The sequence below is a fragment of the Knoellia tibetensis genome (assembly GCF_048606415.1).
GTDB lineage: Bacteria > Actinomycetota > Actinomycetes > Actinomycetales > Dermatophilaceae > Knoellia > Knoellia tibetensis.
On sequence record NZ_JBMBWF010000003.1, the window covers coordinates 166,872 to 223,074 of the forward strand.

52 protein-coding genes (2 of these 52 only partly in view) are annotated in these 56,203 nt (G+C 71.9%); 14 read left to right on the forward strand and 38 right to left on the reverse strand.

Annotated elements, in window-relative coordinates:
- Positions 1-1,159, forward strand: partial view of an N-acetylmuramoyl-L-alanine amidase gene (locus ACOJV7_RS14595; RefSeq protein WP_420190946.1) — the 3' portion only. The gene continues 749 nt to the left of window position 1, outside the view; the window shows 1,159 of its 1,908 coding nt (coding positions 750-1,908); the start codon falls outside the window, past its left edge; the stop codon is at positions 1,157-1,159.
- A gap of 12 nt (positions 1,160-1,171) precedes the next feature.
- Here ACOJV7_RS14595 and arfB read toward each other — a convergent pair whose 3' ends face one another.
- From arfB to cimA, 3 genes are all read right to left on the reverse strand, one after another.
- Positions 1,172-1,627 carry an alternative ribosome rescue aminoacyl-tRNA hydrolase ArfB gene (gene arfB / locus ACOJV7_RS14600; protein ID WP_420190947.1) on the reverse strand — a complete coding sequence of 152 codons (456 nt, stop codon included), beginning with the start codon at positions 1,625-1,627 and terminating at the stop codon, positions 1,172-1,174.
- A 29-nt stretch (positions 1,628-1,656) separates the two neighbouring features.
- A complete protein-coding gene (locus ACOJV7_RS14605; RefSeq protein ID WP_420190948.1) occupies positions 1,657-2,865 on the reverse strand; it encodes a hypothetical protein in 1,209 nt (402 codons plus the stop codon).
- Between the two features lie 133 nt (positions 2,866-2,998).
- Positions 2,999-4,627 carry a citramalate synthase gene (cimA, locus tag ACOJV7_RS14610; RefSeq protein ID WP_420190949.1) on the reverse strand — a complete coding sequence of 543 codons (1,629 nt, stop codon included), beginning with the start codon at positions 4,625-4,627 and terminating at the stop codon, positions 2,999-3,001.
- Positions 4,628-5,047: 420 nt separating this feature from the next.
- Here cimA and ACOJV7_RS14615 point away from each other — a divergent pair, with 420 nt between their 5' ends.
- From ACOJV7_RS14615 to ACOJV7_RS14625, 3 genes are read left to right on the forward strand one after another with little or no spacing between them, the layout of a single operon-like run.
- On the forward strand, positions 5,048-5,509 hold the full coding sequence (locus ACOJV7_RS14615) for a YdeI/OmpD-associated family protein (protein WP_420190950.1): 462 nt from the start codon (positions 5,048-5,050) through the stop codon (positions 5,507-5,509).
- Positions 5,510-5,560: 51 nt separating this feature from the next.
- Complete coding sequence (locus ACOJV7_RS14620) at positions 5,561-5,812, forward strand: hypothetical protein (protein ID WP_420190951.1); 252 nt, start codon at positions 5,561-5,563, stop codon at positions 5,810-5,812.
- Complete coding sequence (locus ACOJV7_RS14625; RefSeq protein WP_420190952.1) at positions 5,802-6,311, forward strand: hypothetical protein; 510 nt, start codon at positions 5,802-5,804, stop codon at positions 6,309-6,311. The genes ACOJV7_RS14620 and ACOJV7_RS14625 overlap by 11 nt, the downstream gene beginning before the upstream one ends.
- A gap of 78 nt (positions 6,312-6,389) precedes the next feature.
- Here the strand turns inward: ACOJV7_RS14625 and ACOJV7_RS14630 are convergent, their stop codons facing one another.
- The 14 genes from ACOJV7_RS14630 to serA form a co-directional block, all read right to left on the reverse strand.
- Positions 6,390-7,715 carry a DUF2786 domain-containing protein gene (locus ACOJV7_RS14630; protein WP_420190953.1) on the reverse strand — a complete coding sequence of 442 codons (1,326 nt, stop codon included), beginning with the start codon at positions 7,713-7,715 and terminating at the stop codon, positions 6,390-6,392.
- Between the two features lie 127 nt (positions 7,716-7,842).
- On the reverse strand, positions 7,843-8,580 hold the full coding sequence (locus ACOJV7_RS14635; RefSeq protein WP_420190954.1) for an SAM-dependent methyltransferase: 738 nt from the start codon (positions 8,578-8,580) through the stop codon (positions 7,843-7,845).
- 43 nt (positions 8,581-8,623) lie between these two features.
- Positions 8,624-9,733, reverse strand: a complete 1,110-nt coding sequence (locus ACOJV7_RS14640; protein WP_420190955.1) for an MBL fold metallo-hydrolase — start codon at positions 9,731-9,733, stop codon at positions 8,624-8,626.
- 10 nt (positions 9,734-9,743) lie between these two features.
- A complete protein-coding gene (locus ACOJV7_RS14645) occupies positions 9,744-10,481 on the reverse strand; it encodes a gamma-glutamyl-gamma-aminobutyrate hydrolase family protein (protein ID WP_420190956.1) in 738 nt (245 codons plus the stop codon).
- A gap of 3 nt (positions 10,482-10,484) precedes the next feature.
- Positions 10,485-11,252 (reverse strand): 3-oxoacyl-ACP reductase, encoded by a 768-nt coding sequence (locus ACOJV7_RS14650; protein ID WP_420190957.1) that lies wholly within the window; start codon positions 11,250-11,252, stop codon positions 10,485-10,487.
- 30 nt (positions 11,253-11,282) lie between these two features.
- Positions 11,283-12,659, reverse strand: coding sequence for an aldehyde dehydrogenase family protein (locus ACOJV7_RS14655; RefSeq protein ID WP_420190958.1), 1,377 nt, complete (start codon positions 12,657-12,659; stop codon positions 11,283-11,285).
- Positions 12,660-12,763: 104 nt separating this feature from the next.
- Entirely contained in the window at positions 12,764-14,149 is a 1,386-nt protein-coding gene (locus ACOJV7_RS14660) for a glutamine synthetase family protein (RefSeq protein ID WP_420190959.1), read from the reverse strand.
- Positions 14,150-14,183: 34 nt separating this feature from the next.
- A complete protein-coding gene (locus ACOJV7_RS14665; protein WP_420190960.1) occupies positions 14,184-14,915 on the reverse strand; it encodes a FadR/GntR family transcriptional regulator in 732 nt (243 codons plus the stop codon).
- Positions 14,916-14,951: 36 nt separating this feature from the next.
- Positions 14,952-16,490 (reverse strand): amino acid permease, encoded by a 1,539-nt coding sequence (locus tag ACOJV7_RS14670; protein WP_420190961.1) that lies wholly within the window; start codon positions 16,488-16,490, stop codon positions 14,952-14,954.
- An 86-nt stretch (positions 16,491-16,576) separates the two neighbouring features.
- Positions 16,577-18,226: a hypothetical protein gene (locus ACOJV7_RS14675; RefSeq protein WP_420190962.1), complete on the reverse strand. Its 1,650-nt coding sequence runs from the start codon at positions 18,224-18,226 to the stop codon at positions 16,577-16,579.
- 35 nt (positions 18,227-18,261) lie between these two features.
- Positions 18,262-19,359, reverse strand: coding sequence for a branched-chain amino acid aminotransferase (locus tag ACOJV7_RS14680; RefSeq protein WP_420190963.1), 1,098 nt, complete (start codon positions 19,357-19,359; stop codon positions 18,262-18,264).
- A gap of 41 nt (positions 19,360-19,400) precedes the next feature.
- Entirely contained in the window at positions 19,401-20,480 is a 1,080-nt protein-coding gene (locus ACOJV7_RS14685) for a 3-isopropylmalate dehydrogenase (RefSeq protein ID WP_420190964.1), read from the reverse strand.
- Between the two features lie 582 nt (positions 20,481-21,062).
- Entirely contained in the window at positions 21,063-21,338 is a 276-nt protein-coding gene (locus ACOJV7_RS14690; RefSeq protein ID WP_035950995.1) for an HU family DNA-binding protein, read from the reverse strand.
- A 158-nt stretch (positions 21,339-21,496) separates the two neighbouring features.
- On the reverse strand, positions 21,497-23,083 hold the full coding sequence (gene serA / locus ACOJV7_RS14695) for a phosphoglycerate dehydrogenase (protein ID WP_420190965.1): 1,587 nt from the start codon (positions 23,081-23,083) through the stop codon (positions 21,497-21,499).
- A 192-nt stretch (positions 23,084-23,275) separates the two neighbouring features.
- On the opposite strand from serA, the gene ACOJV7_RS14700 reads away from it, so the two are divergent.
- A complete protein-coding gene (locus ACOJV7_RS14700) occupies positions 23,276-24,058 on the forward strand; it encodes an SDR family oxidoreductase (RefSeq protein ID WP_420190966.1) in 783 nt (260 codons plus the stop codon).
- A gap of 7 nt (positions 24,059-24,065) precedes the next feature.
- On the opposite strand, the gene ACOJV7_RS14705 is transcribed toward ACOJV7_RS14700, so the two are convergent.
- The 4 genes from ACOJV7_RS14705 to ACOJV7_RS14720 all read right to left on the reverse strand — a co-directional run bounded on the left by ACOJV7_RS14705 (position 24,066) and on the right by ACOJV7_RS14720 (position 28,170).
- A complete protein-coding gene (locus tag ACOJV7_RS14705; protein ID WP_420190967.1) occupies positions 24,066-24,542 on the reverse strand; it encodes a DedA family protein in 477 nt (158 codons plus the stop codon).
- 159 nt (positions 24,543-24,701) lie between these two features.
- The gene (ilvC, locus tag ACOJV7_RS14710) at positions 24,702-25,781 is read right to left on the reverse strand and encodes a ketol-acid reductoisomerase (RefSeq protein ID WP_420190968.1); all 1,080 of its coding nucleotides are present in this window, start codon (positions 25,779-25,781) and stop codon (positions 24,702-24,704) included.
- Between the two features lie 32 nt (positions 25,782-25,813).
- Positions 25,814-26,326, reverse strand: coding sequence for an acetolactate synthase small subunit (gene ilvN / locus ACOJV7_RS14715; protein WP_420190969.1), 513 nt, complete (start codon positions 26,324-26,326; stop codon positions 25,814-25,816).
- The gene (locus ACOJV7_RS14720; protein WP_420191078.1) at positions 26,326-28,170 is read right to left on the reverse strand and encodes an acetolactate synthase large subunit; all 1,845 of its coding nucleotides are present in this window, start codon (positions 28,168-28,170) and stop codon (positions 26,326-26,328) included. Before ACOJV7_RS14720 ends, ilvN begins: the two co-directional genes overlap by 1 nt.
- Positions 28,171-28,528: 358 nt before the next feature.
- On the opposite strand from ACOJV7_RS14720, the gene ACOJV7_RS14725 reads away from it, so the two are divergent.
- Complete coding sequence (locus ACOJV7_RS14725) at positions 28,529-29,476, forward strand: family 43 glycosylhydrolase (protein WP_420190970.1); 948 nt, start codon at positions 28,529-28,531, stop codon at positions 29,474-29,476.
- 99 nt (positions 29,477-29,575) lie between these two features.
- Here the strand turns inward: ACOJV7_RS14725 and ilvD are convergent, their stop codons facing one another.
- Both ilvD and ACOJV7_RS14735 read right to left on the reverse strand, forming a co-directional pair.
- Positions 29,576-31,276 carry a dihydroxy-acid dehydratase gene (ilvD, locus tag ACOJV7_RS14730; RefSeq protein WP_420190971.1) on the reverse strand — a complete coding sequence of 567 codons (1,701 nt, stop codon included), beginning with the start codon at positions 31,274-31,276 and terminating at the stop codon, positions 29,576-29,578.
- 43 nt (positions 31,277-31,319) lie between these two features.
- Positions 31,320-33,401: an MMPL family transporter gene (locus ACOJV7_RS14735; protein WP_420190972.1), complete on the reverse strand. Its 2,082-nt coding sequence runs from the start codon at positions 33,399-33,401 to the stop codon at positions 31,320-31,322.
- Positions 33,402-33,454: 53 nt separating this feature from the next.
- On the opposite strand from ACOJV7_RS14735, the gene ACOJV7_RS14740 reads away from it, so the two are divergent.
- Positions 33,455-34,000 (forward strand): MarR family winged helix-turn-helix transcriptional regulator, encoded by a 546-nt coding sequence (locus ACOJV7_RS14740; RefSeq protein ID WP_420190973.1) that lies wholly within the window; start codon positions 33,455-33,457, stop codon positions 33,998-34,000.
- Positions 34,001-34,031: 31 nt separating this feature from the next.
- Here the strand turns inward: ACOJV7_RS14740 and ACOJV7_RS14745 are convergent, their stop codons facing one another.
- Both ACOJV7_RS14745 and ACOJV7_RS14750 read right to left on the reverse strand, forming a co-directional pair.
- Positions 34,032-34,577 carry a SixA phosphatase family protein gene (locus tag ACOJV7_RS14745; RefSeq protein WP_420190974.1) on the reverse strand — a complete coding sequence of 182 codons (546 nt, stop codon included), beginning with the start codon at positions 34,575-34,577 and terminating at the stop codon, positions 34,032-34,034.
- 31 nt (positions 34,578-34,608) lie between these two features.
- Positions 34,609-35,538, reverse strand: coding sequence for a 2-hydroxyacid dehydrogenase (locus ACOJV7_RS14750; protein WP_420190975.1), 930 nt, complete (start codon positions 35,536-35,538; stop codon positions 34,609-34,611).
- A 92-nt stretch (positions 35,539-35,630) separates the two neighbouring features.
- On the opposite strand from ACOJV7_RS14750, the gene ACOJV7_RS14755 reads away from it, so the two are divergent.
- The 4 genes from ACOJV7_RS14755 to ACOJV7_RS14770 all read left to right on the forward strand — a co-directional run bounded on the left by ACOJV7_RS14755 (position 35,631) and on the right by ACOJV7_RS14770 (position 38,926).
- Positions 35,631-36,815 carry a PQQ-dependent sugar dehydrogenase gene (locus ACOJV7_RS14755; RefSeq protein ID WP_420190976.1) on the forward strand — a complete coding sequence of 395 codons (1,185 nt, stop codon included), beginning with the start codon at positions 35,631-35,633 and terminating at the stop codon, positions 36,813-36,815.
- A gap of 89 nt (positions 36,816-36,904) precedes the next feature.
- A complete protein-coding gene (locus ACOJV7_RS14760; protein WP_420190977.1) occupies positions 36,905-37,552 on the forward strand; it encodes a DUF937 domain-containing protein in 648 nt (215 codons plus the stop codon).
- A gap of 64 nt (positions 37,553-37,616) precedes the next feature.
- Positions 37,617-37,778 carry a hypothetical protein gene (locus tag ACOJV7_RS14765; RefSeq protein ID WP_420190978.1) on the forward strand — a complete coding sequence of 54 codons (162 nt, stop codon included), beginning with the start codon at positions 37,617-37,619 and terminating at the stop codon, positions 37,776-37,778.
- Between the two features lie 2 nt (positions 37,779-37,780).
- On the forward strand, positions 37,781-38,926 hold the full coding sequence (locus tag ACOJV7_RS14770; RefSeq protein WP_420190979.1) for a hypothetical protein: 1,146 nt from the start codon (positions 37,781-37,783) through the stop codon (positions 38,924-38,926).
- Here ACOJV7_RS14770 and gatB read toward each other — a convergent pair.
- From gatB to ACOJV7_RS14805, 7 genes are all read right to left on the reverse strand, one after another.
- The gene (gatB, locus tag ACOJV7_RS14775) at positions 38,916-40,454 is read right to left on the reverse strand and encodes an Asp-tRNA(Asn)/Glu-tRNA(Gln) amidotransferase subunit GatB (protein ID WP_420190980.1); all 1,539 of its coding nucleotides are present in this window, start codon (positions 40,452-40,454) and stop codon (positions 38,916-38,918) included. The genes ACOJV7_RS14770 and gatB overlap by 11 nt on opposite strands.
- A gap of 1 nt (position 40,455) precedes the next feature.
- Positions 40,456-41,982, reverse strand: coding sequence for an Asp-tRNA(Asn)/Glu-tRNA(Gln) amidotransferase subunit GatA (gatA, locus tag ACOJV7_RS14780; RefSeq protein WP_420190981.1), 1,527 nt, complete (start codon positions 41,980-41,982; stop codon positions 40,456-40,458).
- An 82-nt stretch (positions 41,983-42,064) separates the two neighbouring features.
- A complete protein-coding gene (gatC, locus tag ACOJV7_RS14785; RefSeq protein ID WP_420190982.1) occupies positions 42,065-42,361 on the reverse strand; it encodes an Asp-tRNA(Asn)/Glu-tRNA(Gln) amidotransferase subunit GatC in 297 nt (98 codons plus the stop codon).
- Between the two features lie 190 nt (positions 42,362-42,551).
- Positions 42,552-42,947: a universal stress protein gene (locus ACOJV7_RS14790; RefSeq protein WP_420190983.1), complete on the reverse strand. Its 396-nt coding sequence runs from the start codon at positions 42,945-42,947 to the stop codon at positions 42,552-42,554.
- Between the two features lies 1 nt (position 42,948).
- Complete coding sequence (locus ACOJV7_RS14795; protein ID WP_420190984.1) at positions 42,949-44,505, reverse strand: tripartite tricarboxylate transporter permease; 1,557 nt, start codon at positions 44,503-44,505, stop codon at positions 42,949-42,951.
- Position 44,506: 1 nt separating this feature from the next.
- On the reverse strand, positions 44,507-45,010 hold the full coding sequence (locus ACOJV7_RS14800; RefSeq protein ID WP_420190985.1) for a tripartite tricarboxylate transporter TctB family protein: 504 nt from the start codon (positions 45,008-45,010) through the stop codon (positions 44,507-44,509).
- Positions 45,010-46,029 (reverse strand): Bug family tripartite tricarboxylate transporter substrate binding protein, encoded by a 1,020-nt coding sequence (locus ACOJV7_RS14805; protein WP_420190986.1) that lies wholly within the window; start codon positions 46,027-46,029, stop codon positions 45,010-45,012. The genes ACOJV7_RS14800 and ACOJV7_RS14805 overlap by 1 nt, the downstream gene beginning before the upstream one ends.
- A 292-nt stretch (positions 46,030-46,321) precedes the next feature.
- Between ACOJV7_RS14805 and ACOJV7_RS14810 the strand changes: the two genes are divergently transcribed.
- Together ACOJV7_RS14810 and ACOJV7_RS14815 are read left to right on the forward strand one after the other, a co-directional pair.
- Complete coding sequence (locus ACOJV7_RS14810) at positions 46,322-47,917, forward strand: sensor histidine kinase (RefSeq protein ID WP_420190987.1); 1,596 nt, start codon at positions 46,322-46,324, stop codon at positions 47,915-47,917.
- Between the two features lie 5 nt (positions 47,918-47,922).
- Positions 47,923-48,630: a response regulator gene (locus ACOJV7_RS14815; RefSeq protein ID WP_420190988.1), complete on the forward strand. Its 708-nt coding sequence runs from the start codon at positions 47,923-47,925 to the stop codon at positions 48,628-48,630.
- On the opposite strand, the gene ACOJV7_RS14820 is transcribed toward ACOJV7_RS14815, so the two are convergent.
- The 5 genes from ACOJV7_RS14820 to ACOJV7_RS14840 are packed head-to-tail and all read right to left on the reverse strand — an operon-like array spanning position 48,612 to position 52,969.
- Entirely contained in the window at positions 48,612-50,003 is a 1,392-nt protein-coding gene (locus tag ACOJV7_RS14820; protein ID WP_420190989.1) for an aldehyde dehydrogenase family protein, read from the reverse strand. The genes ACOJV7_RS14815 and ACOJV7_RS14820 overlap by 19 nt on opposite strands.
- A 20-nt stretch (positions 50,004-50,023) precedes the next feature.
- On the reverse strand, positions 50,024-50,473 hold the full coding sequence (locus ACOJV7_RS14825) for a cupin domain-containing protein (RefSeq protein WP_420190990.1): 450 nt from the start codon (positions 50,471-50,473) through the stop codon (positions 50,024-50,026).
- Entirely contained in the window at positions 50,470-51,537 is a 1,068-nt protein-coding gene (locus ACOJV7_RS14830; RefSeq protein WP_420190991.1) for an isocitrate/isopropylmalate dehydrogenase family protein, read from the reverse strand. Before ACOJV7_RS14830 ends, ACOJV7_RS14825 begins: the two co-directional genes overlap by 4 nt.
- Positions 51,534-51,863 carry a putative quinol monooxygenase gene (locus ACOJV7_RS14835; protein ID WP_420190992.1) on the reverse strand — a complete coding sequence of 110 codons (330 nt, stop codon included), beginning with the start codon at positions 51,861-51,863 and terminating at the stop codon, positions 51,534-51,536. The genes ACOJV7_RS14830 and ACOJV7_RS14835 overlap by 4 nt, the downstream gene beginning before the upstream one ends.
- A complete protein-coding gene (locus tag ACOJV7_RS14840; protein WP_420190993.1) occupies positions 51,860-52,969 on the reverse strand; it encodes an Ldh family oxidoreductase in 1,110 nt (369 codons plus the stop codon). Before ACOJV7_RS14840 ends, ACOJV7_RS14835 begins: the two co-directional genes overlap by 4 nt.
- A 65-nt stretch (positions 52,970-53,034) precedes the next feature.
- Between ACOJV7_RS14840 and ACOJV7_RS14845 the strand changes: the two genes are divergently transcribed.
- On the forward strand, positions 53,035-53,739 hold the full coding sequence (locus ACOJV7_RS14845; RefSeq protein ID WP_420190994.1) for a GntR family transcriptional regulator: 705 nt from the start codon (positions 53,035-53,037) through the stop codon (positions 53,737-53,739).
- Here the strand turns inward: ACOJV7_RS14845 and acnA are convergent.
- On the reverse strand, positions 53,684-56,203 hold the 3' portion of the coding sequence (gene acnA, locus ACOJV7_RS14850) for an aconitate hydratase AcnA (RefSeq protein ID WP_420190995.1). It continues 75 nt past the right edge of the window; 2,520 of the gene's 2,595 nt are visible here — the last part of the coding sequence; its start codon lies beyond the right edge, outside the window; the stop codon is at positions 53,684-53,686. The two genes, ACOJV7_RS14845 and acnA, sit on opposite strands and share 56 nt — an antisense overlap.

Below are 56,203 nucleotides of genomic sequence, written 5' to 3' on the forward strand. Positions count from 1 at the left end.
GCCCTCCCCCACGCAGTACGTCAACTACGACCTCGCGGACCGCGAGAAGGACCTGTCGATCGACTACCTCGTCGTGCACAACACCGAGTGCACCTACGACGTCTGCACCAGGCTCATCAAGGGCGAGGCCGAGCCGAACCGGTTCGTGTCGTGGCACTACACAGTCCGCTCCTCGGACGGGCACGTCGACCAGCACGTCGCCACCCGCAACGTCGCCGCTCACGCCGGCAACTGGTACCTCAACATGCACTCCGTCGGTGTCGAGCACGAGGGCAAGGCCGGCGAGCCCGGCACGTGGTACACCGAGGCGCTCTACCGGTCGTCGGCCCAGCTCGTGTCCCACCTCGCCGAGCAGAAGGGCATCGAGCTCGACCGGGCGCACATCGTCGGCCACGAGGAGTTCATGTCGAGCAACTACAAGTGGGACCCGGGGCCCTACTGGGACTGGGAGCACTACATGGACCTGTTGGGCGCCCCGATCCGGCCCGACCGCCGCAGCGGCCCCAGCCAGGTCTTCACCGTGAAGCCCGGCTTCACGGACAACGCCCGCATCCTCGACGGGTGCTTCGCGACGGAGACGCAGCCGGGCCGGGCGTGCCCGTCCTTCGGCACCAACTACGTCGACGTCCGCACCGCCCCCAGCGACTCGGCGCCTCTCGTGTGGGGGTCCACCGACCTGGTCTCCGACCGCGACGCCCGCGCCGTCGCCGGTCACAAGTTCTCCGTCGCCGGACGTCAGGGCGACTGGCTCAAGGTCTGGTGGGACGGCTCCGTCGGGTGGATCAAGAGCCCGAAGGGCGAGAAGGCCACCGTGGTCCCGTCCCAGGGCGAGGTCGTCGAGGCCGTCCGCCCGTCGGTCCCGGTCTATGCACGCGCCTACCCCGAGGCCGCGGCGTATGCCGGCACGCCGGTTCCCTACCAGGGGCAGCCCACGGTCACCGCGCCCGACGGCTCGGTCCTCACCCTCGAGCCGGGGCAGCGCTACGTCGTCGCGGACAGGACGGTGCCGACCGACTACTTCTACGCGAAGTCCTTCGACAACTCGATCCGGGGTGACAAGTCTGTGATCACCGGGGACCAGGAGTACGTCCAGGTCTGGGTGGGGCACCGCTTCGGCTACGTCAAGGCCGAGGACGTGCGGGTGCTCTCCGGTCGGTGACCGGGCTCGACGTCACTCCGGGCCGACCCGCCCCCGTCCCGACTTGAGCTCGCCGCGTCGTCGCTTCGTGTCGAGGCGTCGGCGCTGCGAGCCCTTGGTCGGCCGGGTCGGTCGACGCGGTGGCGGCGGCGGTGCGAGGGCGTCCCGCAGGAGCGCGGCCAGTCGCTCGCGGGCGGCCGCCCGGTTGCGCAGCTGCGAGCGGTGCTCGGACGCGACGACGACGACCCGGCCCCGGACGAGGGAGTCGGCGAGCACCTCCACGACGCGCGCCGCCTGGGTCGCCGACAGCGAGGTCGACGACGCCGGGTCGAACTCGAGCTCGACCCGGCTGTCGGTCGTGTTGACGCCCTGACCTCCCGGACCGGAGGCGCGGCTGAAGCGTTCGACGAGCTCGGAGGCGTCGAGGACGAGACCGCCGGGCAGGCCCGGACCGGGCCGCACCACGAGGTTGCCGCCCGGTCCGTTCATACCGGCCATGGTCTCACCGCGGCCGACGGTCAGCCGTTGTACGCGCCCAGGTCCAGGGCATAGAGCCCGCGCAGCGTCGGGTACTCCGCGGTGGTCCACAGCTCGCCGCGGCCACCCCAGTAGCTGAAGTCCTCGGTGCCGATGGGCAGGTGGTTGGCCCAGCGGACGAGCGAGCCCGACGAGGGCGTGTAGCGGTAGAGGTCGCCGCGGTCGTTGTCCGTGCCACCGGTCGGGCCGCCGTCGCTCTGGCTGAGGTAGAGGCGCCCGCTGACGAAGACGCCACCCTGGAGGCTGTCGACGCCGATGTTCCACGCGCCGTCGGCGCCGGCCACCTTCGAGGAGTTCTCGGCGAGGAGCTTGGTGGACTCGTTGAGGTGGTAGCGCACGGTCCGCGGCGACGTCTGCGAGGTGTCGCCCGGCTTGCGGTACTCCGTCGCGACGAGTGTGTCCGGTGACGTCGTGCGGTCGATGGCGACCGACGAGTAGCGGAAGGTCCCTTGACGCGCATAGCGGTGGACCTGGGGTGCGACGTACTTGTAGCCATAGGCGCCGTAGCCCGACGACGTGCGTCCGATCGACCCGGTGATGGCGGTGTTGACGCGCCACATGCGGGCCATGTCGAAGACACGGATGCCGGTCGTGTCGGCGACGTAGAGGTAGCGGCCGTACCAGGCGAGGCCACCCGCGTGCGTGTTGGCGATGGTGAACGACGGCGACGACGACGTGCCCGTCGGGACGGCGAGCAGGACGTGGCGGTACTTCGCGTTCGCGCGGTCGAGGAGCGAGACGCGCGCACCCTTGTTGGTGCCGCCGTCGTGGTCGTACCAGGACGTGGCGAGCAGCGACCGGCCACCGGCCGTCGTGCCCGCGCCGCCGTAGGCGTCGTAGGTGCTCGACACGCCCTGGGCGTACCACTGCTCGGTGTTGTTGTCGTCGCTCGCCCAGCAGTACTTCTTCGTCACGTTCGGGAGCACCGAGGTGCACGACGAGCCCGTCGGACCGACGCGGTTGGCGTCCGCGGCGACCGTGTCGAGGCTGACGTTGGGCAGTGCCGTGTCGAGTGCGCCGAGCACCGACGTCGAGCTGCTCGTGCGGGTGAGGTTGAGGCCCGACGTCGAGATCGCGTTGGCCGCGTGGGCGGCGCCTGCTCCCGTGATGCCGATGGTGACGGCCGCTGCCGTGGCCGCGAGCACGACCTTGGCGAGGTCGCGCGTGCGTGTTCCTGGTCGAGTGCTCATGCTGTGGATCCCCTCCGTGCCCGGTCGCGGGGCCGACTGACCCCCCGGACCGAGGCTAGGACCCCGCGCTCGGTGGCGCAGCACTTTGCGCCCGGGGAGGACTCCCCCGAGGAGCCGGCGACCCGCGGCGGCGTCAGCGGGCGGGCACCCCGGCGCGGAGCAGGCCATAGGTGACGCTCTCGACGAGGGCCATCCAGCTCGCCTCCAGGATGTTGGCCGCGACGCCGATCGTCTCCCACGTCGTCTCGCCGTCGCTCGTCTCGATGAGGACGCGCGTCACGGCGTCGGTGCCGTGGGCGGCGTCGAGGATCCGCACGCGGTAGTCGATGAGCTCGAGGTGCTCGATCTCGGGGTATGCCGTGGCGAGCGCGAGCCTCAGCGCGTGGTCGAGCGCGTTGACCGGTCCGTTGCCCTCACCGGTGCGCAGGACGCGCCTGCCGCCTGCGGTGAGCTTGACCGTCGCCTCCGACAGGGCGGCGCCCGAGGACTGGCTGTCGGTGATGACGCGCCACGACTCGACCTCGAAGAAGTCGGGCAGCGACCCCTCGATCTCGCGCCGCAGCAGCAGCTCGAAGCTCGCGTCGGCGGCGTCGAAGGTGTAGCCCCTCAGCTCGAGGTCCTTGACGGTGGCGAGGACACGTTGCACCAGGGCGCTGTCCTCGTCCTTGAGGGGGTCGAGGTCGATCCCGATCTCCCGGGCCTTGAGCTCGACCGACGCGCGCCCGGCCATGTCGGAGATGAGCATCCGCATGTCGTTGCCGACGTGCTTCGGGTCCAGGTGCTGGTAGAGGTCGGGGTCCACCTTGATCGCGCTCGCGTGCAGGCCGGCCTTGTGCGCGAAGGCGCTCGCGCCGGTGTAGGGCTGGCGGCTGTACGCGGGCACGTTGGTGATCTCGCTGATGGCGTGGCTGATCCGCGTCGCCTCCTGGAGGCGGTGGGGCTCCATGACCTCCTGCCCGACCTTGAGCTGGAGGTTGGCGACGACGGTGACGAGGTTGGCGTTGCCGGTGCGCTCGCCGTAGCCGTTGATCGTGCCCTGGACGTGGGTGGCGCCGGCGTCGACCGCCGCCATCGAGTTGGCGACGGCGCAGCCGGTGTCGTTGTGGCAGTGGATACCCAGACGGGCGTCGCCGCTCGCCCCACCGTCCGGACCGCTTCCGAGCCCGAGGGCGGCGGTCACGTCGGTGACGACGTCCCAGACCTGGCCCGGCAGCATGCCCCCGTTGGTGTCGCAGAGCGCCGCGACCTCGCCACCGGACTCGAAGACCGCCCGCAGTGCCTCGATCGCGTAGGCACGGTCGACGGCATACCCGTCGAAGAAGTGCTCCGCGTCCACGAAGACGCGCCGCCCCTCGCCCCGGAGGAACGAGACGGTGTCGCGGATCATCTCGAGGTTCTCGGCCTTCGTCGTGCGCAGCGCGCGCTCGACGTGACCGACGTGCGACTTCGCGACGAGGGTGACGACGGGTGCCTGGCTGTCGAGCAGTGCACGCACGAGCGGGTCGGTCGACGCGGCGCCCCCGGCACGTCGCGTCGCGCCGAACGCCGCCAGCGTCGCGTTCTTGAGTGTGAGGTTGGTGGCGGCCCGGGCGAAGAACTCGGTGTCCTTCGGGTTCGCCCCGGGCCAGCCACCTTCGATGAACCCCACGCCGAGCTCGTCGAGGTGCGACGCGATGGTGAGCTTGTCGGCCACCGAGAGGTTGAGCCCCTCCTGCTGGGCACCATCGCGCAGGGTGGTGTCGTAGACGTGCAGGTCGCTCATTCGTGTCTCGCCTCGATCGTTCTCGTGTCGTGCGTTCGCGTGTCCCAGTGTCGCCCTCGACCGGCGCTTGCCGTCCGGCGGCCATGGGTGGAGCTGCCGGACCCTCCGCGTGGCGACTCCGGCTCGCCGTCGTCGACCACACGAAAAAGACCCCCCGGGTGTGGGAGGTCCGCGCGACGAACGGGAAGTTCGTCGCGCTAGTCGATAATGACGGTGGCGGTGGCCACGCTCATGGGAGTCACGGGGGAAGCGTGGCACGCACGGTCACCATGTGGGAAGGCCCGTCCACATCCCGGGCGCGGCGTCGGCACACGGCTCGGGTGGAGGATTCCCGGTGCCCCGGCCCCCGCGATCCTCCACTCGCGTCGGCACCCCTCGACGTGTGCCGTCCGCTCCCCTGCCGTCGCTACGCTCGCTCCCATGGGAGAGACGCTGCACCTCACCGCCGTCCTCGAGGCCCGGGGCCCCGCCGGCGGGTTCGCGTTCACCGACGAGCAGGTCGCGGCGATGGGCGACGGGGCCAAGGTGTTCCCGGTGACGGTGACCATCGGCGACCGCGTCGTGCGGCTGCGCCTGGCTCGCATGGGTGACGAGAACCTCGTCGGCTTCAGCAAGGCCGCGCGCGCCGAGGCCGGGGTCGACATCGGTGACACGGTGACGTTCAGCATCGCGGCCGACACGACCCCGCGAACCGTCGAGGTGCCCGACGACCTCGCCGGCTCCCTTGCCGCGAATCCCGATGCGGCACAGGCGTTCGAGGCGATGGCCTACTCGCACCGAAAGGAGTTCGTCCGCTGGGTCACGGAGGCCAAGCGCGAGCAGACGCGCGCCGACCGGGTTGCCAAGACCGTCGAGATGGTCCGGGAGGGCCGCACGCGCTAAGTGTCAACCATCAGTTGACATCGCCTCTCGTGTCAACCTAGCGTTGACGCCATGACCCGACGACCGGACATCCGCCCCCGCCGTGGCACCTCGCTGTCGACCGGCCTGCTCTGCGTGCTCCTCGGCCTTGTCGCCCTCGTCCTCTCCCGCGGCCGCGACGGGTTCGACAAGGGCTTCTTCCAGGGCGCGTGCATCGCCCTCATGGTCCTGGGCGCCTACCTCCTCGGCTCGGCGACATTCCGCAAGGGCGCTGCGGACGAGCTCGGCGACGACGCGTGGCTGCCGAGTCGTGATGGGCGCTGACCGCAGCCTCGTCGAGGCGGTCGGCTCGGCCGTGCTCGCGACGGCCCCGAGCCGCGAATCTCTCGCCCTCGTCGAGCACACCGCGTCTGCCGAGTCGGCCGCGCGGGACCTGCTCACCCAGGCGGTCGGGACCGCGCGGGCCGACGGCCACAGCTGGGCGGCCATCGGCTCCGTCCTCGGCATGAGCCGTCAGGCCGTGCAGCAGCGGTTCGGTCGCTCCGGCGAGGACGTCCTCGAGCCCGAGGAGCGCTGGCTCGGACCGGTCACCGCCTTCGACGAGATGGCGGAGCTCGAGATCGCCGGCCGGCTCGGGTGGCACACCATCGGCGTGGGGATGCTGCGCCACCGCATGGTCCGGACCCCGCACCAGTGGCAGCACAAGCGGGTGCTGTGGTCCGGCTCGCTCAGCAGGTGGGAGAGGGACGGATGGGTCGTCGGCTCGCGTGCCTTCCCGTGGGTCTACCTCGTCCGCGACACCGGCCTGCCCGCGCAGGCCTGACCCTTGGGCGCGGCCCGGCACCGTGCCACGCCCAGGCACCATTCGACGGACGGCGACCTGCGGCGCCGGGACCCGACATCAGCCGCGCCGGCGGCGTCCCACGCCCGCGCGCACCGCGGCCCCGTCGAGGCTCGCGCGGTCCGCTGCCGCCCGGCCGACGTGCCACCCCTCGGCGTCGCGCACGGATCCCGCCGACCTCGTGCGCACCGTGGGGAACCACGCACCCACGGTCGCCTCGACCTTCTCGGTCCGGGCCGCGAGCAGCGGGACGAGCTCCTGGCCCCGCGTCCTCGCCGCCGGTGCGGCCGCCTCGGTCTCGGCGTCCCGGACCTCCCGAAGCCGCTCACCGATGCGGTGCGCGTAGGCGGTGAGGAACGAGGAGCGGAACGCCCTGGTCCGACTGCGTCCCCGATGGTCGGCGCGCGCCCCCTCGGCGAGCATCCGCGTGTTGGCCTGCACGAGCAGGGAGGTGAAGAGCAGCTCGACCGACTCGAGGTCGCTCTCGAAGCCCACGACCGTGCCGAAGCCCAGCGACCTCGTCCACACCATGCGGCAGGAGTTGGCCGTCGCCACGGCGGTGAGGAGCGATGCCTTGGGTCCGTCGTAGGGAGTCTCGATGCCGATCCGCCGACCACGGGGAGCGCCGTCACCCGCGCCGGGCTCGCGCTCGGAGAGGAGGGCCACGTCGATGCTGTGCCGCGCCATGAGCGCCTGGGCCCCCGCGGTGAAGGTCTCCGCCTCGGCCTCGAACGTCGTCGACTCGGCCTTGGCGAGCAGCATCCGGACACGCTCGAGCACCCTTGAGTCCACGTGACGCGAGGCAGCCGGGCCGGCCCCGGCTCCCCCACGGCCGCCAGCCGCCGGCCCCGACCAGGACGACCCACCCGTCGTCGGCGTCGTCGGCGTCGCCGAGCCAGGCAGCGGGGACAGGCGCTCGATGCCCGGCAGGGTCTGCACGAGGTGCAGCACGGTGAGCGCGGTCGTCAGGAGCGTGAGCCAGTCGTTGCCCCGCCGGCGGCGTGCCTCGAGCCAGGACTGGGAGGGCGGCCACCACGCCCCGCCCTCGAGCGCCTCGAGCTGCGACCACCACTGCGGGTCGACCGTCGTGGGGGCGTAGCGGCCGAGCTCGTCGGACATGACGTCGACAACGACCCCCTGCTCGTCGGTGCCGAGTCCGCGCACGGCCATCCGGTGGACGTCGGCAGGCTGCCACCCCCGCTCCCAGGCGCCCGTCGTCGCGAGACGCAGCGACTCGACGACCGCGCAGGTCACCGAGCGTGCGCCCTCCGGGCTGTCGCAGCGCTGGGCCAGCGCGACGGTGACGTCGTCGAAGGCGCGGGCTCGACCCGCAGCCAGCGCCCGGACCGCGAGCGCGACGAGGTCGGTCTCCGTGCTGTCGTCCATGTCTCCCCCGGCTGGTCCCTGGTGAGCGTCCAGCATCGCATCGGCGACGACCCCGGACGCGCGCGGCCGAGCGGGCTGGGGACGACGGCATACGAGATCGGGACCTGTGGACGACGCGAGGTGGGCGTCAGGAGTACGCGGGCACCCCGAGGGTGAGGTAGGCGAACCCGAAGGCGTTGCGGTAGCCGTGGAGCCAGCGGGAGCGGTGCTTGTCGGCCCGGGTCCGGACCTCCACGTCGTCGTGGACCATGAGCCACTCCTCGAGGTCGGCAAGGTAGCCCGACTCGAACGCGAAGAGCTCGTCCTCGTTCGCGGTCTCGACCCACAACGGCCGGTAGCCCGCGGCGACGGCGAGGTCGGTGAGGACCGCGACCGACGGCAGGGCGACGACGTCGTCCCAGACGCGGTGCGGCTCGCTCGGGCCGCGCTCCTCCCACGTGCCCTCGCCGAGGACGAGGCAGCCGCCGGGCCGGACGAGCCGGCGCAGCGCGGGCAGCGCGTCGGCCACCGACTCGCCGAACGCGTGCGACGAGCCGATGCAGACGACGACGTCGGCAGGTCCGGTGACCTCGGCGGCGGGGCGGTTCTCGAAGGCGACGCGGGCGTCGAGACCCAGGCGGGCGGCTCGGGCCCGGCCGCGCTCGAGGTGGCGCTCGTCGGTGTCGATGCCGACCCCACTGGCGCCGGGCGCGCGGTCGACGACCCGGACGAGCAGCTCGCCCCAGCCGCACCCGAGGTCGAGGACGACGCTCGGTGAGCCCGTGTCCAGCCGCGCCGCCAGCCGCGAGGCGAGCGCGTCGGCACGGGCGTCCGACAGGGGCGCGTTGAAGGTCAGGTGCTCGTAGAAGCCGGGTGCGTCACTCATCGCCGCAAGTCAACCAGCGCATGGCCGCGGGCACGAGCGGGTTTCACGTGACGGAGCGCCACCAGTGGGTCGGCTCGGCCGGGAGGGCGGAGACGTCGAGGCGCTCCCCCGGACGCGGGACGACGACGTCGACACCGCGCCGCTCCCCCTCGACGAGGACACGCTCGATCGGCTCGCTCCAGGGGTGGAAGGCGAGGTTGAACGTGGCCCAGTGCACCGGCACCATGACTGGCGCGCCGACGTCGGCGGCGGCCTCGACCCCGTGCTCGGGCGTCATGTGGATCGTCGGCCAGCCGTCGTCGTAGGCGCCGACCTGGACGAGGGCGAGGTCGAACGGACCGTAGCGCTCGCCGACCTGCGCGAACCCGACGAAGTAGCCGGTGTCGCCCGAGTAGAAGACCTTGCCGTTCTCGCCCTCGATGACCCACGACGCCCAGAGCGTGCCGTCGCGCGAGAGTCCGCGACCGGAGAAGTGCTGTGCCGGGGTCGCGACGAGACGCACCCCGGCCACCTTGGTGTCCTCGTGCCAGTCGAGCTCGTCGACGCGCTCGGCCGGGATGCCCCACTTCTCGAGGTGCGCGCCGACGCCGAGCGGCACGACGAACCGCACCTCGGGCCACAGCGTCGCGATCTCCTTGACCGAGTCCATGTCCAGGTGGTCGTAGTGGTCGTGCGAGATGACGACGGCGTCGATCGGCGGCAGGTCGCGCAGGGCGACGGGCACGGGGTGGAGCCGCTTGGGTCCGACCTGCTGCGAGGGCGAGCAGCGATCGCTCCAGACGGGGTCGAGCAGGACGGCCGTGCCGTCGACCTGCACGAGAACCGTCGAGTGCCCGAGCCAGGTGACGTGCGTGCCGTCGGGGCGGGCGTCGAGCGGCTCACGCACGAGCGGGACGTCGCCGACGGGGTGGCGCTCCTGACGCCCGGCGACGAGCTCCTTGACGCTGGCGGCGAGGGAGCGCGAGGACGGCTCGAAGCGCAGCTGCTGGTTGTGGAAGCGGCCGTTCGACCACTCGGGGGAGGCTGCCATCCGCGCGGCCCGCGACCCCGTGGCGCGCCCTCCCATCGCCTCGGGGATCGGGCGGCCGGCCTTCACGAGCCATGCCGCGAGGCCGACGCCACCTGCCGCCACTGCCAGTCCGGGAACTCTCACCCGTCCAGTGTCACCCCAACTGCCCGAAGTTCCGGCATGCGTCCACCAGCGCGTCGAAGAGCCGCCCGTCGTCACCGGCCTCGGGGTGCCACTGGACGCCGAGCCGGAACGGCTGCCCCGGGTCCTCCATCGCCTCGAGCGTCCCGTCCTCGTGCCACGCAGCCGGCGCGTAGCCGGGGTGGGTCGCGACCGACTGGTGGTGGTAGGTCGGGACGTCGAGGACGTCCGTGCCGAGCACTGACGCGAGCCGCGTGCCCTCGACGACCGTGACGTGGTGCGAGGCGTAGACACCCGGCGACGGGCTGTGCGCCGTGTGCCCGACCCGGTCGGGCAGGTGCTGCTCCAGGGTGCCGCCTGCCGCCACCGCCATGACCTGCATGCCGCGGCAGATCCCGAGCAGGGGCATGCCGGTGCGGGCCGTCACCCGGGCCACCGCGAGCTCGAACGCGTCACGGTCGGGCCTGGGGTCCTGCACGCTCTCGTGCGGCAGGGCGGCATACCGGGTCGGTTCGACGTCGGCACCGCCGGCGACGACCACGCCGTCGAGCCGCGACAGGATCTCCGAGACGAGGTCGTCGTCGGCGTCGAGCCGCGGCGGCAGCACGACCGCCAGCGCACCGGCCCGCTCGAGGTGCTCGACGTAGCCGTGCGGCAGCACGGCGCTGTGCTGGTCGGTCCAGTCGCCGCGCACGACGGGTTCGACGTAGGACGTGACCCCGATGACGGGCCGACCGCTCGAGACCGCCACGGGTCAGAGCGGCGTGACGTAGGCGCCCGAGATGCCGCCGTCGACGAGGAAGGTGTTGGCCGTGATGAAGCTCGACTCGTCGGAGGCGAGGAAGAGCACCGCGTTGGCCATCTCCTCGGGCTCGCCGAACCGGCCCATCGGGACGTGCACGAGGCGGCGGGCGGCGCGCTCCTCGTCCTTGGCGAAGAGCTCGCGCAGCAGCGGGGTGTTGACCGGACCGGGGCAGAGCGCGTTGACCCGCACGCCCTGGCGCGCGAACTGCACGCCGAGCTCGCGCGACATCGACAGGACTCCACCCTTGGACGCGCTGTAGGAGATCTGCGAGGTCGCCGCGCCCATGACCGCGACGAACGAGGCGGTGTTGATGATCGACCCCTTGCCCTGCTCGAGCATGTAGGGCAGAGCCGCCTTGCAGCACAGGTAGACCGACGTGAGGTTGACCTCCTGCACCTTGCGCCACGCGTTGAGGTCGGTGTCGAGGATCGAGTCGTCCTCCGGCGGGCTGATGCCCGCGTTGTTGAAGGCGATGTCGACGCTGCCGAACCGCTCCTTGGCCGTCGCGAAGAGCGCGTCGACCTGCTCCTTGTCGGTGACGTCGCAGTGGACGTAGGCGCCGCCGACCTCCTCGGCGATGGCCGCGCCGTTCGCGTCGTCGAGGTCGCCGATGACGACCTTCGCCCCCTCCTCGGCGAAGCGCCGCACGGTCGCGAGACCGATGCCGGAGCAGCCCCCGGTGACGACCGCGACCTTGCCCTCGAGACGAGTTCCCATGTGTGCCAAGCCTTTCGGTGGTGGTGAGAGTCAGCTGTCGGTGCTGATGAAGACGTTCTTGACCTCGGTGAACGCGTCGAGCGCGTCGGGACCCAGCTCGCGGCCGATGCCGCTCGACTTGAAGCCGCCGAAGGGCGTCGAGTAGCGCACGCTGCTGTGGCTGTTGACCGAGAGGTTGCCCGCCTCGACCCCGCGGGAGACGCGGATCGCCCGTCCGACGTCTCGCGTCCAGATCGACCCCGACAGCCCGTATGCCGTGTCGTTCGCCTTCGCGATCGCGTCCGCCTCGTCGTCGAAGGGCATGACCCCGACGACCGGGCCGAAGACCTCGTCCTGCCACACCCGGTCGCTCGTGGACCCGGGGAGGACGACGGTGGGCGGGTACCAGTAGCCGGCGCCCTCGGGGGCGCTGCCCCGGAAGGCGACGTCGACGGTCTCGTCGGACTCCTCGACGAAGCCACGCACCGTCTCGCGCTGGCCGGCGCTGACGAGGGGGCCCATCTGGGTGCTCTCGTCCCGCGGGTCGCCGACCCGCACGTCGCTCATGGCCGACTCGAAGCGCTCCATGAAGGCGTCGAAGACGCTGCGCTGCACGAGGATCCGGGTGCGCGCGCAGCAGTCCTGGCCGGCGTTGTCGAGGAAGGACATCGGCGCCGCCGCCGCCGCGGCATCGAGGTCGGCGTCGGCGAAGACGATGTTGGCCGACTTGCCGCCGAGCTCGAGGGTGACCCGCTTGAGCTGGTCGGCGGCCTTGCGCATGATGCCCTGGCCGACCGTCGTCGAGCCGGTGAAGCAGACCTTGCGGACGTCGGGGTGGGTGACGAACCGCTCCCCCACGACCGACCCCTTGCCCGGCAGGACGGTGAAGACGCCCTCGGGGATGCCCGCGTCGAGCGCCAGCTCGCCGAGCCGCATCGCGGTGAGGGGGGTGAGCTCGGCCGGCTTGAGCACGACGGTGTTGCCGGCGGCGAGGGCGGGTGCGAAGCCCCAGCCGGCGATGGGCATCGGGAAGTTCCACGGCACGATGACCGAGACGACGCCGAGCGGCTCCTTGAACGTGACGTCGAGGCCACCGGCGACGGGGATCTGCCGGCCGAAGAGGCGCTCGGGCGCGGCGGAGTAGTAGGCGAGGACGTCGCGGACGTTGCCCGCCTCCCACCGGGCGTTGCCGATGGTGTGGCCGGCGTTCTCGACCTCGAGCTGCGCGAGCTCCTCGAGGTGCTCGTCGACGGTCTCGCTGAAGCGGCGCAGCAGCCTCCCCCGGTCGGCGGGGGCGAGCGCGCGCCAGGCCGGGCCGGCCGCGACGGCGCGCGCGACCGCCTCGTCGGTCTCCTCGACACCGACGAGGTCGATGCTGCGCACCGTCTCCTCGGTCGCCGGGTTGATGACGTCATGCGTGGTGCTCATGTGGTCCGTTCTCCTCCTCTTCGACGTGTTGCGACTTCGCAGAGCCGCTCGCTGCCCTCACGACTCTCCGAAGTCGCAATACGTCGGAGGTGGGGGGTGGGTGGTCAGAGTCGTTCGAAGCCTCGGATGCGTTCCCAGTCGGTCACCGCGGCGTCGAAGGCCTTGAGCTCGACGTCGGCGGCGTTGACGTAGTGGTCGACGACGTCGTCACCGAAGACCTCGCGGGCGATCGCCGACCCGGCGAGCAGCTCGCGGGCCTCGCGTAGCGTCGTCGGCACGGTGTCGACGTCGGAGAGGTAGGCGTTGCCCTCGAACGCCGGCTCGAGCTCGAGCTTGTTCTCGATGCCGTACAGCCCTCCGGCGAGCATCGCGGCGACGGCGAGGTAGGGGTTGACGTCGCCACCGGGAACGCGGTTCTCCATGCGCAGCCCGGCGCCGTGCCCGACGACGCGCAGCGCGCATGTGCGGTTGTCCCTCCCCCAGGCGATGGCGGTCGGCGCGAACGACCCCGCGGCGAACCGCTTGTAGGAGTTGATGTTCGGCGCATAGAAGTAGGTGAACTCACGCATCGTGGCGAGCACGCCGGCGAGGAACTGGTCGTGCAGCTCGCTCTGCCCGCCGTCGCGCTCGTCGTCGGCGAAGACCACCTCGCCGTCGAGCCCCCGCAGCGACAGGTGGATGTGGCAGGAGTTGCCCTCCCGCTCGTCGTACTTCGCCATGAAGGTCAGAGACATGCCGTGCTTGGCGGCAAGCTCCTTGGCCGCGGTCTTGTAGATGACGTGGTTGTCGCAGGTGCGCACGACCTCGTCGTAGAGGAAGCCGATCTCGTGCTGCCCGAGGTTGCACTCCCCCTTGGCCCCCTCGACGGTGACGCCCGCGGCATACAGCTCGTTGCGGATCTCGCGCAGCAGCGGCTCGACGACCGTCCCGCCCGTGATCGAGTAGTCGACGTTGTAGCGGTTCGCACCGGTGAGCCCGACGTAGCGGCGGTCCCACGCGGACGCGTAGGTGTCCTCGAAGACGATGAACTCGAGCTCGGTCCCCGCGATGGCCGTCCAGCCCAGCTCTGCAGCACGGTCGACCTGGGCCCGGAGGATCCCGCGCGGCGACTGGCGCACCGGCCCCGACCCGTCGAGCCAGGCGAGGTCGCACTGGATCGTCACGGAGTGCGGAGCCCCGGGGGTGCGGCGGAGGGTGTCCATGTCGAGGACGAGCTCGAAGTCGCCGTAGCCCTTCTCCCACGACGACATCGCGTAGCCGTCGACGGTGTTCATGTCGACGTCGACCGCGAGCAGGTAGTTGCACCCCTCGACGCCCCCCTCGAGCACGTGGTCGAGGAGGTAGGCCGCGTGCAGCCGCTTGCCCGTGAGCCTGCCCTGCATGTCGGTGAAGGCCACGACGACGGTGTCGATCTCACCGCTCGCGGAGCCCTCGCGCAGGTCGTCCAGGGTGAGCTGCCTCGGTCCCCCGGCGTGGATGGATCCGGTCATCAGTCGATCTCCTTCGTCGTCGTCGTCCGTGTCGTCATCCGAGTAGCCCCCTGAGCAGGGCGGAGGTCGCGTCGCAGTGCTCCTCCATCGCAGCACGGGCGGCGTCCGCGTCCCCCGCAAGGATGGCGGCGACGACGGCGTCGTGCTGCTCGCACGAGTGGGTGATGTTGCGCGGGAGCACGGGGATCGCGGCGAGCATCTCGCCGAGCGCGGCCTGGGCCCGCGTCACCGACTCGATGACCATCGGCGACGCCGACAGGGTCGCCACCGCGAGGTGGAACCTGCTGTCGGCGATCCGGTGGGCGCCGGTGTCACTGGCCTCCCGCACGGCCGTTGCCGAGGAGACGAGCCAGGCCCGCTGGTCGCCCGCGAGCTCCTGGCGAGCGGCGAGCCACGCGGCTCCCGGCTCGACGATGCGCCGGAAGCCGAGGGCGTCGGCCAGAGCGGCGCCCCGGCGGACCGGCGGCGCCGCCGAAGACCCGGGCTCCGGCGTCGTGTAGGTCACGACCGTGCCGCCACCGCGCCCCCGGCGGGTCGTCACGAGCCCGCTGTCGCGCAGCGCGGCGATGGCGTCCCGCAGCGTGTTGCGGGCGACACCGAGGCGCTCGGAGAGCTCGCGCTCGGGCGGCAGCTGCTCCCCGTCGACGAAGACACCGAGCCGGATCGCGGTAGCGAGCTGCTCGACCGTCGTCTCGAAGACGTTTGCCGTCGCCGGACGCAGGACGGCTGCGGGCAGCCATCCCACGTCCGGGAGGTGAGCGGTCATCCGACCGGCTCCACGGCATACGTCATCGGTCTGCGCTCACCGGAAGATCTCGGCGGGCGGGATTGTGTCGTGCCCTTCGGGCACGTCCACCATGAAGTGCTTGCGGCCGCCGACGAACCACGAGACCGTCGAGAAGGCGAGCACGAAGAGCACGGCCACCGGGGCGTAGTTGAAGGTGGCGTCACCGAACGTCCCGGGCGCGTACGCGGGAAGCATGAAGAGGACGACGATGAAGGCGACCCAGACGATCGCGATCCAGCCGATCGGTGCCGACCACCGGCCGAGGTTCCAGCGGCCCGGGCGGAAGTCCGGGTTGGTCCGCCGCAGGTAGACCGGCACGACGTAGGCGATGTAGAGCCCGATGACCGCGATGGACGTGATCGCGAAGAAGGCCGTGAGGTTCTGCAGGGCCGGGAGGGTGACGATGACGGCCAGCGAGACGCAGAGCCAGATCGAGTTGGTCGGCGTGCCGGTGCGGGGGTTGACCTTGGCCCAGAAGCGCGACCCCGGCAGGGCGTTGTCACGCGAGAAGGCGTAGGACATGCGCGAGTTCGCGGTCACCGACGCCATGCCGCAGAAGAACTGGGCCACGGCGCAGATGAAGAGCAGCGCGATCCCGAGGTCGCGTCCAGCCGAGTCGATGAAGACCTGCGCGACGGGCAGGCCGGTGTCGGAGGCGCGGGTGGCGGCGTAGTCCTGGATCGCCGCCGTGATGGCGATGAGCAGGATCCACCCTGCGAGGAGCGAGACCCAGACCGACCGGACGATGCCCTTGGGTGCCTCCACGGAGGCGCTCTTGGTCTCCTCGGCGATGTGGGCCGAGGCGTCGTAGCCGGTGAAGGTGTACTGGGCCAGGAGCAGACCGATGAGGAAGACGTAGATGCCGCTGCTCCACCCGGTCTCGTTGACGAACCCGGTGAAGGTGAAGTCGAGCGACTGGTGCCGATCGGGCACGAGCCAGAGGACGACGACGATGATGGCCACGCCCGCGAGGTGCCACCACGCGCTGACGTCGGAGAGCACCTTGACGAGCGAGACGCCGAAGGTGTTGAGCAGGCCGTGCAGCCCGATGATGATGACGAAGGCCACGAAGGTCGAGACGAGGGAGACCTCGAGGCCGAAGACGAGGTTGAGCAGGGCCATCCACGTGATGGCCGCGCCGTAGTCGATCGCGGCGGTGACCGCGACCTCGCCGAGGAAGTTGAACCAGCCGACGTACCAGGCCCACACGCGCTTGTTGCGGCGGGCGAGCTTGCCCGCCCAGTAGTAGAGACCGCCGGCCGTCGGGTAGACCGAGCACACCTCCGCCATGGCCAGGGCGACGCACAGGACCATGACCCCGACGAGCGGCCAGCCGAGGTTGATGGCCGAGGGGCCGCCGGCGTCCATCGCGAGGTAGAACGTCGTGATGCATCCGGACAGGATCGAGATGATCGAGAACGAGACGGCGAAGTTGCTGAAGCCGCTCATGCCACGATGGAGCTCCTGCTTGTAGCCGAGCTCGGCCAGCATGGCCTCGTCGTCGTGGTGGTCACCGTGGGAACTTTGGGTGGTGCTGCCCGACTGAGACGCCATCGCACTCTCCATCAAAGGTCTGTTCCAGAACCCTTTGGCTCCGGAACGTCAGTGACGCACAGGAAACACCCGACCGACGTCCGCCGTCAATGGTCCGTCCATGAACCTTTCAGCCGGTTGACGTGGTGCTGGGCCCACTGCCGCGTCTCCGCCAGCGTGAGCGAGGCCGCCGCCACGGCGGCCGGTGCGAAGACGAGGACGTAGCGCGAGCGACCCTGGAAGAGCAGGGTGAAGGCGGCCGCCCCGAGGAGGATGAGGAGCAGCAGGAGCAGGTTGCGCCGCGGCCGGGCCACGAGGGCGCCGAGGCCCACGAGGACGAGGACGGCCAGCCACACCGCCTGGGTGAGGTCGGCGCGGAGCGGGTAGGCCGCGCCGTGCGGGTTCGACAGGGACCAGGCCAGGTCGGGCAGCGGCCCGTCGTGCGCTGGCTCCTCCACGTGCAGGTCGCCACCCTCACCCCAGGCCCAGAACATGCCGTCGCCCCAGTTCCAGACCGTCTTGGCGGCGTAGAAGCCGGCCGTGCCGAGCGGGCCCCGCTCCCGCCAGCGCTCGTCGATGAAGCCCTGCGCATAGGCGCGCGCCTCGTCCTGCGACCGGCCCTTGATCGCCTCGACCATCGACCTGTCGTAGGTGCCGTAGCTCGTGCCGCCGCGCTGGTTGGGCTGCTCGTTCATGCCGTTGGCCAGCCACCACCCCAGCGGTGGGGTGACACCCCGGTCGATCCGGGACGTGTCCACCCCGGCGACCGACGCGGCGGCTGCCGACACCGTCGCGGCACCGACGACGAAGACGACGAGCAAGACGACGCCGGCGAGCGCGCCCCTCGCGGCCCGGTGCACCATGCCCCTCGCCGCCCTCGTTGGGGAGGCGGGCCGGGCGACGACGACACCGAGCATGAGCACCACCGCCACGAGGACCACGGCCGGGGTCGACTTGACGACGTAGGCCACGGCGATCGCGAGGGCGGCCAGGCACCACAACGTCGCCCGCAGCCACGGCCGGTCACCGGCTCGCGCCGGCTCCAGGGCCCGCGCCGCGAGCGCGACCCCACCCGCGACGAAAGGCATCGCGGGGATGTCGGTGTAGGGGACGCTCATCCACGGCGAGAGGCCGACCAGGGCGAGGACGAGCAGCTGCGCGAGGAGTGCGGCCCGGGTCCCGGCGCCGCGGCGCACGAGGCTGCCGACGGCATACAGGGTCGTCCCGAGGGCCACTCCGTTGGCGAGGACGACGACGGCTCCGGGCCTGAGGCCGAGGACCTCGGCGACGGCGAGGTAGCCGCGGTCGATCCCCACCATGGCAATGGTGTTGGGATAGAGCGAGAGGTAGTCGTAGGCGTGAGGCGGCAGCTCGTCGCCCTGAGCCGTGATGCGCGCGAAGTTCCACAGGGAGCGGGCGTCCCACGAGAACCCGTAGAAGAGATGCGCTGCGACAAGGGTGGAGAGCACGGCGCCGCCGATGGCGACCGCGGCCGTGGCTCGACGACCGGGGAGTGAGCGCCCGCGCGATGTCCGCACGAGCAGTGCCGCCCCGACCACCAGGACCATGGCCGGCGCGACGAGCCACCCGCGGAACCCGAGCAGGCCCATGTGCGGGTGGACCGAGGCGATGAGCGCCACGAGGAGGATCGCGGCGCCGGTGGCCCGGACGAGGACGGCGGCGGCCCGGCCCGGGACCACGGCGGAGCGCCCGCCCGGCTCCCCTCCGGGCGGGAGCACGGCTGCCCCCGCAACCATGGACCCAGGACCTCCTTGGACCGTGTCGGACCGGCTCAGACCAGGCGGGTCAGCCACCCACGCGCGTCCTCGGCGCGACCGTACTGGATGTCGAGGAGCCGCGAGCGGATCGCGCGGGTGACCTCGCCACCCTCGGGACCGCCGACGGCAGGTGCCGTGCCACCGGCCCAGCGGAGCTCGCCCACCGGGGTGATGACGGCCGCGGTGCCGCAGGCGAAGATCTCGACGATGTCGCCCGAGGCGACGCCGTCCTTCCACTCCTGGATCGGCACCTTGCGCTCGACGGGGGTGAGGCCCTCGTCCTTGGCGAGCTCGAGGATCGAGCTGCGGGTGATGCCCTCGAGGATCGAGCCGGAGAGCTCCGGAGTGACGAGCTCGCCGTCCTTGGTGAGGAAGAAGAGGTTCATGCCGCCGAGCTCCTCGATGAGCTCGTGGGTCGCGGAGTCGAGGAAGACCGCCTGGTCGCAGCCGTTGTCGATGCCCTCGAGCTGGCCGGCGAGCGACGAGGCGTAGTTGCCACCGCACTTGGCAGCACCCGTGCCACCGGCGCCGGCTCGGGCGTAGTCCTGCGAGATCCACAGGGTCACCGGCTTGAGGCCGCCGGGGAAGTAGGGACCGGCGGGAGAGGCGATGACCGAGTAGGTGACCTCGTTGGCCGGTCGCACGCCGAGGAAGGCCTCCGAGGCATACATGAACGGGCGGAGGTAGAGGCTGGCCTCGCTGCCGTCGGCCGGCGGCACCCACGCCTCGTCGACCGCGAGCAGCGCCGTGAGCGAGCCGACGAAGTCGGCCTCGGAGAGCTCGGGGAGGGCCAGCCGCCGGGCGCTGCGCGCCATCCGGGCCGCGTTGGCCTCGGGGCGGAAGGTCCAGACCGAGCCGTCCTCGTGGCGGTAGGCCTTCATCCCCTCGAAGATCTCCTGCGCGTAGTGCAGGACGGCCGCGCTCGGCATGAGCTGGATCGGGCCGTAGGGCGTCACGCGACCGTCGTGCCACCCGCCGTCCTTGGTCCACGTCGCCGAGACCATGTGGTCGGTGAAGTGCACCCCGAAGCCGGGGTTCGCGTGGATCTCGGCGATGCGCTCGTCGCTGGCCGGGTCCTGACGTCGTTCGACGGTGAACGAGAGGTCGGTCATGTCGGGGTCCTTCCGGGGCGGGACGGGGGCTCGCTCGGAGCCTATGACAGACGCTCGGCGACGGCGTCACCGATGGCGCTCGTCGTGCGTACCGCGCTCCCCCGCTCGGCGAGGTCGGCCGCGACGGCCGCCTCGACCCGTGCCGCCTCGTCCGTGCGACCGAGGTGGTCGAGGAGCATCGCGACGGAGAGGATCGTCGCGGTCGGGTCGGCCTTGCCCTGCCCGGCGATGTCGGGCGCGGAGCCGTGCACCGGCTCGAACATGCTCGGCGCCTCGCCGGAGGGGTTGATGTTGCCGCTCGCGGCGAGGCCGATGCCGCCGGCGATGGCGGCGGCGATGTCGGTGATGATGTCGCCGAAGAGGTTGTCGGTGACGATGACGTCGAACCGCCCGGGGTCGGTCGCGAGGAAGATCGTCGCGGCGTCGACGTGCTGGTAGGCGGTCTCGACGTCGGGGAACTCGGCGCCGACCTCCTCGACCGTGCGCCGCCAGAGGTGGCCGGCGTGCGTGAGGACGTTGTGCTTGTGGACGAGGGTGAGGTGCTTGCGCGGGCGCGCCTGGGCGCGCGCGAAGGCCTCGCGGACGACGCGCTCGACGCCAAAGCGGGTGTTGACGCTCACCTCGGTCGCGATCTCGTGCGGGGTGCCGGTGCGCAGTGAGCCGCCGTTGCCGACGTAAGGGCCCTCGGTGCCCTCGCGGACGACGACGAAGTCGATGCCGTCCGGGGCGACGCGCTCGACGGCGAGAGGGCTCTCGACGCCGGGGAAGAGCTTGGCCGGGCGCAGGTTGACGAAGTGGTCGAGCGCGAACCGGAGCGGCAGGAGGATGCCGCGCTCGAGGACGCCGCTCGGGACGGTCGGGTCGCCGATGGCGCCGAGGAGGATCGCGTCGTGGCCGCGGAGCTCGTCGAGGACGCTGTCGGGCAGCGTCTCGCCGGTGGCGTTCCAGCGCTTCGCGCCGAGGTCGTATGCCGTCGAGCTCACCTTCGCGCCGCTGCCGGCGGTGACCGCCTCGAGGACCTTGAGGCCCTCGGCGACGACCTCGGGTCCGATGCCGTCTCCCGCGATGACCGCGAGGTCGATGTCGGTCCGTCCGTGGTCGGCTGCGCTGCTCTCGGTCATGGTCCTCACCCTAGGAAGTCATCTCGCGATCCGGGACATACGGCTCACCATCCGGACGTGGCTGCGCAGCCCCGCCCGGAAACGACATACCCACGCAGTTCGTGGGACCCACCGAGGCGGCGGGTCCCACGCTCTGCGTGGGCAGGTCGAGACTGCTGGGGTCAGGCGTCGGTGTGGTCCTGGTCGCGCAGGTCCAGGGACTCCTGCAGCGCCTGACGGGCCTGCTTGGCTTCTTCGCTCATGGGGGTTACTCGTCCTTCGACTTCTCGGGTTGGGCGGATCGGTCGGCTCGAGCCCTGGTGCGGGCGAACCGGTCAGCGACGTCGCGGGGTCTCCGCGGCGAGGGTGCTGACTACCGGACCCCGCCGCGGCTGGCGATGAGAAGTACCTGCCGCTGCATGCCTTCGAGGTTATGAGGACGTCCAACTATCCGGAAGACAGTGACCACGCACTGAGACGCCGTCTCAGCGGAGCCACGTTGTGCGCGTCCAGCTCCGACCCGGCACGCCCCCGGAAACACGAATGCCGTGCCCCCCACCGAGGTGGGAGACACGGCATCCGTCGAGGTCCGAGGACCTCAGCTCACTTGGCCAGCTTGCGCTTGAGCTCGGCGGCCGGCTTGAACGCGGCAGCGGTGCTCGCCGCGATCTCGAGGGCCTCACCCGTCTGCGGGTTGCGGCCGGTGCGGGCCGCGCGCTCACGCGTCTCGAAGATCCCGAAGCCGGGCAGCGACACCTTGTCGCCCGCGACGAGCGCCTCGGTGATGGCATCGAGGACGGCGCCGATGGCGCGGTCGGCGTCGGCGCCGCTGAGCTCGGTGCTCTCGGCGACCTTGTTCTTGAGGTCCGAACGGTTCACAAACCCTCCTGAGTCTGGTGCTGTTGACGGCCAACCCTAAGCACAGTCGGGCCCAGAACGCGCAACCGACCCGCGCAGACGTATGCCGTGCCCTCACCTTCGAAGGTGAGGGCACGGCATACGTGGGTTGCGTCAGCAACGTTGGGGCACAGCGGAACTCAGTCGACGAGGTCCACGGTTCGCACGTCCGCGTCGACCTCGGAAGCGATCGCCTGGACGACCTCGGCGGGGATCTTGTTGTCGACCGTGAGGGCGACGAGCGCGGCGCCGGCGGCGTCGTCACGGTCGACCTGCATGCCGCCGATGTTGACGTCGGCCTCGCCGAGGAGGCGGCCGATAACACCGACGACGCCCGGGCGGTCCTTGTAGGAGAAGAACGCCATGTGGTCGCTGATCGGCACCTCGAGGTCGAAGCCGTTGATGCCGATGAGCTTCTGGACGAGCTTGGGGCCCGTGAGGGTGCCGGCCACCGAGACCGTCGTGCCGTCGGCGAGGGTCCCGCGCAGCGTCGTGACGTTGCGGAACTCGTCGGAGACCGGGTCGGTGAGCAGGCGCACCTCGCAGCCGCGCTCCTTGGCGAGCAGCGGGGCGTTGACGTAGGTCACCGGGTCCTCGCTGATGTCGGTGAAGACACCCTTGAGCGCGGAGAGCTCCCAGACCGAGACGTCGTGCTCGGTGATCTCGCCGCGCACGTCCACGTCAAGCTGGACGGGCACCGAGCCGGCGACACCGGTGAAGATGCGACCGAGCTTCTCGACGAGGTCGATGCCGGGGCGGACCTCCTCGGCGACGGCGCCGCCGGAGACGTTGACCGCGTCGGGGACGAGGTCGCCGCCGAGGGCGAGGCGCACCGACTTCGCGACGGCCACGCCGGCCTTCTCCTGGGCCTCCTCGGTCGACGCACCGAGGTGCGGCGTGACGACGACCGACTCGTGCTCGAAGAGCGGGCTCTCGGTCGTCGGCTCGGTCGCGAAGACGTCGATGCCGGCGCCGGCGACGCGGCCGTCGCGCAGGGCCTCGGCGAGGGCCTCCTCGTCGACGATGCCGCCACGGGCGGCGTTGATGATGCGCACGGTCGGCTTGACCTTGGTGAAGGCGTCCTTGCCGAGCAGTCCGAGGGTCTCCGGCGACTTCGGGAGGTGGACGGTGATGAAGTCGGACTCGGCGAGGAGCTCGTCGAGCGAGACGAGGCGGGCGCCGAGCTGGCCGGCGCGCTGGGCCGAGACGTAGGGGTCGTAGGCGAGGATCTCCATGCCGAAGCCCTTGAGGCGCTCGGCGACGAGCTGGCCGATGCGGCCGAAGCCGACGACGCCGACCTTCTTGTCGAGGAGCTCGACGCCGCCGTACTTGCTGCGCTTCCACGCCCCGCCCTTGAGGGCCTGGTTGGCGGGGGCGATGTTGCGGGCCGTGGCGAGGAGCAGGCCGACGGCGAGCTCGGCGGCGCTCGTGATGTTGGAGGTGGGGGCGTTGACGACCATGACGCCGGCCTGGGTGGCGGCGGGGACGTCGACGTTGTCGAGACCGACACCGGCTCGTGCGATGACCTTGAGGTTCTTGGCCGCAGCGATGGCCTCGGAGTCCATCTTCGTGGCGGAGCGGATGAGCACGGCGTCGACGTCGGACAGGGCCGGGAGGAGCTGGGAGCGGTCCGAGCCGTCGGTCTGACGGATCTCGAAGTCGGGCCCGAGGGCGTCGATGGTGGCCGGGCTGAGTTCCTCGGCGATCAGGACGATCGGCTTGCTCACGTGGGGTCCTTGGGGGTTGCGGGATGGGTGGTCGGCACCTCGCTGTGCGCAGGCCGAGTCTAGGGCTGCGTTCAGCATGTGGATGGTGGCGCCCGGTATGTGACACGACACAGTGGCACGACCTCGCGGTCCGGCACACGGATGATGCCGAGCCGTTGCGGACGACGTCGGCACTCGGAGGAGGATGACGCCATGCGCATCGTGGTGACGGGTGGGTCCGGTGACCTCGGCGGTCGCGTCGTGCGAGAGCTGCGGTCGCGCGGGCACGAGGCCGTGGCGGCGAGCCGGCGCACCGGCGTGGACCTCGCGACCGGCTCGGGGCTGGACGCCGTGCTCGAGGGTGCCGATGCGGTCGTCCACGCGGCGACCTCCCAGTCACGTCCACGGTCGGTCGACGTCGCCGGGGCCGGCCGCATCGGTGAGAGCCTGCGAGGCCTCGGCTCCCGGGCCCACGTCGTGTCGGTCTCGATCGTCGGCTGCGACCGCGTGCCCTGGCCCTACTACCGCGCGAAGGTCGACGCGGAGCGCGCCCTCGAGGCCGCGGACGTCCCCGCCACCGTCGTCCGCGCGACCCAGTTCCACTCGCTCGCCGCCTTCCTCGGCGGGGCCGGTCGGGTCGGTCGCCTCTCCCCCGCCATCGGCGACATGCGCGTGCAGCCGGTCGACATCGACTGGGTCGCGCAGCGCCTCGCCGACCACGCGACCGGTGCCGTCCCGGGCGGCTACCGGCGCGCGACCGACCTCGCCGGCCCGACGGCATACACCGCTGCCGAGGTGGCGGCCCTCCTCGCGGCGCACGACGGTCGCCCCACCCCGCGGGTCGTGCGGGTGCCGCCCGTGCTTCCGGTGCTCAAGCGGTTCTCCGAGGGCGCGATTCTCCCCGGGCCGGACGCCGAGACCGGCGGTCGCTCCTTCGAGGAGTGGCTCGCCACCCAGCCTGTCCCCCTCCCCCGGCGTTTCCACTCACCGACCTGACGCCGGCTCACGTCGTCGGCCGTGCCCGCCTCGCGGCCCCGCGGCCGAGCACCCGGGTCGTCACGGCCACGAGGGCGAGGGCCGCGAGTGCGACGAGCAGCCACCACCACGCGCCTCCCGTCACGGCGGCCCACAGGGCCACCCCGGCGGACGTGTAGAGCGTGGCCCAGAGCAGCGAGCCGAGGACGGTCGCAGGGACGTAGCGCGGCAGCGGCATCCGCAGGGCGCCGGCCGCCGCGTTGACGAGCGTCTGCACGCCGACCGTGAGGAACGACAGCGCGACCGCCCCAGCACCCCAGCGACGGACGAGGGACTCGGTGCGGCGCACGGCCGGGCCTTCGAGGCGCGAGCCTAGACGGGTCCGGCCACTGCCGGCGCGCAGGCCGCGCCCGGCCCAGTAGGTCGCGTTGGAGCGGAGCATGGCGATCGCCCAGAACGCCGCGAACACGGCCCACACCGGCCACCCGCCCATGAGGTCGTCCACGCCGCCATCGTAGGAAGCCCGTCGCCGGCGCCCACCGCAGGGGCGTCGCGCCGCCCGTCGGTGCGCCGAACCCGTCGAGAGAGCACGACACGCCGTGCACCCCTCGGGGACACGGCGTGTCGTGCTACTTCGACTCGGGGAGACCGAGGCCGGCGACGGTCAGCGGGCGGCGGAGCCCTCGACGTAGTCGCTGTCGGTGTCGCTCTTGACCCACGACATGAGCTTGCGCAGCTCGCGACCGGTCGCCTCGATCGGGTGCTGGGCACCCTTCTCGCGCAGCGCCTTGAACTCGGGCGCACCCGCGTCCTGGTCGTCGATGAAGCGCTTGGCGAAGGCGCCGTTCTTGATGTCGGCGAGGACGGCCTGCATGTTCTCCTTGACCGACGGGTCGATGACGCGCGGGCCCGAGACGTAGTCGCCGTACTCCGCCGTGTCCGACACCGACCAGCGCTGCTTGGCGATGCCGCCCTCGATCATGAGGTCGACGATGAGCTTGAGCTCGTGGAGGCACTCGAAGTAGGCGACCTCCGGCTGGTAGCCCGCCTCGACGAGCGTCTCGAACCCGTACATGACGAGCTGCGAGGCACCACCGCAGAGCACGGCCTGCTCGCCGAAGAGGTCGGTCTCGCACTCCTCGGTGAACGTCGTCCTGATGCCGCCGGCGCGCAGGCCGCCGATGGCCTTGGCGTAGGACTTGGCGAGGTCCCAGGCCGAGCCGGACGCGTCCTGCTCGACGGCGACGAGCACCGGCACGCCGCGGCCGTCGACGTACTCACGACGCACGAGGTGACCCGGGCCCTTGGGCGCGACCATGACGACGTCGGCGCCCGGCTCGGGCGTGATGTAGCCGAAGCGGATGTTGAACCCGTGACCGAAGAGCAGTGCCGCGCCCTCCTTGAGGTTCGGCTTGATCTCCTCGGCATAGACGGTTCGCTGCACCTGGTCGGGCGTGAGGATGACGACGAGGTCGGCCTCGGCGGTGGCCTCGGCGACCGTCTTCACGGTGAGGCCCTCGGCCTCGGCCTTGGCCTTGCTCTTGGAGCCCTCGGCGAGACCGACGCGGACGTCGACCCCGCTGTCGCGCAAGCTGAGCGCGTGGGCGTGACCCTGGCTGCCGTACCCGATGACGGCGACCTTGCGCCCCTGGATGATCGACAGGTCGGCGTCGTCGTCGTAGAACATCTCGGCCATGGTTCGGACTTCTCCTTGGGTTGTCGTGCGATGTGGTCCGGTACGCACCGCGGCGTATGCCGGGTGCTCGGCTTGTGGGGTCAGGCGCCGCGCAGCGCGCGGTCGGTGATGGAGCGCGGGCCTCGTCCGATGGCGACGATGCCGGACTGGACGAGCTCGCGCACGCCGTAGGGCTCGAGCACACCGAGCAGCGCGGTGAGCTTCTCGGCGTGGCCGGTGGCCTCGATCGTCACGGACTCGGTGGCGACGTCGACGACCTTGGCGCGGAAGAGCTGGACGAGCTCGAGGACCTGGCTGCGGGTCGCGGCGTCGGCGCGGACCTTGATGAGCATGACCTGGCGCTGGACGGCCGAGGCGGCGTCGAGCTCGACGACCTTGAGCACCTCGACGAGCTTGTTGAGCTGCTTGGTCACCTGCTCGAGCGGGAGGTCCTCGACGTCCACGACGACGGTGATGCGCGAGATCTCGACGTGCTCGGTCTGGCCCACGGCAAGGCTGTGGATGTTGAACCCGCGCCGGGAGAAGAGGCCGGCGATGCGGGCGAGGACACCGGGCTTGTTCTCGACGAGCACCGAGAGGGTGTGCTGGGACATCAGTTGCCACCTTCCTGGTCGGCCGGCTCGCTGTGGTCGGCGTCCTCGTCCTGCGGGATCGCCTCGGACTCCTCGCGGTCCCACTGGGGTGCGGTGTCCTTGGCGACCTGGATCGCGTCGTTGCTCACGCCGGCGGGCACCATCGGCCACACCATCGCGTCGCGGTGGACGACGAAGTCGACGAGCACCGGACGGTCGTTGATCGCCATCGCCTGGCGGATCGTCTCGTCGACGTCCTCCGGGCGCTCGCAGCGCAGGCCGGCACAGCCGTAGGCGTCGGCGAGCTTGACGAAGTCGGGGATGCGGGTGCCGTCGGCCGAGGTGTGCAGGTCGGTGTTGGAGTAGCGCTCGTTGTAGAAGAGCGACTGCCACTGGCGGACCATGCCGAGGCTGCTGTTGTTGATGACCGCGACCTTGATCGGGATGTTGTTGATGACGCAGGTCGCGAGCTCCTGGTTCGTCATCTGGAAGCAGCCGTCGCCGTCGATGGCCCACACCGTGCGGTCGGGCTCGCCGACCTGGGCACCCATGGCGGCGGGGACGGCATACCCCATCGTCCCGAGGCCACCGGAGTTGAGCCAGGCGCGCGGGCGCTCGTACTGGACGAACTGCGCCGCCCACATCTGGTGCTGGCCGACGCCGGCGACATAGACCGCGTCGGGGCCGGCGATGGCGCTGAGCCGCTCGAGGACGTACTGCGGGGCGAGGGTGCCACCCTCGGGCTCGGTGTAGCCGACAGGGAAGTCGCGCTTCCAGCCCTGCGTGCGCTCGCGCCACTCGGAGTAGTCGCCGCCGTGGCCGGCGTCGATCTCGGCGTCGACCGACTCGATGAGGTCGACGAGCACGTCCTTGCACGACCCGACGATCGGCACGTCGGCCTTGCGGTTCTTGGAGATCTCGGCCGGGTCGATGTCGGCGTGGATGACCTTGGCGTCGGGCGCGAACGTCGAGAGCTGGCCGGTGACGCGGTCGTCGAAGCGGGCTCCGAGGGTGATGAGCAGGTCGGACTTCTGCAGGGCGGTCACCGCGGCGACCGAGCCGTGCATGCCGGGCATGCCGAGGTGGAGCGCGTGGCTGTCGGGCAGCGCGCCGCGGGCCATGAGGGTCGTGACGAGGGGGATGCGGGTGAGCTCGACGAACTGCCGCAGCTCCTCGCACGCGTCCGCGCGGATGACGCCGCCACCGACGTAGAGCACCGGACGCTCGGCGGCGCCGATGAGCTTGGTCGCCTCGCGGATCTGCTTGGCGTGCGGGCGCGTCACCGGGTGGTAGCCCGGCAGGTCGATCCGCGGCGGCCACGAGAAGGTCGTCCGGGCCTGCAGCGCGTCCTTGCTGATGTCGACGAGCACCGGACCCGGGCGGCCCGTCGAGGCGATGTGGAAGGCCTCGGCGATGACCCGCGGGATCTCGGCGGGGTCGGTGACGAGGTAGTTGTGCTTCGTGATCGGCATCGTGATGCCGCGGATGTCGGCCTCCTGGAACGCATCCGTGCCGATCGCGGCGCTGGCCACCTGTCCGGTGATGGCGACGATCGGGACCGAGTCCATGTGGGCGTCGGCGAGCGCGGTGACGAGGTTGGTCGCGCCCGGGCCGGACGTCGCCATGCAGACGCCGACCTTGCCCGTGGCCGAGGCGTAGCCCTCGGCGGCGTGACCCGCGCCCTGCTCGTGGCGCACGAGGATGTGGCGCACCTTGACCGAGTCGAGCAGCGGGTCGTAGGCGGGCAGGATCGCGCCGCCGGGGATGCCGAAGACCGTGTCGACCTCCATGGACTCGAGCGAGAGGACGAGGCTCTGGGCCCCGGTCACCTGGAGGGGCGCCTTCGCCCGTGCCTGCTGGGCCAGCCGCGCCGGGGAGGGCGCTGCCTGGGTCTCGCTCACGTCGTCACCATCTTCAGTCGGAGTTGTGTCGTTGTCGGTCTGGGTGCTGCGTGTGGCCACAAAAAAACCCTCCCGTCCCGCGAGCGGGGACGACGGAGGGAGGCGCCTGGCCGGACCTGTCAGGAGGGGCCGGGCGCCGGGGGAAGTACGAGGAGTCTGGACACAGGACGACTCTCTCGCCCGCCCGTGCGTGTGTCAACGTGTGAGACGACACATCCCACGATGCGGTCGGTCCCCGGGGGCGCAGCCGTTCCGCAGCGGAACCGCAGCGGTCGCCGGGAGGCTGTGCGGACAGCACGACCACAGCAGAGGGGAACTCGTCATGAAGGTCCGCATCGCACTCCTGGGGGCGGTTGCGGCGGTCGGCCTCACAGTCACGACCGCCGTCCCGGCGAACGCCGCCACGGTCGCGAGCTCGCTCGGCATCGCCGACCCGGGCTACTCGCGCATCGGCTCCACCTGGTACCTCACCGGCACCGGCAGCTCGGACTCGGGGATCATGCCCGTCCTCAGCCGCACCTCGCCCACCGGCGCCTACACGAAGATCGGCCGCGTCGACGCCAACCGCGCGGGCTTCAGCAAGTACTGGGCGCCCCACATCGTCAAGCGTGGCACCAGCTACTTCGCCTTCTTCAGCGCGAGCAAGGACGGGGCGAAGCCGTGCGTCTACTACGCCTCCTCGACCCGCGTCGCCGGCGGCTACTCCGGCCCGCGGCTGCTCACCTGCGGCGGCGGGGGTGGGCGCGAGGCCATCGACGCCTCCACCTACGTCACGACCGAGGGCAACACCTACCTCGTCTGGCGCAGCGGCGTGCACAACCTCGGCTTCCCCCGTGGCGACTACGACATCATCGCCCGCCGGCTCACCTTCAGCGGCAGCACGACGTCCTTCGCCGCGGGGTCGGCGAACGACAACCTGCTCCACCGCACCGCGGACGACGTCTACGAGGCGCCGAGCCTCGTGCGGCACGGAGGCAAGGTCTGGCTCTTCGTCTCCCGCAACCGCTACGACACCAACGCCTACTACACGGCGGCCTACTCGGCCGACACGATCCACGGCACCTTCACCTTCCGCAAGAACCTCATGAAGACCGGCCAGGGATACGGCTACGGACCCGGTGGCGCCGAGGTCGAGAAGGCGGCCGACGGCTCGACCTGGATCGCGTTCCACGTCTGGAAGGACAGCAAGCCCACGCCGAGCACCCCGGGCAAGCGGATCCTCAAGACCGCGAAGCTCGACTGGGTCAGCGGGCTGCCCGTCGTCCGCTGACGCCGCGCGCACCGACGAAGGCGGGCACACGGCATACGAGGAAAGGCCTTTCCGTATGCCGGGTGCCCGCCTCGTCGTGCGGGTGCGGTGCCGCTGCGGTCAGTCGCAGACGGCGCCCTTGCTCGCCGAGCCGACGAGCTTGCGGTACTTCGCGAGCACGCCGCGGGTGTACTTCGGCTCGGGGTGCGTGACGCCCTCGGAGCGACGGCGGGCCAGCTCGTCGTCGTCGACCAGGAGGTCGAGCGTGCCCTTCGCGACGTCGAGGCGGATGCCGTCGCCGTCGCGGACGAAGGCGATCGGTCCCTCGTCGACGGCCTCGGGGGCGACGTGGCCGACGCAGAGGCCGGTCGTGCCACCGGAGAAGCGCCCGTCGGTGAGGAGGAGGACGTCCTTGCCGAGTCCGGCACCCTTGATGGCACCGGTGACGGCGAGCATCTCGCGCATGCCCGGGCCGCCCTTGGGTCCCTCGTAGCGGATGACGACGACGTCCTTGGGCTTGAGCGAGCCCTGCTCGACGGCGTCCATCGCGGCGCGCTCGCCGTCGAAGACCCGGGCCGTGCCCTCGAAGACGTCGGTGTCGAAGCCGGCGGACTTGACGACGGCACCCTCCGGGGCGAGCGACCCGCTGAGGATCGTCAGACCGCCGGTGCGGTGGATGGGCTCGGTCATGGCGCGCACGACGTGGCCGTCGGGGTCCGGCGGGCGGATGTCGGCGAGGTTCTCGGCGACGGTGCGACCGGTGACGGTGAGGGCGTCGCCGTGGAGCAGCCCCGCGTCGAGAAGGGCCTTCATGACGACGGGGACGCCGCCGACGCGGTCGATGTCGGTCATGACGAACTGGCCGAACGGCTTGACGTCGGCGAGGTGCGGGACGCGCGACCCGATGCGCTGGAAGTCGCCGATGGTGAGGTCGACCTCGGCCTCGTGGGCGATGGCGAGGAGGTGGAGGACGGCGTTGGTCGAGCCGCCGAAGGCCATGACCACGGCGATGGCGTTCTCGAACGCCTCCTTGGTCATGATCTGGCGGGCGGTGATGCCCCTGCGGAGCAGCTCGACGACCGCCTCGCCGGACTTGCGGGCGAACCCGTCACGACGGCGGTCGGTGGCCGGCGGGGCGGCCGAGCCGGGCAGCGACATGCCCATCGCCTCGGCGACCGACGCCATGGTGTTGGCGGTGTACATGCCACCGCAGGCGCCCTCGCCGGGACAGATGGCGCGCTCGATGGCGTCGACGTCCTCGCGCGACATCTTGCCGGCGGCGCAGGCACCGACGGCCTCGAAGGCGTCGATGATCGTCACGGTCTTCTCGGAGCCGTCCGAGAGCTTCGCGATGCCCGGGAGGATCGACCCGGCATACAGGAAGACCGAGGAGAGGTCGAGGCGCGCGGCGGCCATGAGCATCCCCGGCAGCGACTTGTCGCAGCCGGCGAGCAGCACCGAGCCGTCGAGGCGCTCGGCGTTCATGACGGTCTCGACCGAGTCGGCGATGATCTCGCGCGAGACGAGCGAGAAGTGCATGCCCTCGTGGCCCATCGAGATGCCGTCGGAGACCGAGATCGTGCCGAACTCGAGCGGATAGCCGCCGCCGGAGTGCACGCCGTCCTTGACCGCTTTGGCGAGCCGGTCGAGCGAGAGGTTGCAGGGCGTGATCTCGTTCCACGAGCTCGCCACCCCGACCTGAGGCTTGACCCAGTCGTCGTCACCCATGCCGACGGCCCGGAGCATGCCTCGGGCTGCGGTCTTCTCGAGGCCGTCGGTGACGTCGCGGCTGCGGGGCTTGATGTCAGGGGCGTCGGTCATGGGGCCACTGTAGGACTCGTGTCCACGGGGTGGGACGCCGATCTCACCGCTCGGCCAGGGCGAGGTCCGGCTCCCCCGTGGCGTCGTGCCGCACGGCCCCCTCCGGAGTCCTGCCGATGCGGCGCGGCCACCAGAAGCGGTCGCCGAGGACGAGCGCGATGGCCGGCACGAGCACGGTGCGGACGACGAGGGTGTCGAGGAGGACGCCGACGCAGATGACGACGCCGAGCTGGGCGAGGACGACGAGCGGCAGGACCCCGAGGACGGCGAAGACCGCGGCGAGCAGGATGCCCGCGCTCGTGATGACCCCACCGGTGGCCGCGAGGGCGCGGAGCATGCCCTCCCTCGGACCGTGGGTGCGACCCTCCTCGGCCGCACGGGTGACGAGGAAGATGTTGTAGTCGACACCGAGGGCCACGAGGAAGACGAAGGCGAAGAGCGGGACGCTGTTGTCGAGGCGCTCGAACCCGAAGACCTGGGTGAAGAGGACCCACGAGATGCCCAGGCTCGCGAGGTAGGTCGCGACCACCGTGCCCACGAGGACCACCGGGGCCACGACGGAGCGGAGCAGCGCGCCGAGGGCCAGGAGGACCAGCCCGAGGATGAGCGGGAAGATGAGGAGCCGGTCCCGCCCTGTCGCCGAGGACTCGTCGATGGCCTCGGCGTCGGTCCCCCCGACGTGCGTCTCGCCGAGGTCCGCGACGGCGGACCGGATGCCACGGACCGACTGCTCCGCGGCGTCGGACCCGGGGTCCGCCGCGAGGACCGCCTGGATCTCGGTGACCCTACCGGCGCTCGCCACGACGCGGGTCGAGGACACTCCCTCGACGCCCTTGAGGGTGGAGTCGAGCCTGCTGGCGTCGACGCCCCGGGAGACGACGATGACGGGGTCGGCCGAACCGGCCGGGAACGACTCGGCGAGCCGCTCCCCCGCGGCGATGGCCTCGGGCTTCTCGAGGAACTGGTCGGGGCCGTCGAGCCCGGTGCGGATCTGGGAGATGCCGCCGGCCGCGATGGCGAGGAGCACGAGCGTGACGGTGGCGAAGCGCCTCGGGTGACGCGAGACGGCGTCGCCGACGCGGCGCCACAGCGAGCGAGAGTCGGCGAGGCTCGCCTGACCGGTGCGCGGCACCTTGGGCCAGAAGATCCAGCGGCCAAAGACGACGAGAGCGGCCGGCAGGACGACGAGCACGAACGCGGCCGCCACGACGACGCCGACGGCACAGGCGAGACCGAGGCCCCGGGTCGTGGGGAAGACCGAGAGGAGCAGGGTGAGCAGGCCCAGGACGACCGTCGTGGCGCTCGACAGGACCGCCTCCGCGGTGCGGGTGAGGGCGTGCGCCATCGCCTCGCGACGGTCCTCGATGACGCGCAGCTCGTCGCGGTAGCGGGAGATGAGCAGCAGCGCGTAGTCGGTGCCCGCACCGAAGACGAGCACCGAGAGGATGCCGATCGTCGACTCGTCCCACTGCACGTCGAAGGCCGCGAGGGTGCGCGTGGCGAGCGTGGCCGCGAGCTGGTCCGCCACGCCGACGACCGTGAGCGGGACGAGCCAGAGCAGGGGGCTGCGGTAGGTGACGATGAGGAGCAGCGCCACCACCGACGCGGTGGCCGCGAGCAGGCGGACGTTCGCGCCGTCGAAGACCGCACCGAGGTCGGCCTGGATGGCGGACGGACCGGTCACCTGCGCGGTCACGCCGTCGGGCAGGTCGGCCCTGGCCGCCGTGCGGACGTCGGCGACGATCCCGATGTTCTCCTCGTTGTCCTGTGCCGTGACCGGGACGACGACGATGGCGGCGGTGCCGTCCTCGGCGACGACCGGAGGCGCACCGGTCGCTCCGGGCAGCTCGCGGGCGATGCGCTGGAGGGCGCCGAGCTGCTCCTGGGTGAGCGCCGAGTCGCTGCTGAAGAGGACGACCGCGGCCGAGCCCTGGCCCTGCGGGAGCTGGTCCCGCAGCTCGGCGGCGGCGCGGCTGTCCGACCCGAGGGGCAGCATGGCGTTCGCCGTGGGCCCTCGCTCGGCCTGGCCGACGACCCCGATGACCGCGCCGGCGCCGAGCAGGGCGAGGAGGGCGACGATCCCGGCGACCCACCGCCGGGTGAGGAGTGCAGCGAACGCGCGCATGGCCGTCCTTCGGTAGAGTAGGTCGGTCAGTAACTCATCAAGTTACTAAGTAGGTGAGCGATATTAGCGAACGTCGAGACCCGTCGACAACCCGTCCCACGAGTGCCGGCCCGGCAACCGCGCGTCCGTCGGCTCCGCGAGAGGAGCGCACGACGGCTCGGTCGGTCGCGCCGGCATACGAGCACTCCCCCTCGCTCGAGGCGCTCGAGGAGCTCGTCGCCCTCGCCGCCCAGACCCCGCAGGCGGTCGCCCGACGCGGTGGGCTCTCGGTCTCCGAGCTGCACTCGCTGCGCCACCTCTCCTCGACGCCCATGGGGCCGGTCGAGCTCGCGAAGGTCCTCGGGGTGACGTCGGCCGCCTCGTCGGGCGTCGTCGACCGCCTCGTCGCCCGCGGCCATGCCGAGCGCCGCCCGCGCGCCGACGACGGCCGGCGCACCGAGGTCGTCGTCACGGAGTCGGGCCGCCGCGAGATCTTCGCGCTCCTCGCTCCGATGTTCGCCTCGCTCGCCGAGACTGACAACGCCCTCACCGACGAGGAGCGGGTCGTCGTGGAGCGCTACCTGCGCGGGGCCATCGCCGCGCTGCGCTCGGTGATGTGACGCCTCTGCCGCGTCAGGACCGGCGCCTGTGTCAGCGTTCGGCAGGCTCCCGCTCGGCCCGGGCCACGTGGAAGCGGTCGAGACGTGCGACTCCCGGGGCCAGGTCGCTCCACCGACCCGAGAAGCGCAGGACGGCGACCCCGGCGGTCGGGTAGCCCCGGCTCATGAGCTCGTGCGCCTGCTCGCTGCCGTCACCCTCGGCGAGGATCGACGCGAGGGCCGGCACGCCGGGCGCGTGCCCGACGAGCATGACGACGTTGGCGTCGGAGTCGGCCTCGCGCACCACCTCGAGGAGGCGGTCCGCCGACGCGTCGTAGATCTTGTGCTCCTCCCGGACGTCGGCCTCGGAGCAGCCTGCGCTCCAGATGCCCTCGCAGGTCTGCTGCGCGCGGACCGCCGTCGAGCAGAGGACCTCGTCGACGCCGATGCCCTGGTCGCACAGCCACCGGCCGGCGGCGACGGCGTCGCGTTGGCCGCGGTCGGTGAGCTCGCGCTCGTGGTCCGCGTCGTAGCCACCCTGCTCGGCCTTGGCGTGGCGGACGAGGACGAGCGTCCGGTCCTGCGCGGCGGAGGTCATGACTCGATCTTGCTCCTCCACGCGCGCGATGTCAGGTCTTGACAACGGGACGCACGAGGTGGGCCGGCGCGTCACCCACGGCGAGCCGTTGCAGCTGGTCGCGCAGGAGCGCGGACATGCGTGGGAGCAGGGCCGTCGTGTTGCCGCCGGCGTGCGGGGTGATGAGGACGCCGGGCGCGCTCCAGAGGGGGTGCCCGTCGGGGAGCGGCTCGGGGTCGGTGACGTCGAGCGCGAGCGAGAGTCGGCCTGCGTGGGCGACGAGCGCATCGGTGTCGGCCACCGGGCCGCGGGCGACGTTGACGAGCAGGGCGCCGTCGGGCATGGCGGAGAGGAAGGCGTCGTCGACGAGGTGCTGCGTCGAGTCGTTGAGCGGGACGATGACGATGACGACGTCGTGCTCGGGCAGCAGCCGGTCGAGCTCGTCGATCCCGTGCACGGTCTCGACGAGGTCGTCGCCCGAGCGTGGGCGCGACGCGACGGCTGTCAGGCCCACCTCGAAGGTGCTGAGCCGCAACGCGATCGCCCTGCCGACCGCCCCGTAGCCGACGACGAGCACCCGCCGGTCGGCGAGCGAGGTGCGGGTGCCGAGCGGCTGCCACCGCGCCTCGTCACCCGAGCGCACGGCGTCGGGGATGCCCCGGAGCGACGCGATGACCATGCCGACGGCGAGCTCGGCCGTGGCCGCGTCGTAGACCCCCGCGGCGTTGGCGACCGCCACCTGCTCGGGCACGACCTCGAGCACGCCGTCGAACCCGGCCGACTGGAGCTGAACGAGCCGCAGGTCGGGCAGCTGCGTCACCGATCCCAGCGCCGACGCGGCCCCGAGGTAGGGCGCGACGACGACCTCGATCCGGCTGTCGGGGACCTCGTTCCCGGCCGGGTCCCAGAGGACGGCCTCGACACCGGGCACCTCGCCGACGGCGTCGCGCAGGACGGGATCGGGGAACGAGACGACGACCATGGCCCCCAACCTAGGTGACCGTCTCCTGCGGACTTGCTGGGAGTCCACGCCCCACCCTCGCCCTCGACCCCCGTCCCGGGGCACGATCTGGTATGCCGTCCCCTCGCCGCACGCTTCCCGCGCTCGTCGCGCTCGGGCTCACCGTCGCCCTCACGGGGTGCGGAGGGTCCGACGAGAACGGCCGGGACGGCGCTTCGACGACGCCGTCGACGAGCTCCGGATCGACGTCCCCGTCGCCGGGGTCCCCCTCGCCGTCCGGGTCCGGGTCCGGCTCGCCGTCGGGGTCGGCGTCGCCGAGCCGCACCGTGCCCGCGGGGGCACCGAGCGACGTCGTCACCGGGCTCGACGTGCCGTGGGCCATCGCCTTCCTCCCCAGCGGTGACGCCCTCGTCACCCTGCGCGACGAGGGCGAGGTGCTGCGCGTCTCCCCCACCGGACGCCGCACGAGCGTCGGCACCGTCCCCGGCGTGGACTCCGGCGGGGAGGGCGGACTGCTCGGCGTGGCCGTCTCGCCGACCTTCGCACAGGACTCCACCGTCCACCTCTACCTCACCGCGGCGGGCGACAACCGCGTCGTGCGGACCACCCTCGGGGCAGGCGGGTTCGGGCCGATGACACCGGTGCTCACCGGCATACCCAAGGCTCGCAACCACAACGGCGGGCGCATCGCCTGGGGACCCGACGGCTTCCTCTACGTCGCGACCGGTGACGCGGCCCAGCCCGACCGTGCACAGGACCGGCGCAACCTCGGCGGCAAGATCCTGCGCGTCACGGCGGACGGGAAGCCTGCCCCGGGCAACCCGGTCGCGGGCAACCCGATGTGGAGCATGGGGCACCGCAACGTGCAGGGCCTCGCATGGGGCGGTGACGGGACGATGTTCGCGAGCGAGTTCGGCCAGAACACGTGGGACGAGCTCAACGTCATCACCCCCGGCGCGAACTACGGCTGGCCCGAGGTGGAGGGCATCGAGCAGCGTCAGGGGTTCGTCGCGCCGATCGCGCAGTGGTCGACCGACGACTCGTCGCCGAGCGGCATCGCCGTCGGCGCCGACGGCGCGGTCTACATGGCGGCCCTGCGGGGAGAGTCACTCTGGAAGGTGCCGGTGTCGGGTGTGAAGCGCACCGGCAACCCGGTTCGCCTGCTGGAGAACAGGTTCGGCCGCCTGCGCGATGCCGTCTCCGCTCCCGACGGGACGCTGTGGGTGCTGAGCAGCAACACCTTCCGGGGCGACCCCCGACCGGGCGACGACCGGGTGCTGCGAGTGCCCGTCGGCTGACGAACCCCCGGGACGGGTCGTGCCTGAGTACGTTGAGAGGCAACGGTGGGCACCGTCGCCCATCGCCCCCACGAGAGGCGGCACCACCCATGGCTGCGATCGACGACATCCTGCGAAGCCTTCCCATCGACCAGCTCGCACAGCAGGTCGGCGCCGACCCGCAGGAGGTGGAGCAGGCCGCGCGGTCGGCCCTGCCCGCCCTGCTCGGCGGGCTCCACGCCAACGCCCAGGACCCCGGCGGCGCGAGCTCGATCGTCGAGGCCCTCGGCCAGCACGACGACGACCTCCTGCAGGGCGGCGTGGACCTGAACCAGGTGGACCAGCAGGACGGCGAGAAGATCGCGTCGCACATCTTCGGGTCCAACGAGGAGCAGGTCTACTCGGCACTCGGGTCCTCCGGGGCCGGGGGCGGGCTCGTCAAGCGCCTCATCCCGATCCTCGCCCCGATCGTCCTGTCCTACCTCGCCAACAAGGTCCTCAAGGGCGGCGGTGGCCTGGGTGGCGGTGGCCTCGGCGGGGGTGGCGCCACGACGCCGCAGGCGCCGGCCGACAACTCCGCGCAGGGCGGGCCGGGCTCGCTCGACTCGATGCTCCAGGACGTCCTCGGCGGCGCGCTCGGCGGCGCGACGACGCAGCAGGCACCCGCGCCGACCCAGCAGGGCCAGCAGTCCCAGGGGTCGGCGGGCGGGTCGATCATCGACATCCTCGGAGGCCTCCTCGGCGGCGGTCGCCGCTGACGAATCGCCTGACACGAACCCCGGCACGCTGCCACGCTGGATGGACCGAGCCTGAGGAGGGGTCGTGACAGACGACGGCGAGACGCGCTACAACAGCAAGAAGAAGGTCTGGGAGCAGTACGAGGAACCTCCGGGTGTCTGGAAGGAGATCGGCCCGGACTTCGGCCAACCGGACGAGCACGTCGGCGAGGACCAGGACGGAGCCGGCCCCGGCGCCGGGCTGTAGCCATGGCCGCCACGGGACCGGCCTGGACGGTGACGGCGGAGGTGGGTCCGGCCACGGATGCTCCTCCGGCCGCACCCACGGACTCCTCGCTGGGCACCCGCCGCGACTGGGCCAAGGCGTCCGGTGAGGTCCGTACCACCGTCAAGTGGCTCATCACCGCCCTCGCGGCCGTGGGGGCGATGCTCTTCGCGAAGGGCGTCGTCACCACGCCGGGCCTGAGCTGGAGCGAGAACCGAGGGCAGCTCGTGTGGGCCCTGCTGTGCGGAACGCTGGCACTCCTCGGGATCGGCGCGCTCATCACCATGGCGGTCCGGCTCCTGCGACCGGCGATGTACACCCTCGGCGACCTCCCTCCGGGATTCCGGACGCGCGTGGACGCCAACCCTTCCGAGTTCCTCCCCACCGGCGTCACGAGCATCGCCGACTTCGACCGGAGGTACCGGCGTGCCCAGCGTGCGGTCTTCATGTCCGAACAGATCCTCGCCCAGCTCACCCGTGCTGCGACGAATGCCCGCGCCGCGGCCGACAGCGCGGCCGACACCGACCCGGGCAAGCCGGCTCTCCTGGCTGCAGCCATCGAGGCCGAGAGCGCACGTGACACGGCCACCGACGGGCGCTCGGTCATCGTCCACAACTGGGCCGTCCACCGACAGTCCAAGGACTCACTTCTCGAGAGGGCCGAGTACCACACCCAGATCTCCGGAATCTCACGTGCGTGGCTGGCAGCGCTCGTGCTCTCCGGCATCGCCGCCGCCCTCGGAGGGATCGGCTACCTGCTGGCCCTGGCCACCCCTGCGGACGACGCGTCGCCCGCCGAGGCTGTGGCGGCGCCGGTGGTCGGCGAGCTCGTCATGGCCGAGACGGAGGCGGCCCGCCGGCTCTGGGCCACGCTCGACCTGGCGCAGTGCCAGGCCGACCCGGCGGTGGCGAAGGTCGCGGTTCTCATCGCGTCGGGCGCCGGCAGCGCGACCGACCCGTACCAGGTCACCACGCTCCCCCGTGGTTCGTGCCGGGGCATGACGTTCCCGGTGCTCGCCGAGCTGGCCACGGTCGTGCGGCCGACGCCGGTGACGATCACCTACACGCCTGCGCCGAGTCCGTCGCCCTCCCGCCTCTCGCCGAGCCCGGCGCCGTCCTTCAGCCGGTGAGCTTGGCGAGGATGATCTCGCGCGCCTTGCCGGCGTCGGCCTGGCCCTTCATCTCCTTCATGACCTGGCCGATGAGCGCGCCCGCGGCCTGGACCTTGCCGTCGCGGACCTTCTGGGCGACGTCGGCGTTGGCCTCGATGACCTTGTCGACCGCGGCCTCGAGGGCGCCGTCGTCCTGCACGAGCTCGAGACCGCGCGCGTCGGCGACGGCGGTCGGGGCGCCCTCGCCGTCGAGCACGCCCTCCCAGACCTGACGGGCCATCGAGTCGTTGAGCCGGCCCGAGGTCACGAGGCCCTCCAGCTCGACGACGTGCGCCGGGACGATCGAGCGCTCACCGGCATACGAGGCGACGTCGATGCCCTCGGCGTTGGCGCGACGCGCGATCTCACCGGACCACCACTTGCGGGCACCGGCGGGGGTCGCACCCGCCTCGACGGTCTCGCTGATGAGCTCGACGAGCCCGGCGTTGAGGACGTCGCGCATCTCGAGGTCGCTGAAGCCCCAGTCGGACTGGAGCCGCTTGCGGCGCTGCGCCGGCGGCTCGGGGAGCGTCGCCCGCAGCTCCTCGACCGTCTCGCGCGACGGCGCGACAGGGACGAGGTCGGGCTCGGGGAAGTAGCGGTAGTCGTCGGCGTCGGACTTCGGGCGACCCGAGGTCGTCATGCCGGTGTCCTCGTGCCAGTGCCGCGTCTCCTGGAGGATCGAGCCCCCGGCCTGGAGGATCGCGCCGTGGCGGCACATCTCGTAGCGGACGGCCCGCTCGACCGAGCGCAGCGAGTTGACGTTCTTGGTCTCGGTGCGGGTTCCGAGCGTCGTCGTGCCCTTGGGCATGAGCGAGAGGTTGACGTCGCAGCGCATCGAGCCCTGCTCCATCTTGACGTCGGAGACGTCGAGCGCCTTGAGCAGGTCACGCAGGGTGGCGACGTAGGCGCGGGCCACCTCGGGGGCGCGCTCCCCCGCACCGCGCAGCGGCTTCGTGACGATCTCGATGAGCGGGATGCCCGCGCGGTTGTAGTCGACGAGTGAGTGCGTCGCGCCGTGGATGCGACCGGTCGAGCCACCGACGTGCAGGGACTTGCCGGTGTCCTCCTCCATGTGCGCCCGCTCGATCTCGACGCGAAAGACCTCGGTGCCGTCGCCCGTGCTGCTGGGGATCTCCACGTCGAGGAAGCCCTCGAAGGCGATCGGCTCGTCGTACTGCGAGGTCTGGAAGTTCTTGGGCATGTCCGGGTAGAAGTAGTTCTTCCGCGCGAACCGGCACCACGGCGCGATCTCGCAGTTGAGCGCGAGGCCGATCCGGATCGCCGACTCGACGGCCTTCTCGTTGACGACCGGCAGCGCGCCGGGCAGGCCGAGGCAGACCGGGCACACCTGCGTGTTGGGCTCGGCGCCGAACTCGGTGGCGCAGCCGCAGAACATCTTCGTGTTGGTGCCGAGCTCGACGTGCACCTCGAGCCCGAGCACCGGGTCGAACGAGGCGAGGACGTCGTCCCAGGCGATCGTCGCCTCGGTGTCCACAACGGTCATGTCAGGCCTCCTTCGAGGTGGCGGCAGAGAGGTCCGGGGCGCGGTCGAGCAGCGGCCCGCCCCACGCGGCGTGGAGCCGCTGCTCGAGGGCCGAGCCCACGGCATACAGGCGCTCATCGGCGGCCGCGGGCGCGAGGATCTGGAAGCCCGCGGGCAGCCCGTCCTCGTCGGCGAGGCCGCTCGGGAGCGACATGCCGGGGACGCCGGCGAGGTTGGCGGGGATCGTCGCGATGTCGTTGAGGTACATCGCCATCGGGTCGTCGATCTTGTCGCCGAAGCGGAACGCCGTCGTCGGCGCGGTCGGCGAGACGAGGACGTCGGCGGCCTCGAAGGCCTTGGTGAAGTCGTCGGCGATGAGCCGGCGGACCTTCTGCGCCGAGCCGTAGTAGGCGTCGTAGTAGCCCGACGAGAGGGCGTAGGTGCCGAGGATGATGCGGCGCTTGACCTCGTCACCGAAGCCGGCGTCGCGCGTGGCGGCCATGACCTGCTCCGCGCTCGGGTCGTCGATGCCCTCGGGCAGGACGCGCAGGCCGTAGCGCATCGCGTCGAACTTCGCAAGGTTGCTCGACGCCTCCGACGGGAGGATGAGGTAGTAGGCCGCGAGCGCCGCGGTGAAGCTCGGGCAGGAGACCTCGACGACCTCGGCGCCGGCGTCGACGAGGTGCTGAACCGACTCCTGGAAGCGCTGCTGCACCCCGGCCTGGAAGCCCTCGCCGGTGAGCTCGCGGACGATGCCGATGCGCATGCCCTTGACGTCGGCGCGGCGCGCGGCCTCCACGACCGCCGGGACGGGGGCGTCGATCGACGTCGAGTCCATCGGGTCGTGACCGCCCATGACCTCGTGCAGCAGCGCCGCGTCGAGGACGGTGCGCGTGCACGGGCCGGCCTGGTCGAGCGACGACGCGAGCGCGACGAGGCCGTAGCGGGAGACACCGCCGTAGGTCGGCTTGGTGCCGACGGTGCCGGTGACGGCGGCGGGCTGGCGGATCGAGCCACCGGTGTCGGTCCCGGTGGCGAGCGGCGCCTGGAACGACGCGACGACCGCGCTCGAGCCACCGCCGGAGCCGCCGGGGATGCGGTCGAGGTCCCACGGGTTGCGGGTCGGGCCGTAGGCCGAGTGCTCGGTCGAGGAGCCCATGGCGAACTCGTCCATGTTGGTCTTGCCGAGGATCGGCATGCCCGCGGCCTTGATCCGCGTGACGACGGTCGCGTCGTAGGGCGGGACCCAGCCCTCGAGGATCCTGCTGCCGCAGGTCGTCGGCAGGCCCTTGGTCGCCATGACGTCCTTGACCGCGATCGGCACGCCGGCGAGGCGGTGCAGCTGCTCGCCGGCGGCACGCCGCGAGTCGATGTCGCGCGCGGTGGCGAGCGCGCCCTCGCGGTCGACGTGGAGGTAGGCGTGGACGTCGCCGTCGACGGCGTCGGTCCGGTCGAGCAGCGCCTGCGTCACCTCGACCGAGCTCGTCCCCCCGGAGGTGAGGAGGTCGGCGAGCTCGGCGGCGCTGGCGCGGGTCAGGTCTGTGGTCACGTCGGTCCTTGCGGTTGCTTCAGGCGTGGGGCGGTCAAGGCGGAGGTATGCCGGGAGCTCACCTCACGGCATACGGGCCGGTTCAGTCCTCGTCGAGGATCCGGGGGACGGAGAAGCGCTGCTGGTCGGCCTCCGGGGCGCCCGCGAGGGCGGCGTCGGCGCCGAGGCTGGGCCGGACGACGTCCGGTCGCGTGACGTTGACGATCGGCATCGGGTGGCTCATCGGCTCGACGCCCTCGATGGGCGCCTGCTGGACGACGGCGACGGACTCGAGGATGACGCCCAGCTCGCCGACCATCCTGTCGAGCTCGGCGTCGGAGAGGTCGATGCGGGCGAGACCGGCGAGGTGCGCCACGTCGTCGCGGGTGAGTTCAGCCATGGGCGCCAGTCTAGGACTCCGCCGGTCGTGGCCCGGTCACGGCTCCGGCAGCCACCGCCGAGGCATCACGCCCGTCGGCCGGATGCGACGGAGCCGCCCACGAGGTGTCGTGGGCGGCTCCGGGCCGCGCGGTGCTCGCGCCGTCCGCCGCGGCCTGGCAGGGGGTGCCGCGGGCGGAGCAGGTGGCGGGCTAGCGCGGCGCCTTGACGGCGAGCACGGGGCACTCGGCGTCGAGGAGGACCTGCTGGGCCTGGCTGCCGAGCAGGAGCTTGCCGACCGGAGTGCGCCGTCGCACCCCGATGACGATGAGCTCGGCGTTGGTCTGCTCCGCGAGGTCGACGAGGACCTCCGCCGGGTCCTTGCGGTGCACGGCGTGCGAGATCTCGTAGTCGAGCCCCGACGCGTCGAGCTCGGTGCGCAGGTCGGTGAGCTGCGCGTCGTCGACGTAGCGGTTGTCGGCCGAGGCCGCGCCGGTGCTCGCGTTGACGACGAGGAGCCGGCTGCCGCGGCTGCGGGCCTCGACGACGGCCGCGTCGAGTGCCGCGCGCCCCTCCTTGGTGGGCACGAACCCCACGATGACTGGCATGTCAGGCTCCTTCGTTGTTGGCGTGCTGCTGCAGGCGGGTGTCGTCGGGGCCCGAGGTCGGGTCCTCCGGCGGGGTGCGGCGCTTCGTGACCTGCGACCAGACGAGCGGCACGACAACGACGAGCAGGACGAGCAGGTAGACGACCTTCGAGAAGGGCGTGTTGACGAGTCCCGAGAGGTGTCCGTCGCTGATCTGCAGCGCCCGCCGCATGAAGACCTCGGCCCGCGGAGCGAGGATGAGGCCGACGATGAGCGGCACGACCGGGAGGCCGTAGCGGCGCATGGCGAAGCCCAGGCCGCCGATGAGGAGGAGCAGCCACAGGTCGAAGGCCGTGCCGTTTGCCGCGTAGGCGCCGAGCGACGCGAACATGAGGATGCCGGCATACAGGTAGGGCCTGGGGATGAGCAGGAGCTTCGCCCACAGACCGGCCATCGGCAGGTTGAGCGCGAGGAGCATCGCGTTGCCGATGAGCAGGCTGGCGATGAGCGTCCACACGAGGGGGCCCTGCTCGTCGAAGAGCCGCGGACCCGGCTGGATGCCGTAGGTCTGGAAGGCGAGGATCATCACGGCCGCGGTGGCGGTCGTCGGGATGCCGAGGGTGAGGAGCGGGACGAGGCTGCCCGCTGCCGAGGCGTTGTTGGTGGCCTCCGGTCCGGCGACGCCCTCGATGGCGCCCTTGCCGAACTCCTCCGGCTTCCTGGCGAGCTTGCGCTCGGTGATGTAGGACAGGAACGTCGGGATCTCCGCGCCACCGGCGGGGATCGCCCCGAAGGGGAAGCCGATCGCCGAGCCGCGCAGCCACGGCTTCCACGAGCGCGAGAGGTCCTCGCGGGTCATGAGCCGGCCCTTGATGGGGATGATGCGCGCGGGTGCCCGGCGCAGGTGCGCCGCGATCCACAGCGCCTCGCCCATGGCGAAGACGGCCACGGCCACGACCACGACGTCGATGCCGTCCGAGAGCTGGTCGATGCCGAAGGTGAGCCGCTGCTGGCCGGAGGTCTGGTCGATGCCGATGAGGCCGATCCAGACACCGAGGCCGAGGCTGGCGAACCCGCGGATCTTCGAGGAGCCGAGGACGGTCGTCACCGCGACGAACGCGAAGACCATGACGGCGAGGTAGTCCGGGTCGCCGAGCTGGATCGCGAACTTCACGACCTGGGGCGCGAGGAGCGCGAGGCAGAGGGTGGCGATGGTGCCGGCGACGAAGGAGCCGATGGCCGCGGTGGCGAGGGCGGCGGCGCCGCGACCCGCCTTGGCCATCTTGTTGCCCTCGATCGCCGTCATCACCGACGCGCTCTCGCCGGGGGTGTTGAGCAGGATCGAGGTCGTCGAGCCGCCGTACATGCCGCCGTAGTAGAGGCCGGCGAACATGATGATGGCCTGCTCCACCTCGAGGGTGTAGGTGAGCGGCAGCAGGAGGGCGATGGCCATGGCCGGGCCGATGCCGGGCAGGACGCCGATGGCGGTGCCGAGGAGCACACCGAGGAAGGCGTAGAGGAGGTTCATCGGCGTCAGGGCCGACGACATCCCCTCGAGCAGGGCGTTGATGCCGTCCATGTCAGAGGATCCCGTCCAGGAGCCCGGCCGGGAGCTTGACGTCGAGGCCGAGGAAGAAGCCGTACCACGTGATGAGCGACAGCAGCACCGAGATCACCGCGAGCCGCACGTAGTGGCGGTTGCCGAGGGCGAAGGCGGCGCCGAAGAAGAGCACCGCGCCGGTGATCGGCCAGCCGAGCCGGTCGATGAAGGCCGCGTTGAAGGCGAAGGCCACGGCGAGCAGGCCGACCGTCTTGAGGTCGGAGCCGTGGCTGAGGTCGACGTCCTCGCCCTCCTCCTGCTCACCGCGCCCACCGCGGGCGATGTCGACCGCGAGGAGCACGGCGCAGAGGATGAGGAGGCCGCCGACGAACATGGGGACGGTCCGCGCGGTCATGAAGCCGCGCGCGCCCCGCTCGATGAGGCCGAGGGCGTCGACGATGGCGACGACGCCGAGGGCCAGCAGGAGGAGGGACACTCCGTACTCGGAGCGCCCCTCCCCCCGCTTCTGCACCTGGTCGCTCATCAGGCGAGACCCAGCTCCTTGAGCACACCGGCGACGCGGTCGCTCTCGGACTTGAGGAAGGTGTCGAACTCGGCGCCGGGGACGAAGGCGTCGGTCCAACCCTTGTCGGCGAGCGTCTTCTTCCACTCCTCGGTGCCGTGCAGGGCGGTGACCGCCGCGATGAGCTTGTTCTTGTCGGCCTCGGAGATGTCCGGGGCCGCGACCAGGCCACGCCAGTTGGTGAAGGTGAGGTCGACGCCCTGGTCCTTGAGCGGCTTGGCGTCGAGACCCTCGACCGCCTTGTCGCTCGTCACGGCGAGGACGCGCACGTCACCGGACTTGGCCTGCTCGACGACCTCGCTCACACCGGTGGCAGCGAAGCCGAGCTTCTTGCCGAGGACGGCGGTCATGAGCTCGCCACCGCCGTCGTAGGCGACGTAGTTGACCTTCTTGGCGTCGAGGCCGACGGTCTTGGCGAGGAGCATCGGGGTGAGGTGGTCGGGGCCACCGACGTTGGAGGCGCCACCGACGGGCACGGCGCCCGGGTTGGCCTTCCAGGCGTTGATGAGGTCGTCGAGCGTCTTGAAGGGCGAGTCCTTCGCGACGACGATCGCCTCGGACTCCTCGATGAGCTTGGCGATGGGCGTGGTGTCGGTGAGCTTGGCCTCCGACTTGTTGCTGTAGGAGGCTCCGACGACGCCGAGACCCATCTGCATGAGCAGGTCGCCCTTGCCCTTCTCGTTGACGAGGCGGGCCAGGCCGACGGTGCCACCGGCACCGGCCTGGTTGAAGACCTCGATCGAGCCGCTGAGGCCGGCGGACTGGAGGTCGGCCGAGACGGCGCGGGCCGTCTGGTCGTAGCCCGAGCCGGGCGAGTTCGGGACCATGATGCGCAGGCCCGAGAGCTTCTCGGCCGAGGCGCTGCTGCTCGAACCGGAGCCGGACTCGGCGTCGTCGGTCTTGCTCACGCCGCAGGCGGTGAGGGCGAGGGCCGCGGCCGCGGTGAGGGCGGCGCTGCGAACCAGGGTGGTCATTCGCACGGGGGACTCCTTTGTCGGGTGCTGCATCAGGGGTGCTGCATCAGGGGTGGTGCGTCGTGGTGCTTCGGGTCGTGCGGCGCTGGGGCGCGTCACACGGTGCGTCGCTGACAACGGTCGCGCCGATCGGCCGCGGTGTCACGGTTGCGGGCACAGACGCCGTTGAGTTCTTTGTGCTCACGGTCCGGCGGTGCGGTCCCGACCCATCCCGCACAATCGTCCTGTGGCGCGAGGACGGGCAGGTCGAGTGCGGGCGAGGCTTCGTCGTCTCTGGCCCCAGACCCTCGCCGGTCGCATGCTCGCGACCCAGATGCTCATCGTGAGCATCGTCTTCGTCGGCGTGGGCGCGCTCTCGGTCGCGCAGCAGGGCCAGGGCGTCACCGACCGCGAGGTGCGCCGCGCCCGGCAGGTCGCCGAGCAGGTGACCCAGGAGCCCGGCGTGCGCCAGGTGCTCGGCCCGCAGGGCGAGGCGTGGATGTCGCAGGCGCAGGCCGCGCTGGAGTCGGCCCGCACCCTGTCGGACTCCGAGGGCGTCTACCTCGCGCGGACGAGCGACGGTGGTGTGGTCGCCGCGGCGGCCGAGGACCCCCTGCGCCGGCTCCCCCGGACCGACGCCTTCGAGGGCAGCTCGTGGCTCGGCGGCGAGAACGACGACGACGACCCCGAGACGATCATGGCGATGGCACCGGTCATCGTCGCGGGCGAGCTCGAGCCGGTCGGCGTCGTCGCCGTGACCCGCCCCTCCCCCTCGGTGTGGGACGACCTCGCGACGATCACCCCGAACCTGCTCACCTACCTCGGCCTCGCCGGGGTCATCGGTGTCCTGGGGTCGCTCCTCCTCGCCCGCAGGGTCAAGCGCCAGACGCTCGGGCTGGAGCCACGGGAGATCGCCGGCCTCGTGGAGCAGCGTGAGGCCGTGCTCCACGGCATCAAGGAGGGCCTGCTCGCGGTCGACCTCGCGGGACGCGTCACGCTCCTCAACGACGAGGCCGCCACCCTGCTCTCGATTCCGCAGGCGGGCGCGACCGGGCGCTCGCTCTCCGAGCTCGGCGCGGACCGAGCTCTGCTCTCCCTCTTCCCCGACCGGCGCCTGCGGAGCGGACCGACCGTGAGCGTCACCGACGAGTCGGACGTGTCCTCGGTCGACCGGGCCCTGCTGGTGCGCGGACGGCTCGTCACCGCCAACGTCATGCCCGTGCGCCAGCAGGGCCGGCTCGTCGGCCACGTCGCAACGTTGCGCGACCGCACCGAGCTCCTCGAGCTCCAGCGCGACCTCGACGTCACGCGGGCGACGACCGACTCGCTGCGCGCGCAGGCGCATGAGTTCAGCAACCGCATGCACGTCGTCGCCGGGCTCATCGCCCTCGAGGAGTACGACGACGTGCAGGACTACATCCGCCACATCACCGCCGACGAGGCCGAGCTCACCGCCCGCGTCGGGACAGCCGTCGCCGACCCGGCCGTCGCGGCGATGCTCATGGCGAAGTCGCGGCAGGCCTCCGAGCGCGGCATCACCCTCGACCTCGACGACGACTCGCGGCTCGCCCGGCTCGACGGCGACCTCTCGACCGACCTCAACACGATCCTCGGCAACCTCGTCGACAACGCCCTCGACGCCGTCCCCGACCTGAGCGGGCACGTCCGGGTGGCGCTGCGCGGTCCCGACGACGGCGCCGTGCGGCTCACGGTGCGAGACAACGGTCCCGGCGTCCCGACCGACGACACCGGCACGCTCTTCGTCCGCGGCTACTCGACCAAGGACGCCGAACCCGGGTCCTCGCGCGGCATCGGCCTGGCGCTCGTGCGTATGGTCTGCAGCAAGCGAGGAGGAGAGGTGAGCGTGAGCAACGACGACGGTGCCGTCTTCACGGTCAACCTCCCCACGGCCTGACGACGATGACCTCCCAGACCCTTCCCATCCGCACCGTCGTCGTCGACGACGACTTCATGGTCGCGCGCCTGCACTCGAGCACGGTGGCTCGCCTCGACGGCTTCGAGGTCGTCGGCGTCGCGAGCACCGGCGCCCAGGCGCTGGCCATGGTCAAGGACAAGCGCCCCGAGCTCGTGCTGCTCGACGTCTACCTGCCCGACCTCACCGGTCTCGAGGTGCTCCGCCGGCTGCGCGGCATCGGCGTCGACTGCGACGTCATCGTCATCAGCGCCGCCCGCGACCTCGACTCGCTCCGGCAGGCGATGCAGTCCGGCGTCTACCAGTACCTCGTCAAGCCGTTCGAGCTCGACGAGCTCCGCCGCCGCCTCGACGAGTACGCCCGCCACCGCGCCCGCATGCGCGGCCAGGACCCGGGCACGACGGTCGAGCAGGACGAGGCGGACCGCCTCTTCCGCACGGGGTCGAGCGGACGCTCACGCACCTCGCTGCCCAAGGGCATCAGCGCCGAGACGGTCCAGCTCGTCAGCAGCGCCCTCGCCTCGGCGGGCGAGGAGGGACTGTCCGCGACGGAGTGCGGTGAGGCCGTCGGCATCGCCCGCAGCAGCGCCCGCCGCTACCTCGAGTATCTCGTCGAGTCGGGCGCGGCCGACGTCCGCCACCGCTACGGTTCGGCCGGCCGCCCCGAGCGCCGCTATCAGCGAGCGGCCCAGTAGGTCCGCTGGTTCATGAAGGCATACATGCCCTCCGCCGACAGCTCGCGACCGTAGCCCGACTGCTTCGTCCCGCCGAACGGCACGCGCACGTCGGACGCGACGACGGCGTTGACGAACACCGCTCCGGTGGTCACCTTCCGAGCGAGCGCGACCGCGCGCTCGGTCGATCTGCTCCAGACCGACAGACCCAGCCCGTATGCCGTCGCGCCCGCGAGGCGTGCCGCGTCCTCGTCGTCCTTCGCGACGACGACGGCGGCGAGCGGGCCGAAGGTCTCCTCGTCGAAGGCGGGGACTCCGGGCCCGTCGACCGCGAGCACCGTCGGCTCGAAGAACCAGCCGTCACCCTCGACGGGTGAGCCGCCGGCGAGCAGCCTCGCTCCGCCGTCCACCGACTCCTCCACCTGGCGCCGCAGGGCCGTGCGCAGGTCGTCGCGGGCCATCGGGCCGAGGTCGACCGACTCGTCGGTGGGGTCGCCCACCCGCAGCTTCGCGACACCGTCGAGGAAGCGCTCCGTGAACGCCTCCGCCACCTCGGCGGCGACGACGAACCGCTTCGCGCATACGCACGACTGCCCGGCGTTGTGGAACCGCGCCCGGACGGCGGCGTCGGCCGCCGCCTGCACGTCGGCGTCCGCGAGGACGACGAAAGCGTCCGAGCCGCCGAGCTCGAGGACCGAGGGCTTGACCGCCCGGCCGGCCGCGGCGCCGACGGCCGACCCGGCCCGGTTGCTGCCGGTGAGGGTGACGCCGGCGACCCGCGGGTCGGCGACGAGCCGCTCGGTCACCTCGGGAACGCGGGGCTCCTCGACGACGAGGACGCGCAGCACGCCCTGCGGCGCACCCGCCGACACGAGCAGCGACTCGATCGCCAGCGCCGAGCCGGTGACGTTGGGCGAGTGCTTGAGCAGCACGGTGTTGCCGGCGCCGAGCGCAGGCAGGACGAAGCGCATCACCTGCCACAGCGGGAAGTTCCACGGCATGACGGCGAGCACCGCGCCGATGGGTTCGCGTGTGACCCAGGCCTGTGCACCCTCGCCCACGTCGACCTGCTGCGGCTCGAGCAGCCGCTCGAGGTTGTCGGCGTACCACCGCGCCGTCGTGGCCGACTTGTCGACCTCGCCACGGGCCTCGCGCAGCGGCTTGCCCATCTCGGCGGTGACGAGGCGCGCGAGGTCCGCGCGCTGATCGTCGAGGGCGGCGGCGACCCGGGCGAGCAGCGCCGAACGGTCGGCCACCGACGTCGCCCCCCACCCCTGCGCGGCCTCGCTCACCTCGACGACCGCGGCCTCGACCGCGGCATCGTCCATCACCCGGTGCGACGCCAGCACGAGGCCCGTCGTCGGGTCGATCGTCTCGATGACGGTGTCGCTCATGCCCACCGAACTCGCTACCGTCACGGCGTGCTCAGCCCGCCCCGGTCGGACTCCGACAGGTGCTCGAAGGTCTCGCCGGTCGCCGTGATCGTCCGGGTGACGTCACGCCCGCCGTAGACCCAGTAGATCCGCATGGTGCCGGTGCCGCGGTTGTAGAACCGGTGCGGCACACCGGCCGGCACCCACGTGGCCTCGCCGGCGACGAGCTCGAACTCCGCGCCGTCGATCTCGGCGACGGCCTCGCCCTCGAGGATGAGGACCGACTCCTCGACGTTGTGGCTGTGGAGCGGCAGGCCCGTGCCCTCGGCGAACTGCGTCTGCCCGGTCGTCACCGTGTTGGTCTCGCAGTTCCACTTCCCGACGTAGGGGATGGTGCGGACGCCGTTGCCACGGTCGAAGGGCTCGACCTCGGCGGGACGGACGAGCAGGTTGGGCGCCTCGGGGGCGGTGGGCGTGGTGCGGTCGGTCATCGGGTGGTCTCCAGCTTCGTGAGGAGGGCTGAGGTGAACTGGTCGGTGTCGAGAGACCCGCGCAGGTCGCGGGTGCGGGTGGCGGGGTCGGCGAGGCACGCGTCCACAGCGGCGTCGACCGCGTCGGCGGCCCGCCCGAACTGCTCGGCCCCGCTCCGCCGCCCCCACCAGCGGAGCAACATCGTGGCCGACAGGATGAGCGAGGTCGGGTTGGCGATCCCCTGCCCGGCGATGTCCGGCGCCGAGCCGTGCTGCGCTTGGGCGACGGCGACACCGTCGCCCGCGTTGAGCGAGCCACCGAGGCCCAGGCTCCCCGAGAGCGCGCAGGCGAGGTCCGAGAGGATGTCGCCGAACATGTTCGTCGTCACGACGACGTCGAACTCGCCCGGCGAGCGCACGAGGTGGGCGGTCGCGGCGTCGACGATGAGCTCGCGCAGCTCGACGTCGCGGTGCTCGGCCGCCACGGCCCTGACCTCCTCGAGGAAGAGCCCGTCCGAGAGCTTGAGGACGTTGGCCTTGTGCACCGCCGTGACGCGACCACGACGACCGGAGGCGAGCCGGAAGGCCTCCTCGGCGACGGCGCGGCACGCCCGGCGCGACACCTTGCGCACCGAGAGCGCCAGGTCCTCGTCGGGCATGAACTCCCCACTGCCGGCGACCATGTTGCGGTCGCTGTAGAAGCCCTCGGTGTTCTCCCGGACGATGACGAGGTCGAGCGGCTCGGACAGGACGGTGAGGTCCGGGAGGCTGCGCGCCGGCCGGATGTTGGAGTAGAGGCGGTAGGTCGTGCGGATCGCCGCCGACGGGTTCCAGCCGCCCTCGGCCCGCGAGGGGTAGTCGAGGTGCGAGACCGGTCCGAGGATCGTGCCGTCGACCTCGCCGACCCGGTCGAGCACGTCGCGAGGCATCGTCTCGCCGACCGCCTCGTGCGCCGCCCAGCCGATGTCACGGTGCTCCAGCTCGAGCCCGAGCCCGAAGGCGTCGTCGGCGGCCCGCAGCACCCGCTCGGTCGCGGCCGCGATCTCCGGCCCGATGGCGTCGCCCGGCAGCACGAGGATTCTCACGACGCCACCTCCGCCTTGTCGGTCTCACGGTGCGCGAGGACGAGCTCGGTGACCGTGTTGACCTGGCTGCCCGGCACCACCGTGCGCGCCACGGCCTCGCGCCACTGCGCGAAGTGCGGCGCCTCACGGTGGGCCGCGAGCGCGGCCTCGTCGCTGTAGATCTCGTAGAAGACGAAGTGGTCCGGGTCGGACTGCGACCGGCACACGTCGAAACGCAGGCAGCCCGGCTCGTGCGCGAAGGTCGAGGCCGCGTTGGCGGTGATGGCGTCGAGGAACTCCTCGCGGCGGTCCGGGATGACGTCCAGACGGACGACGAGCGAGATCATGCGTGCTCCTTGGGGGTCGTGGTGGAGGTCGTGGTGGTCGTGGCGGCGGAGTCGTCGAAGGCGGGTGGCAGCGGGACGCCCGTGGCGTCCGCGAGCGTCGCGAGCTCGGTCCACGTCTGGTCGGAGACCCGTATGCCGTCCGCCTCGGCGCGTCGCCGGCTGCGGTCCTCGAGCTCGCCCGGGGTGAGCACCCCGTCCGACCACGCGGCGGCCTCGCTGCCGCGGACCTGCGCGACGAGCGCGGCCACCCGGGCGTCGTAGTCCTCGGGGTCGGCGACGGCGGCGACGTCGAGGGTGAGGAGGAGGTGGCCGGCACCGCTCGCTCCCTCGGGCCGGTACGGGCCGACGACGTCGGACCCGAACGCGCTCCCGGTGAGCACCCCGGCGAGGACGTCGAACATGAACGACATGACATAGCCCTTGGCGCCGCCGACGGGCGAGATGAGCCCCTCGATCGCCTCGCGAGGGTCGGTCGTCGGCGTCCCGTCGGCCCTCGCACCCCAGCCCTCGGGGATCGGCTCGCCCCGGTCGGCCGCGACGTAGACCTTGCCCCGGGCCACGGCCGTGTTCGCCATGTCCATGACGAGGACGTCGCCGTCGGGGCCGGGTGCGGCGATCGACCACGGGTTGGTGCCGACGAGCTTGGTCCGCCCGCCCCAGGGCGCCATGGCGGGGGACGCGTTCGTGGCGAGGATGGCGACGCAGCCCCGCTCCGCCGCATACCTCGTGAAGTAGGCGGCGGTGCCGAAGTGGCCCGACCGGCGCACGGCGACGGCGCTGATCCCGTGGGTGCGCGCGCGCTCGACCCCGAGCTCCACCGCGCGCTGGGTGACCACCTGGCCGAGGCCGTCGTGGCCGTCGAGGACGACGACGCTGCCGGAGTCCCGCACGGTCTCGACGTCGGTCACGGCGCGCATCGCCCCGCTGCGGATCCGCGCGAGGTACCACGGCAGTCGGATCGCGCCGTGCGACGGGTGCCCCCACAGCTCCGCGACGAGGAGGGTGTCGGCGAGGAGCGCGGCGTCCTCCGGTGGGACGCCGTGGGCGCGGGTCACGTCCGTGAGGAAGGCGGCGAGGGCCGGTGGCTCGACGGTGCGCGGTGACATGCCAACCATCGTCGCATACTTGTATACAAGTAGACAAGCAGTGAAGGGGAGGGCACGATGGCCGCGTGACGACCAGCCCGAGCCCCCGGCGCCGCAGCGGCGCCCAGTTCGTCTACGAGGAGCTGCTCGCCCGCATCCAGGACATGCGGCTCGAGCCGGGTCGCCGCCTCCACGAGACCGAGCTGGCCACCTCGCTGGGCGTCAGCCGGACGCCGCTGCGCGAGGCCCTGCGCCTGCTCCTCGCCGAGGAGCTGCTCGAGCAGCTCCCCACGGGCGGCATGGTCGTGCGCCGCCTCACCCCACGTGACGCGGCCGAGCTGTATGCCGTCCGCGCCCGTCTCGAGGGGCTCGTCGCCGCCGCGGCGGCCGACCGGGCGACGCCCGGCGACGTCGACCGGCTCACGGCCCTGCTGCACCGCAACGAGGCGCTGGCCGGTCTCGCCGACGGCGCGATGGAGTCGGGCCACGCCATCCACGTCGAGCTCGAGCGCATCGCCGACCACGCCTGGGCCTCAAGGGTCCTCGCGCAGATCGAGGGTCAGCTCGCGCGCTACCGACGGTTCAGCAACGCCTCGCCGGAGCGCCGGGAGGCCGCCCTCGCCGAGCACCGCGGCATCATCGACGCGGTCGCGGCGGGCGACCCGGTGACCGCCGGCATCCGGTCCGAGGAGCACGTCCTCGCCGCGCGCGAGGCGACGGTGGCCGAGCTCGAGGTCAGCCTCGTCCCGTCCAGCGACGCAGGATCATCGGGATCACTCCCCCGCTCCTGAGCAGATCGACCTCGACAGAGGTCTCGACGGCCGCCGTGAGCGACAGCTGCGCCAGGACACCGTCCGCCCGCTCGTGACGCACGGTGACGGTGCCGCCCGGCCGGAGGCGGGCCGGGTCGACCTCGACGACGAAGCGGTCGGACGCGTCCAGCGGGCCGATTGCCCGGCGCACGTCCGGTGGGAGCAGGAGCGGCAGGATGCCCATGCCGACGAGGTTCGTCCGGTGGATGCGTTCGAACGACGCGGCGAGCACCGCCCGCACCCCGAGCAGGTGCTGAGCCTTGGCCGCCCAGTCGCGTGAGCTGCCCATGCCGTACCGCTCCCCCGCCACGACGACGACGGGGGTGCCGTCCGCGGCGTAGCGCCCGGCCACCTCGAAGACCGGGCCCACCGACCCGTCCGCGTGGCGCGTCGTGCCGGGCGCGCCGGCGGTGACGAGGTCGTTGACCATCGTCCGGTTGAAGAACGCCCCCCGGACCATCGCGTCCCAGTTGCCGCGACGCGCGGCCAGCACGCCGAGGTCGTCGCGATCCTCGCCCTGCTGCACGAGGAAGTCTGCGAGCGGGCTGTCCGGTGGGATCGCGCTCGCCGGCGAGATGTGGTCGGTGGTGACGTCGTCGCCGAGGACGAGCAGCGGGTGCGCCGTGAAGGGCTCCAGGCGCGGCACCTCGGCGCGCGCGAACGGAGGTCGCCGCAACGTCGTGGACGCCGGGTCCCACGGGAAGGTCGCGCCCGTGGGCGCCTCGAGCGCCGCCCAGCGCGGGCTTGCGTGCGCCGCGTGGAAGGCGGCGGGGAAGTCCGAGGAGTCCACCGCCTCGGCCGTCGCCGTCGCGACCTCCTCGTCGGTGGGCATGAGGTCGGCGAGCCGGACCTCGCGGCCGTCGGCCGACATGCCGAACGTCGTGGACTCGACGTCGCGCGCCGCGTCGCCGAGCAGGGCGTAGGCGACGACGAGCGCCGGTGACATGAGGAACCCGGTGGAGAGGTCGGGGTGCACCCGGCCGGGGAAGTTGCGGTTGCCGCTGAGCACGGCGACCGGTTGGGCGCGACCGGCCCGGCGCGCGGCGTCCACCTCCTCGGGCAGCGGCCCCGAGTTGCCGATGCACGTCGTGCAGCCGAAGCCGACGAGGTCGAACCCCACCGACGCGAGGTCGTCGAGCAGTCCCGACCGGTGCAGGTAGCGCTGTGCCGCAGGCGATCCGGGCGCCATCGACGTCTTGACCCACGGCTTGCTCGTGAGACCGTGCCGGCGCGCGTTGCGGGCGAGGAGCCCGGCGGCGACGAGCTGCGCAGGGTCGGAGGTGTTGGTGCAGCTCGTGATCGAGGCGAGCGCGACCGGTGTGGTGGGGAGCGTGTCGGTGTCCCGTGGCCGTGGCGGCTCGAGGACCGCCGGCACGTCGGGCGGGGCCAGTGCGTCCTGCGGACGCCTCGGGCCGGCCAGCGTGCGCCGCACGGCAGCGAGGTCGACCTCGACGGTCCGGGTGTAGTCCGGGTCCACCTCCGGGTCGAACCACAGACCGGCCGCGCGGTGGTGCGCCTCGACCAGCCCTGGGTCGACCCGACCCCGCGCCACGAGCCGGAGGTGCGACAGCACCGCCTCGTCGACCGGGAAGTGCCCGGTCGTCGCGCCGTACTCCGGTGCCATGTTCGCGACGACGGCCCGCTGGCCCACGGTGAGCGTCGACATCCCCGGCCCATGGAACTCGACGAAGTCTCCGCCCACGCCCAGCTCGCGCAGCAGGGCGGTCAGGGTGAGCGCCAGGTCGGTCGCGGTGACGCCCTCGGGGAGCCGCCCGACGAGCCGCACTCCGACGACGTCGGGGATGCGCAGCGTCGTCGGCAGACCGAGCATGACGAGCTCGGCCTCGAGCCCACCGATCCCCCACCCGAGGACGCCCATCCCGCCGACCATCGGCGTGTGGCTGTCGGTGCCGAGCATGACGTCCGGCCGCACGAACCCGTCGTGGACCTCGCTGACCGACGCGAGCTGCTCGAGGTTGATCGTGTGCATGATGCCGGTGCCCGGGGGGTTGAGGTGCACCGTCGGCATGGCGGTCGCCGCCCACTTGAGGAACGAGAAGCGCTCCGCGTTGCGCCGCAGCTCGCGCTCCTCGTTGCGGGCGACGGCGTCCGGCACCGCAAAGGCCTCGACGGCGAGCGAGTGGTCGACCGACACCTCCACGGGCAGGACGGGCGCGAGCGCCGTCGGGTCGTGGCCGGCCTCGACCAGGCAGTCGCGCATGGCCGCGAGGTCGACGAGCGCAGGCGTGCTCGTCGTGTCGTGCATGAGCAGCCGGTTCGGCGTGAAGTCGACCTCCGCGGCGCTCGTCCGCGTGAGCGTCCAGGCACGCATCGCGGCCAGGGCCTCGTCGCGGGGTGCGCCGGTCATGCAACGGGCGATGTTCTCGGCGAGGAGCCGCAGGACGTGAGGGACCCGCGCCAGGTCCGGACCGAAGACGTGCCC

Bases quoted from the DNA above. Each gene is read 5' to 3' on its own strand.
- arfB (WP_420190947.1), bottom strand. From the start codon at position 1,627: ATGAACGGACCGGGCGGCAACCTCGTGGTGCGGCCCGGTCCGGGCCTG.
- ACOJV7_RS14605 (WP_420190948.1), bottom strand. From the start codon at position 2,865: ATGAGCACTCGACCAGGAACACGCACGCGCGACCTCGCCAAGGTCGTG.
- cimA (WP_420190949.1), bottom strand. From the start codon at position 4,627: ATGAGCGACCTGCACGTCTACGACACCACCCTGCGCGATGGTGCCCAG.
- ACOJV7_RS14615 (WP_420190950.1), top strand. From the start codon at position 5,048: ATGGGAGAGACGCTGCACCTCACCGCCGTCCTCGAGGCCCGGGGCCCC.
- ACOJV7_RS14620 (WP_420190951.1), top strand. From the start codon at position 5,561: ATGACCCGACGACCGGACATCCGCCCCCGCCGTGGCACCTCGCTGTCG.
- ACOJV7_RS14625 (WP_420190952.1), top strand. From the start codon at position 5,802: ATGGGCGCTGACCGCAGCCTCGTCGAGGCGGTCGGCTCGGCCGTGCTC.
- ACOJV7_RS14630 (WP_420190953.1), bottom strand. From the start codon at position 7,715: ATGGACGACAGCACGGAGACCGACCTCGTCGCGCTCGCGGTCCGGGCG.
- ACOJV7_RS14635 (WP_420190954.1), bottom strand. From the start codon at position 8,580: ATGAGTGACGCACCCGGCTTCTACGAGCACCTGACCTTCAACGCGCCC.
- ACOJV7_RS14650 (WP_420190957.1), bottom strand. From the start codon at position 11,252: ATGGGAACTCGTCTCGAGGGCAAGGTCGCGGTCGTCACCGGGGGCTGC.
- ACOJV7_RS14655 (WP_420190958.1), bottom strand. From the start codon at position 12,659: ATGAGCACCACGCATGACGTCATCAACCCGGCGACCGAGGAGACGGTG.
- ACOJV7_RS14660 (WP_420190959.1), bottom strand. From the start codon at position 14,149: ATGACCGGATCCATCCACGCCGGGGGACCGAGGCAGCTCACCCTGGAC.
- ACOJV7_RS14665 (WP_420190960.1), bottom strand. From the start codon at position 14,915: ATGACCGCTCACCTCCCGGACGTGGGATGGCTGCCCGCAGCCGTCCTG.
- ACOJV7_RS14670 (WP_420190961.1), bottom strand. From the start codon at position 16,490: ATGGCGTCTCAGTCGGGCAGCACCACCCAAAGTTCCCACGGTGACCAC.
- ACOJV7_RS14675 (WP_420190962.1), bottom strand. From the start codon at position 18,226: ATGGTTGCGGGGGCAGCCGTGCTCCCGCCCGGAGGGGAGCCGGGCGGG.
- ACOJV7_RS14680 (WP_420190963.1), bottom strand. From the start codon at position 19,359: ATGACCGACCTCTCGTTCACCGTCGAACGACGTCAGGACCCGGCCAGC.
- ACOJV7_RS14685 (WP_420190964.1), bottom strand. From the start codon at position 20,480: ATGACCGAGAGCAGCGCAGCCGACCACGGACGGACCGACATCGACCTC.
- ACOJV7_RS14700 (WP_420190966.1), top strand. From the start codon at position 23,276: ATGCGCATCGTGGTGACGGGTGGGTCCGGTGACCTCGGCGGTCGCGTC.
- ilvN (WP_420190969.1), bottom strand. From the start codon at position 26,326: ATGTCCCAGCACACCCTCTCGGTGCTCGTCGAGAACAAGCCCGGTGTC.
- ACOJV7_RS14725 (WP_420190970.1), top strand. From the start codon at position 28,529: ATGAAGGTCCGCATCGCACTCCTGGGGGCGGTTGCGGCGGTCGGCCTC.
- ilvD (WP_420190971.1), bottom strand. From the start codon at position 31,276: ATGACCGACGCCCCTGACATCAAGCCCCGCAGCCGCGACGTCACCGAC.
- ACOJV7_RS14735 (WP_420190972.1), bottom strand. From the start codon at position 33,401: ATGCGCGCGTTCGCTGCACTCCTCACCCGGCGGTGGGTCGCCGGGATC.
- ACOJV7_RS14745 (WP_420190974.1), bottom strand. From the start codon at position 34,577: ATGACCTCCGCCGCGCAGGACCGGACGCTCGTCCTCGTCCGCCACGCC.
- ACOJV7_RS14750 (WP_420190975.1), bottom strand. From the start codon at position 35,538: ATGGTCGTCGTCTCGTTCCCCGATCCCGTCCTGCGCGACGCCGTCGGC.
- ACOJV7_RS14755 (WP_420190976.1), top strand. From the start codon at position 35,631: ATGCCGTCCCCTCGCCGCACGCTTCCCGCGCTCGTCGCGCTCGGGCTC.
- ACOJV7_RS14760 (WP_420190977.1), top strand. From the start codon at position 36,905: ATGGCTGCGATCGACGACATCCTGCGAAGCCTTCCCATCGACCAGCTC.
- ACOJV7_RS14770 (WP_420190979.1), top strand. From the start codon at position 37,781: ATGGCCGCCACGGGACCGGCCTGGACGGTGACGGCGGAGGTGGGTCCG.
- gatB (WP_420190980.1), bottom strand. From the start codon at position 40,454: ATGACCGTTGTGGACACCGAGGCGACGATCGCCTGGGACGACGTCCTC.
- gatC (WP_420190982.1), bottom strand. From the start codon at position 42,361: ATGGCTGAACTCACCCGCGACGACGTGGCGCACCTCGCCGGTCTCGCC.
- ACOJV7_RS14790 (WP_420190983.1), bottom strand. From the start codon at position 42,947: ATGCCAGTCATCGTGGGGTTCGTGCCCACCAAGGAGGGGCGCGCGGCA.
- ACOJV7_RS14795 (WP_420190984.1), bottom strand. From the start codon at position 44,505: ATGGACGGCATCAACGCCCTGCTCGAGGGGATGTCGTCGGCCCTGACG.
- ACOJV7_RS14800 (WP_420190985.1), bottom strand. From the start codon at position 45,010: ATGAGCGACCAGGTGCAGAAGCGGGGGGAGGGGCGCTCCGAGTACGGA.
- ACOJV7_RS14810 (WP_420190987.1), top strand. From the start codon at position 46,322: ATGCTCGCGACCCAGATGCTCATCGTGAGCATCGTCTTCGTCGGCGTG.
- ACOJV7_RS14815 (WP_420190988.1), top strand. From the start codon at position 47,923: ATGACCTCCCAGACCCTTCCCATCCGCACCGTCGTCGTCGACGACGAC.
- ACOJV7_RS14820 (WP_420190989.1), bottom strand. From the start codon at position 50,003: ATGAGCGACACCGTCATCGAGACGATCGACCCGACGACGGGCCTCGTG.
- ACOJV7_RS14825 (WP_420190990.1), bottom strand. From the start codon at position 50,473: ATGACCGACCGCACCACGCCCACCGCCCCCGAGGCGCCCAACCTGCTC.
- ACOJV7_RS14835 (WP_420190992.1), bottom strand. From the start codon at position 51,863: ATGATCTCGCTCGTCGTCCGTCTGGACGTCATCCCGGACCGCCGCGAG.
- ACOJV7_RS14840 (WP_420190993.1), bottom strand. From the start codon at position 52,969: ATGTCACCGCGCACCGTCGAGCCACCGGCCCTCGCCGCCTTCCTCACG.